Consider the following 57,671-nt stretch of genomic DNA (forward strand, 5'->3'; position numbering starts at 1 on the left):
AAAGACCATCCGACAGACTTTTCTCAGCTTTTTTGAAAAACAACAACATAAAATTGTTCCATCTGCCCCCATTGTTGTAAAGAATGATCCGACCCTGATGTTTACAAATGCCGGGATGAATCCTTTTAAAGACTATTTTCTTGGAAATCAGGTCGCTACCATCCCGCGAATTGCTGATACGCAAAAATGCCTTCGGGTAAGTGGCAAACACAATGACCTGGAAGAAGTGGGTACAGATGGGTATCACCATACGATGTTTGAAATGCTGGGAAACTGGTCATTTGGGGATTATTTTAAAAAGGAGGCTATTGAATTTGCCTGGAAATTATTAACCGAAGAATTTAAAATCCCGAAAGAGAATTTATATGTTTCTGTTTTTGGCGGTGATGAAAAAGAAGGTTTGGAAAAAGACCTGGAAGCAGTTTCTTACTGGAAACAGTGGATTGCAGAAGATAGGATTTTGTTTTTTGGGAAAAAAGATAATTTTTGGGAAATGGGTGATACCGGTCCTTGCGGCCCATGCTCTGAAATTCATGTGGATCTGCGCTCTGAAGCACAGAAAAAGAATCAGAATGGTGCAGTATTAGTGAATGCGGGTTCTCCGGAACTCATGGAAATTTGGAACCTGGTTTTTATACAATACAACCGTAAAGCAGACGGATCTCTGGAAGAGCTCCCTGCAAAACACATCGATACGGGAATGGGATTTGAACGGATCAGCATGGTCCTTCAAAATAAAAAATCCAGTTATGATACGGATATCTTTAAACCATTAATTGATTTCATTTCTCAGCATACAAAAATTGCATACGGTGCTTCATATGATCCAAATGCAAAATCAGATTTAGCTATGCGGGTAATGGCCGACCATATTCGCGCAGTTTCTTTTGCTATTGCTGACGGAGCGATTCCTTCCAATACAGGACCAGGCTATGTGATTCGTAGGATATTGCGACGGGCTGTTCGGTATGCATATTCGTTCTTAAATTTAAAGGAACCGTTTTTGTATCGCTTGCTTCCTGTGCTGTCAGAAAACATGGCATCTGTATTTCCTGAATTGGATTTACAAAATGATTTTATTAGTAAAGTAATTCGCGAAGAAGAGTCTTCGTTTTTAAAAACGCTTGAAGATGGCTTACGGAAATTGGATTTACTGGATCCAAACCTTAAACAATTGGATGGTAAACTTGCATTTGAATTATACGATACGTATGGATTCCCATTTGACCTTACGCAATTAATCGCACGTGAAAACAATTGGAATGTAGATGAAGCAGGTTTCCATGCAGCCATGGCCTTACAAAAAGAACGCTCTCGCTCGGATGCTAAAAAGGAATATTCTGATTGGAATGTAGTGGCTGAAGGACAATTTCAATTTTTAGGATACGATACGCTTGAAACGGAACATGGAAAATTATTGCGTTGGCGCAAGCTGATGGCAAAATCACAAGCCTATTTTCAACTGGTTTTTGACCAAACGCCTTTTTATCCGGAAGGGGGTGGACAAGTAGGTGACACAGGCATCGCTTATTTCGATGAATTTCCAATTGAAATTATTGATACAGTTAAGGAAAATGATTTGATTATTCATGTGGCAGAAGTTTTGCCACAGAATCTATCCGCAGATGTTCGATTGCAAGTGAATGGGTATCGTCGAAAACTTATTGAAAACAATCACAGTGCTACGCATTTATTGCATGCAGCACTGCGTAAAGTGCTTGGTTCGCATGTACAACAAAAGGGGTCCTTGGTAAAAGAAGATGCTTTGCGATTTGATTTTAGCCATTTTCAAAAAATGGATGCAGATCAAATCCTGAAGGTGGAGCAATTAGTCAATGAAAAAATACGGGAGAATATTGTTCGCGAAGAAAAAAGAAAAATACCGATTGACGAAGCCAAGAAAGCGGGTGCAATGATGTTGTTTGGAGAAAAATATGGTGATCAGGTGAGGATGATTACATTTGATCCTGCTTATTCTATCGAACTTTGTGGAGGTTGTCACGTTGAAACCACAGGCCAAATTGGTTATTTTAAAATCACTTCAGAGTCAGCCATTGCAGCAGGAATTCGCCGGATTGAAGCTGTTTCGGCATTGAAAGCAGAACAACTTATTGAGCAACAATTTGAAACAGTTGATAAAATTCGTCATCTGCTTAAAAATCCAATCGATATTACACAAAGTGTGCAACAACTTTTAGATGAAAACAAACACCTTGAAAAAGTGATTCTGGAATTGAAAGAAGCGCATGCAAATTCTTTGAAGGCTAATTTATTGGCATCCTTTCAAATGAATAACGGAATCCATTATCTGGTTAATCAAATCGAACTGGATGATTCTAAATTAGTAAAAAATCTGGTATATCAATTGGCTCAGGAAAAAAATCCTGCGATTCTGTTTTTGGGATTTATTGAAAAGGATAAACCTCAACTCATGTGCTACGTCAGTGAATCTATTTCAAAATCATTCAATGCATCTCAATTAATAAAAGATGCTGCAAGATTTATTGAAGGGGGTGGTGGAGGACAAGCATTTTTTGCGACCGCCGGTGGAAAAAATAAAGAGGGATTATCAAATGCATTAAAACATGCATTGCAATCCATTCTGCAATCAAATTAATCAAAACCATTCTAATTAATATATTCACTATGGCTTTTGTATATGCAATTCTGATATTTCTGGTATTTATTTTGTTTAATGTATACATCCGTGTTAAAACCTTTGGGATGTATAAGCAATTGGTTCAAAATAGAATCCAGTTCAATTTTATGGACCTGTTCAATCAACAAAAATGGGATGAGGTAAAAAGTAATTATCCGGATTCAGTTGAATTGATGGATCGCTTCAGATCACACATACGTATAACAGGCTTGCTTTTTATCGCAGTCATTGTCATCGTTATAGTACTCTTGTTTTTAATTAGAATGCAAGCTTAAACTACCTTCATGGCCAGATTAAAAATTGGATTAGCCGGAACAGGGCATTTGGGAAAAATTCACCTGAAATGCATTCTTGAAAATCCGGATCTCGAACTCAAAGGCTTTTATGATCTTTCTCCCGAAACGCGTCAAAAAATTGCGAGTGAATACGGGATCAAGGCTTTTGAAAGTTATGACGAACTTATTTCCAATTGCGATGCCATTGACATTGTTAGTTCGACCAGTTCGCATTTTGAGTTAGCACAAGATGCTATTAAACAGAACAAACATTGTTTTATCGAAAAGCCAGTAACAAGCAGTCTGGAAGAAGCCACCTTTTTAAAAAACTTATTAAAAGAGCATCCGGTTAAAATACAAATTGGGCATGTCGAACGTTTTAATCCTAGTTTTGCAGCGATCAGGCCTTTTATTAAAGAGCCCAAATTTATAGAAGCACACCGATTGTCTAGTTTTAATCCAAGAGGACGGGATGTTTCAGTTGTTCATGATATTATGATTCATGATCTGGATTTGATTTGCCTCATGGCTAAAAGCGAGGTAAAAGATATCAAAGCCAATGGAGTTTCCTTGGTAAGTCCATTGCCGGATATTTGTAATGCCAGAATTGAATTTGAAAATGGCCTGGTTTGCAATGTTACTGCCAGCAGGATATCTATGAAGCAAATGCGAAAAATTCGAATATTTCAGGAGGATGCCTACATAAGTTGTGATTTATTGGAGAAAGAAGCCCAGGTCATTCGTTTACTCGATGAATATCAAGACAATACATTGGAAATTGAAACACACAAGGGAAATAAATACATTTCTTTAGTCAACCCGGAAATAAAAACGGTGAATGCAATTGCAGAGGAATTAAAATCTTTTTACAAAAGCATCGTTACAGATGATATGCCTGAAGTCAATCTGGATGAAGGAATCCAGGCTTTGGCTTTGGTGCAGGCTATTACGAAGCAAATCGAAACGAAACAATGACTCTCAAACAAGGCAAGCTCATCTTCTTGCTCCTATGGACTTTTTGTGCCTGTGACCGGGATGATGAAAAAATTCCATCCTATCTCTATATAGAACCCTTTGATTTTAGTGTTAAGATTGGAGAAGGTACAGGCAGTCAAAATTTATCCGATGTGTGGATTTACGTAAATGATCACTATTACGGAGCTTATGAACTTCCCTGTTGGATCCCGGTTTTGGAATCAGGTACCAGTGAGGTGTTATTAATTCCAGGGTATCGGCAGGATGGTAGAATCACCAATGCTTTTCGCTACCAACTTTTAAATCCATTCAAAATCACCATTCAACTGGATCCGCAAATAACAGACACCATTCGGCCGAATACATCATACCAATCTGGATTGCAGTTTTCTGTGATTGAAGACTTTGAAGGCATACATTTTTTTAATACCGATCGCGACAAAGATCCTGAAACAAAAATATTGCTGACCGATGCGTCAGAAGCATTTGAAGGATCTCATTCCGGATCTATAGCTTTAACCAAGGAGCATCCATCCATTTCCGCAGAATATATACTCAATGACCCTATACCACAAAGCGGGGATCCAATTATTTTAGAACTGAATTTCAAGGCAGACATTCCATTTTCAATTGGGTTTATTGGTTATAAAAACATACTGGGAGAAGAAAATCTTATTAAAGCAGGAGTTCTTCCTAAGAAGAATTGGACTAAGGTCTATTTTGATTTTAGAGAAATTATAAACAGTTCCAATTCAGATTATTATCACCTCGCAATTGCCGCGGATTTTCAAAAAGACAGTTCGAAGGCAATCCAACAAATATTTATTGATAACATTAAAGTGATTCATCGATAAGTATATGTTTAGACGCAAGGAAAATATCATTTACGTTGTCATAGATTTTATTTTGGCTTTAGTAGCCTGGTATCTGTTTGTTCAGTATTTGCGGGCACATCATTTTTTTATTGGTAATGAATCAGAAATATTTGAGCACATTTACCGGGGAGGTATGCTGATTGTTCCTTTTTCCTGGTTTCTGCTTTACCTGATGGCCGAGCAATATAAAGATGTATACCGTTTATCCAGATGGTCTGTTTTTTCAAGAACCCTTTTACTTACTATATTGGGTAGCTTGTTGGTTTTTTTTGTACTACTTTCGAATGAAGAAATAAATTTTGAAAATCGCTATTTTAAAGCACTGTCGATTTATTTTATTTATCATTTCAGTTTAATCATTGTATTTCGAATGGTATTCTTAACCTATGTAAGCAATCGGTTGAAACAAGGCATTGTAGGTTTTAATACCCTAATTATTGGAGGTGACCAAAAAGCTGTTAAACTGTATAAAGACATCTCATCTTTAAACTATAGTCTTGGTCATAAATTTGTTGGCTTCATTCATTCCAATGGAGGTAGAGGAAATGAATTGATTCAATACTTACCTCAAATGGGTGGTCTTGCAGATATTCGTAGAACTTTGGATGAAAATAAAATTGAAGAAGTAATTATTGCAATAGAATCTACGGAACATCAAAAATTAAAATCCATTGTTGATGTACTTTTTGAATACGGTGACCGGTTAATTGTCCGAACGATTCCGGATACATACGATATTTTACTTGGTACCGTTCGATTAAATCACGTATATGGGGCCGTATTAATTGAGATCAAACAGGAAATGATGCCTAAATGGCAAATCGTTGTCAAACGAATGATTGATATGATTGTCAGCGTGGTGGCTTTGATTTTATTATCTCCTGTAATCTTGTATGTGTATGTGAGGACTAAAATTTCCAGTCCCGGTCCGGCAATTTATTTGCAGGAACGCATTGGCTTAAATGGTAAACCTTTTTTTATTTATAAGTTTCGGTCCATGAATATTTTGGCAGAAGACAATGGCCCCATGTTGTCTTATGATGGCGATCCGCGAATTACAAGCTGGGGTGCAACCATTCGAAAATGGAGATTGGATGAATTGCCACAATTTATCAATGTCTTGAAAGGCGATATGTCTTTAGTGGGTCCTCGTCCTGAGCGAAAGTATTTTATTGATCAGATCATGGAAAAAGCACCACACTATAAACATCTTCTTAAAGTTCGACCTGGAATTACCTCCTGGGGACAAGTAAAATTTGGATATGCTTCCAGTATTGAAGAAATGCTTCAAAGGCTCGAATACGATATTTTATACATAGAAAACAGATCGCTGGGTCTTGATTTTAAAATCTTGTTTTATACCCTGTCTGTTTTAATTCAGGGAAAAGGTAAATAGTCTAAAGACGTTCTATAATTACCGCAGTTCCTCCGCCGCCGCCATTGCAAATAGTAGCCAAACCATATTGTGCTTGCTTTTGTTGCAAAATTTGACTTAAAGTACAAACAATGCGAGCTCCTGAGGATCCAATAGGATGCCCCAATGAAATTGCACCCCCGTGAATATTTATTTTTTGGAGATCTAAATCAAGTATTTTACTGAATGCCAGGGGTACAACAGCAAAAGCTTCATTGATTTCAAAATAACTTATTTGATCTTTTTGTAAACCGGCTCGTTTTAAAGCCAAGGGAGTAACAACACATGGGGTCGTTGTAAACCATTCTGGTGCTTGTTCGGCATCAGCATAAGAAACGATCCGTGCAATGGGTGTTAAATTATATTCCTTTAATTTAGCAGCATTCATTAATAGCAATGCAGAGGCGCCATCATTAAGTGTTGATGAGTTGGCTGCAGTGGCTGTACCATCTGAAGTAAAACTCGGTTTTAAAGAAGGTATTTTAGAAAAATCAACTTTTGTAAATTCCTCATCTTTGGTAACCAGTAGCGGATCTCCTTTCTTTTGTGGAATGGCAACTGGTACAATTTCAGTTGTGAATCCACCATCTGCAGTTGTTTGTGCAGATTTTTGATAAGAGCTGATTGCATAGGCATCTTGTTCTTCACGACTAATGGAATATTTCTTGGCAGTTTGATCTGAAAAAACACCCATAGCCAATTTATCATAAATATTCATCAAGCCATCTTTGTGCAATCCATCAATGAGTTCAGAATTGCCATATTTCATTCCCCAACGAGCATTTGGCACGTAATAAGGAATGTTAGACATGCTTTCCATTCCCCCGGCAATTACGATCTCAGATATACCTAATTGAATTGATTGAGTAGCCATTGAAATGGCTTTCATACCAGATGCACAGACCTTATTAACAGTTGTGCATACAGTATTTGCAGCAAGCCCACCATTGAGTGCTGCTTGTCTTGCAGGTGCTTGACCCAAATTTGCAGAACAAACATTGCCCATGATAACTTCTTGAACAGCAGTGGATGGAATACCAGCTCGTTTTACTACTTCGTCAACCACCAGGGCTCCTAATTGGATGGTTGAAAGGGAAGACAATACACCACCAAAACTACCAACGGGTGTACGTGCTACAGATACGATGAAAACTTCTTGCATGATTCTGAATTTCGAGGCGCAAATATAGAAGGAATTGCTATGGAAAATACGCAATTTTAAGAATAACAGCCAGCTATTCTTTTTGTTGGCTACAAATGAAAGCTGAGGCTAAATAGTAAAAAAATAATATCTGTGAAATAAATCAAATGTGACTGTTGTGATTTGATATAATTATATAAATTAGAATAATAAACTGAAAGTAAGGAAATATTCAAAAGAAACCCTAAAAGTGAAATGCTCCTATTAAAAGTTAATATGCAAAGGATCGCAAGGATTATCAAGCATAAATATCGGATTGTTTGAAATAAATTTTCTGGAATGGAATTGCTTGCAAAAGTATGATGATTGTATGATTTGTCTTTTTTAATATCATTATAATCAAATAAGATACTTTGGATTAATACAATTAAAAAAAAGCCTAATGCTATTAGCCAAAAATCTAAATCCCTTAATTGATTTATATTAAAGCTCAGCAGACAAATGCCTGTCCAACTTAAACTGATGACTATGTTTTTCCACAAAATGAGTTTTCTGAATAAAAAATATCGGGTGTGATTATGGTAGGAGATCCCAATAATGGAAAAGAAACAAATAATAAGTTGAGTGTCAAAATCCAATTGTGTAAAAGTCAAACAACTGCTACTCCCAAAAAGAAATAAAATAAATTTTTGAAATGGGAGAAATGACTTATTAACAGCATGATGAAAAATTGGTGCAACTTCTTTTTGATAATAATAAAAGGACACAATTGAGGAAAAAACAAAAAACGCCTTACAAATGGATAGGTGTAGCCCATGAAATAACAAAAAAAACGAATCCGTTATAGCTAAAGAAAGAAATCCGTAGAAGACAGAAATATAAAAAGTTAAATACGGCTGTTTAAAAATATTTATATGATTTTTTTGGATCAATAGCTAATAATACTTCATAAATTAGTTTGATTACATGTTCGATGTCTTCAATATGGGCGGATTCTACTGTGGTGTGCATATATCTTAATGGCACAGAAATTAATACAGAAGGCACGCCTCCATTTGAATAAGCAAATGCATCAGTATCTGTTCCGGTTGTCCGCGAAGATGCATTTCGTTGGATAGGAATTTTATTCTTTTCTGCTGTTTTAACAACCAATGATTGCAGAATATTATGGACCGGAGGGGCATAGCATAAAACGGGACCCAATCCACATTTTATCGAACCCTGCTCTTTTGTTTTTAACATGGGTGTGTGGGTATCGTGGGTTACGTCCGTAACAATTGCAAGGTTTGGTTTTATAGTCTGTGCTATCATTTCGGCTCCCCTTAAGCCTACTTCTTCTTGTACGGCATTTACAATGTATAAGGAATAGGGTAGTTTGATTTTATTTTTATGCAATAGCCTCGCAACTTCTGCAATACAAAATCCACCCAATCGATTATCCAATGCACGACCCACATAAAAGCGATCATTCAATTTCATTAGGCCATCTTCATAGGTAATGCAGCATCCCACATGAATGCCCATTTTTTCAACTTCCTCGCGATCTTTTGCACCAACATCTATAAATATATTTTCAAGGGTTGCTAATAGATTGGTGTCATTTCCTTTTCGGGTATGGATCGCAGGCCATCCAAATACTCCTTGTACAATTCCATTAGGTGTATGAATCTGTACTCTTTTGGAGGGAGCTATTGACTGATCGATTCCTCCGTTTCGAATCACATAAATAAAGCCATCATCCGTTATGTAATTCACCATCCATGAAATTTCATCCGAATGTCCTTCAATTATAACGCGAAACGCTTTTCCTGGATTAACCACTCCATAAAGTGTCCCGTAATTATCCAGACTCCAGTCATTGATATAGCTTTTAATGTATTCCAGCCAAATTTTCTGTCCAGCTGCCTCATATCCCGTGGGAGAGGGATTATTCAGGTATTTATAGAGAAATTCTTCTGATTTCTTATTGATAATTTTCATAAATTGGTTCTAAGACTGAAATTGGGAAGCCCAGGTTTGTGGATCCTTATTCCAGTTGGATAGGTTTTCAAATTCCGTTTTGTCAATATAATTCTGAAGCAAAGCTTGTTCCAAAAGCATTGAAAAGTCAGTCAAACTTTCAAAATCCACGTTTTTTTCATAAAATTTGGCAGTGGCCGTACTAAAACCGTATTGAAATATACTTATCAAGCCCTTGACCGGATGCCCCAGGGATTCTAAAACCCCCACAACTTCCAGCGAGCTTCCCCCTGTAGAGACCAAATCTTCGATAACAAGTACCGAGGCTGTAGGATTCAATGATCCTTCCAACCGATTTTGCAAACCGTGTTCTTTTGGTTTTGATCTTACATACACAAAAGGTTTATCAAGCCGGTCAGCCAAATAAGCTCCCCATGGAATTCCCGCGGTGGCTACCCCTGCAATGGCATCAAAAGCCTGGAAGTTTCCTGATTTTTGGACAAAACCATCAATGATTTCTTTTCGAATCGCAGGAAATGACAGTGCTTTGCGGTTGTCACAATAAATGGGCGAACGCAATCCAGAAGCCCAGGTAAATGGGTTTTTGGGATTTAATTTTACCGCCTTTATTTCCAAAAGACGATCTGCTATCTTGTGGGCTAAATCCATGTATGAAGAACAAGCAGCAAACTTACGAAATTCAAATGGACGAGCGTTCCTTAATTCTGGCGGAAGAATCAATCATTCCAGAACTGCAACCGGATGCTCAACAGCTGATCCTGCCTTACAGTGGCAATAAAAAGTCTTTGTTTCAATATTTAGACACACTCGAAAAATCCGATCGGTTCCAATCCATCTTAATTTTCTCAAAAGATTTACCAGGACTTTATCAGGATTTAAAAAGCTTGTTATTATGGATTCCTGCTGCAGGAGGAATTATTAAAAATAAGGAAGATCAAATTTTAGCTATTTACAGACGTGGATTTTGGGACTTGCCAAAAGGAAAATTGGACTCCAATGAAAAATTTAAAACTGCTGCATTGCGGGAATGTGAAGAAGAAACAGGATTAAAAGCCTTGGTTTTGGGAGATAAATTGGCGGAGACTTATCACATTTACCGTGAAAAAAATAATGCACGAGCATTAAAAAAAACGAAGTGGTATGTTTTACATTATTTTGGAAGTGAAGCAGCGATTCCTCAAAGTTCAGAAGGGATAGAACAAACAGAATGGCTGTTGCCACAGGATGCATTGCTAAAAAAACCAATACACCGCAATATTTACAAACTCATTGAAAAATATATTGAGTTGCAGGCATTAAAAACTAAAGGGGATTTATAAAATCCCCTTTAAACATATTTTGAAATTATTTTTAATTATTCAATTTATAATCAATAAGTATTGTTATTTCACAAATGCCATTTGATTCCTAAATAAGGTTTTATACCTGAAACTGGTGCAAAAATTTCAGTTGCATTAAAATAAGTTCCAAAAGGATTTTCCGGATCAATAATAGCCTCATGTTGTGTATAGTTGAGTAAATTTTCAACGCCGGCGTAAAATTCAAATGCCTTATGAGTATATCCAATTTGTGATTGCATTAATACATAATCAGTAGATTGTTTCTGGTGTTCATGAATTAGATGAACCGGAATCGTTGTTTTTTCCGCCAACCTCATTTTGCCAATATAACTGGTAGTTAAATTCCACAACCACTTTCTGTTTTCAGATTCGAAATCAATGGATACCAATCCACGGTATTTTGGAATCAATAAATTTTCTAAAATGCCTTTTTTAAATTTTGTTTTGGATTCAGTAAATTTTCCACCAATTTTTAGTTGGATGCGATCAAAGATTGGATAGCTTAACGTAATTATTGATTGTAAGGCATAAGATTTACCATTCAATCCATAGATATAAATTCTGAAGTCGGATTCATCTTGATCTACAACCAATTGATTTTGAAACCAGGTATAGTATAAATCAAAATTTATTACCAACTCACGTCCCTGCCAATAGGGTTTTCCAACCAGATTGAAACCGGAGTTCCAGGATGTTTCAATTTCTGGTGTACTTTCTATATTCCAAAGTTTTGCACTTGCAAATAAGCCGGATTGGTTTGAAAATATTCGGGGAAATCGATACCCTCTACCTATCGATGCTCTAGCAGTCCAGTCGTTTGCAAAAAGTAATCGAAAATTTGCCCGTGGGATATACAATAATTGATCTGAATTTAACCATTCAAGACGTTGACTTGTAGTGATGGTTAATGAATTATTTAGTTCAACATTGTTTCTATATGTATAGTCAGCTACAGCTGCCGTCACAGTCTCTTTGTAGGTTAATTTTTTTTGATCCCATGTTTCATGGGCTCGATTCAAGTGAAAAACCGGCCCAACGGTTAACATGTGTCTGCCTTCCTTAAAAGGATGCATATAAAAAAATTGAGCTGACACTCTTGTTTCATCTGCTTTGAATGTCCGGTTACCAAATTTGGAATCAATTTTTGAATAAGAAACATCATAAAGTGAACCAAGACTTTGGAGTTCTTTGTTGAATTTGACATAACCCAAATTTCCGAATGCATTGTAATGTTGAATATCCTGTTTTATTGTATAAGGAGATTCGACATTCAATTGCCCTGAGGTTCGACGTTCATTAAGTATTTGAGCATTCAGTTGACCTTCAAAGGATTCACCATAAAATGTATTGCGAAGCAATCCATTTACTTTATTAACTTTTGGTTCATCCTGGAAGGAATCTTCGTTGTGATCTCGTGATGAGGTATTAGTTGTTGCGTTGAGATAAAGTCCACTTGCTTTTCGATCATTCCATTTTTTATTCAAATGGAGATTTGATTCCAGGCGACCATGTAAATCTCCAAAAAGATTCAAATACACAGGATGATCAGTATCAGGTTTTTTAAGCTGTACATTGATTGCGCCAGCCATACTTTGAGAACCGTGCAGTGCAGATGAAGCACCTTTTAATATATTAACCTGATCAAGCCAGGTTCCTGGAATCAGATCATATCCCATCGTAGATAAAATCCCATCAAATGCAGTGCGGTTTTCAATAAGGAATTGGGTGTATAATCCGCGCAATCCTAAAAATTGAATTTCCTTAGTGCCGGTTACTGCATTGGAATAGCTCACATCAACTGCATTGCTTGTTTGAAAGCTTTCTGACAAACTGCAACAAGCAGCTTTTTTAAATTCCTTTTTCTCCAGAGATTCAATATTCAAAGGTTCTAATCTTGAAAAACTGTTTGAATTTCGTTCAGCTTGAACATTGACTGTTTCAAGCATGAGTCCTTCCTGGAGTCTGATAATAATATAAAGTTCGTTTGGAGCAACTTCTGTTGTATCCGCTTGATATCCGGTAAAATTTGTAATCAGAAATTGGTGCTCTGGTTTTCGCTCAAGTCGGAAGAATCCATTGTCGGAAGTTGAAGTTCCGTCGGATGTAAACAACCAATAAACAGTAGCACCTTGAATTGCATTGTTTTTAGAATCGACGACATTGCCTGTTAGAATTTGGCTTTGAATGCCGATTAGGGTAAATGATAAAATAATGACTAAAAAAAATCGCATAGAAGAATTTATTAAAAGAATGAATTGTTTTAAAAATTTGGAGAAACTCCTAAAACTACTTAAACGACTCGTTCAATTTTTTAACCTTGCGTTTAAAATAAGCAAGCGGTTAAAAAAAAAAATTGGAAATCGATTTAAAAGTTTAATAGAACTCCCCGAATATCGAACAACTCTTTCTAACAAATCCAACTGCAATACAGGATTCGGAGTGATAATCCAGTTATAAAAGGGTAGGGATCATCATTTGGAATGATCGAATCTTTTATGAAGATTTCGACAAGGTTGGTAAATAATGGGATTGAAGGAATCTGCAAGGATTGTACTTGCAATTGCTTATTAACAGGTTTTTCTGCTAAGGTCTCTAAGGATTTATGCCCAATTACTTTGTTGCTGCAGGGAGCTTTGCGGATGCTCACTTTTTTTGTAATGCTTGATCCATTACAACAACCATGATTTACAGAAAGTCGCTTGCAATGGTCGTCTTTTGGAATGAAACTAAATACCTCAGATTTAGCGCAGCAGCAATAATTTAAAAATATATTAAAACCCAATTGAGACAACAACAAACTGGTTGTAATAAATCCTATTAGAATTTTAACGTGAATACGCATTTTAGTTAAACAGGTTTGGTCTGCAATTGTTTTTACTGTTTGTTTAAATGAACTAAAGAATTTTATTTTAACACTTCCCTTGAAATTACCAGTTTTTGGATTTCAGAAGTACCCTCCCCAATAGTACATAATTTAGAGTCCCGGTAAAATTTTTCAACCGGATAATCTTTGGTATAGCCATAACCACCAAATACCTGAACCGCATCCGTAGATACTTGGACAGCCACTTCTGAAGCAAAGTATTTTGCCATTGCGGCCTCCTTGGTCATTTTGAGATTCTGGTCTTTCATTTTACCAGCCTGGCGAGTCAATAACTCAGCGGCTTCAATTTTTACCAGCATATCGGTTAATTTAAACGCAATGCCTTGAAAATGAGCGATGGGTTTGCCAAATTGTTCCCGCTCTTTTGAATACTGTACGGCAGCCTGATAAGCACCTTTTGCAATGCCAATTGCCAAAGCTGCGATACTGATTCTTCCGCCATCCAACACTTTCATGGCTTGTTTGAAACCATCTCCAATTTCTCCTAACACATTCGACTGATGTACTTTGCAATGATCGAAAATCATTTCAGTCGTTTCAGAAGCTCGCATACCGAGTTTATTCTCTTTCTTACCTGCAGTCATTCCAGGGTTGCCGCGCTCTACAATAAAAGCGGTCATGCCATTGCTATCCAACAAATCGCCCGTACGGGCAATCACAACTGCTACATCGCTTGATTTTCCATGCGTGATCCAATTTTTTGTGCCATTGAGTATCCAGTAATCTCCTTCTTTATGTGCAACACATTTCATTCGGATCGCGTCACTTCCTGTGTTGGCTTCAGTAAGACCCCAGGCTCCAACCCATGCACCAGTAGCTAGTTTTGGTAAATAAGTGTTCTTTTGTGCTTCACTTCCAAAATACATGATGTGGCCAGTGCACAAAGAATTATGAGCAGCAACCGACAATCCTATCGATCCACAAACTTTTGCAATTTCTTCAATAATGGTAATGTATTCCTGATAGCCGAGGCCTGCTCCTCCATATTGTTGAGGAACTAAAACCCCTAAAAATCCTTGTTGCCCCATCTGGTGCATTAAATCTTTAGGAAAATGCTGGGTTTCATCCCATTCCATAACATGAGGTCTGATAAACTGATCGGCAAAGTTCTGAGCCGATTCCCGAACCATTTTTAAATGGTCTGTTTCAATTGGCGACATAGAGCAAATTTGATTTGCAAAGGTAACATGCGGGGGCTAAACTAATAGTTGTACTTATTTTTCCATCTATCAGCCAAAAAGCTTCGATTTTTAAGCTCATTCGGATTATCAGCTGGAATATAAAATGGATTGCCTGCCAATGGTTCTGGTAAATATTCCTGATCGATAAATTGGTTTTGATGCAAATGAACGTATTCATATTCTTTGCCATAATTTAAATCTGACATCAGTTTGGTAACAGCATTTCGAAGATGAAGCGGAACAGCGAGAGATTTTGAATTGCGAACCGTGTTCAACGTTTTATCAATTGCGAGGTAAGCTGAATTTGATTTTGGAGAACAAGCCAGATAAATTGCGGTCTCAGAGAGTATGATGCGTGATTCTGGCCATCCTACCATTTGAACTGCCTGGTGGCATGCATTTACCAATAACAATGCATTTGGATTGGCTAAACCGATGTCTTCTGCTGCAGAAATATACATTCGGCGGACAATAAAACGGGGATCTTCGCCTCCCTCAATCATCCGGGCCATCCAATATAAAGCAGCATTCGGGTCGGATCCTCTGATGGATTTAATGAAGGCAGAAGCAAGGTCGTAATGCATTTCGCCATCTTTATCATAAATCGCTGGATTTTCCTGGACCAATTTTGTTACCAAAGCATCATTGACCTTTATGTTTGTTTCATTCAAACATCCGATCATTTCTAACATATTGCACAGTTTGCGGGCGTCTCCGTTCGATAGCATCAAGATGGCAGCCGTTTCTTCAAAATCAATCTGCTTGTCTTTAAACAAATAATCTTTGTGGATTATTAAATCCATAAGTTTTAGTAAATCCGCGTCTTCCAAAGACTTTAATAGATACACCTGGCATCTGGATAAGAGGGCTGCATTAATTTCAAAAGAAGGATTTTCAGTAGTTGCTCCTATGAGTATGATGGTTCCTTTTTCAACCGCATCTAATAAGGCATCTTGTTGACCTTTATTAAACCGATGGATTTCGTCTATAAAAAGGATGGGTGCAGCTTGATCAAAAAAACGCTGATTTCTTGCTTTTTCTAATACCTCTCGGATCTCCTTTACTCCAGATTGCACTGCGCTTAAGACATGAAAGGGTCTTTTTAACTCATTTGCTACTATTTTAGCCAGACTGGTCTTGCCAACTCCTGGGGGCCCCCAAAGGATCATTGAAGGCAAATGTCTGGACTCAATTGCCAGACGTAATACTTGATTTGCACCGGTTAGGTGTTCTTGCCCAATCAACTCATCCAGTTTAACCGGTCTCATGCGTTCTGCCAATGGAGCCATAATTTCTTAATTTGAAGTAAAATTAGACCTTCGGGAAATCTTTTCGACCCATTTTAACGTACTGATATCAGAATTACTTTAATTATTAGGGATTCCTTTCTACTTTTGAATTAAGATATGAGAAAATACTATAATTTTTTATTGATCTGTTTGTTTGCATTATTCTCATTCAAATCCTTTGCTACCCATATTATCGGGGGTGAAATTTATTACGAATGCCTTGGATATGGCAACAACGGCCTGGATACAACAAAAAGAAAGTATCTAATCACAATTAAATTGTACAGAGACTGTGGATCTCAAACAAGTTTTGATGCGACATTGGGATTTACAATTTACAGACAAAGCGGAACAAATTATATAAATACGAAAACTGGAAATGGGGCAGCCTCTGAATACAGAATCCCATTCACGATTCCAGTACAAAACATTGATCCTCCGGAATATCCATGCCTTCAACTTCCTGATAATATTTGTGGAGAAGCAGGTACTTATGAAATGGTTGTAGAACTGCCAATTATCAATGAAAATTATTTAATTGTATGGCAACGCTGCTGCAGGAATAGTACAATAACAAATATTTTTGACCCTTTGAGCATTGGGGCAACCTATACCATAGAAATCCATCCGGAAGCACAACGCACCTGTAATAGTTCTCCGCGGTTTATTAATTTTCCTCCAACCGTTCTTTGTGTGAATGCACCGTTTCAATTTGATCATTCTGCTTTTGATAAAGATGGAGACCTTTTGATTTATGAATTTTGTGAACCTTTAGAAGGAGGAGGACGTGGAAATGGTGGGAACAATACCTGTGATACACCTACGCCAACACCCGATTGCAAGCCACCTTATACACCGGTAACCTATAAATTTCCTTATACCGCATTATCACCTTTGGGTGGGAATCCGCCAGTTACCATTAATTCTATCAATGGAATTATTAATGGCAAACCAGACGTCATTGGACAATTTGTTGTTAGTGTGTGTGTTTATGAATATAGAAATGGCATTCTGTTATCTGTATTAAAAAGGGATTTCCAATTTAATGTGGCCTCTTGTGAAGGAATGGTTGAAGCAAGATTAGTAGACGCAAATCGATTGACACCAGATTATTTTGAAATTACAGTTTGTGGAAAAAGTGAATACCAAATTTTGAATTCCAGTGTAGATCAACGATTTATTAATCAGATAGAATGGACTTACGAAAATGGTGGAAAGATTGATACGTTTTATGGTTGGGCTCCATACATTAAATTTAAAGAGGGAGGTGTGCATAATGGAAAGTTTATTTTAAATCCTGGAACAAATTGTGGAGATACCGGATATTTTAAAATTAATGTGGTTCCCGATTTAAATCCAAATTTTACAGCGATTTACGACAGCTGCAAAGCAGGGCCTGTGCAATTTATGGATCAATCAAGTTCAACGTACAGCAGTATTACCAATTGGAATTGGAGTGCTGGAGATGGGATCACTGCATTTGTTCAAAATCCGAGTGTTAGTTACATCCGACCAGGTACCTATCCTGTTTTATTGAGAATTAAAGATAATTTTGGATGTGAAAATGTACTCTTTAAAGAATTAAAATATTATCCAGCACCTGATGTAATTGTTTTTAGACCCAATCTCAGTGAAGGTTGTGTTCCATTAACGGTTGATTTTAATAATGTCTCGTTTCCTACAGACAATTCCTATAAATTTTTATGGAAGTTTAGTGATGGCGGAATTGATTCCGGGTTTTCAATCTCTCACGTGTTTACGGATACTGGAGTATTTGGATTGAAACTGGAGGTTACCTCTCCTTTGGGTTGTTATAATGAAGGCGTTTTTAACCAAGTCATTTATGTTTATAATCCACCAACAGCAGATTGGACGGTTGATAAATACAGATTAAATATCAAAGATCCTGTTATTCAATTGGAAGATGTTTCAAAATCTACGATTGGCAGAACCTGGATAATTGACGGAAAGGAATATTTTTTTGATAAAGAGTTGACCTATGCATTTAGAGATACTGGTTTGCATCACATCAGAATGATCGCTACCGATCGATTTTTATGCACAGATACTTTGGATACAGAAGTATTTATATTTAGAGATTTTAGTTTGTATATGCCGAATGCATTTTCTCCAAATGGAGATGGAAAGAACGAATTCTTTCTACCAATTGGTGAAATTCATTCTTTGGAATCCTACGATTTAAAAATTTACGATCGTTGGGGAGGCAAACTATTCGAATCTTCAAATCCAACTACTGGTTGGAATGGAAAATTTGAAAATTCAGGTAAAGACTTACCACCCGGAGTATATGTATTTGATCTTTATTACAAGGCCAACCGAAAGGCACCTGTTCATGAACGGGGAACGCTGAGTCTTATAAAATAAACGATAGAATTTGCAGAGCTTATTCAAAGAACTTAGGCATGCATTTGAAGCTCATGCGGATAGCAATCGAGCGCAGGGCATGAAAGCCTATATGCGCAATCAGTTTGATTATTTGGGAATTTCTGCACCCACACGCAAAGAAATACTAAAGCCATTTATTAGAAATTATTCTTGGAAAGGAGAAGAAGACTTTATTGAATTGCTCAGGTTCTTATGGTCATTGCCCCAACGAGAATATAAATACATTGCACTTGATTTTAGTTTTAGATTTGAAAAAAAATTAAATCCAACCTCGATTCCCTTTTTTGAAAGTCTGATTGCAAAGGAATCCTGGTGGGATACTGTAGACGGAATTGCTCCTCATGTTATCGGTAACATCGTTAAGCGGAATATTAAACTTCGGGAACAGTTATGTGATAAATGGATTAATTCGGAGAATTTTTGGTATCAAAGGTCTGCGATTATTTTGCAATTAAAATTCAGAAGTCAAACAGATTTTGATTTGTTAAAAGCATTGATACTAAGAAGGGCAGACAGCAAAGAGTTTTTTGTGCAAAAGGCTTCCGGATGGGCACTTCGCCAATATTCAAGAATAAATCCAAATGCTGTAAAGCAATTTATCGATGAAAATAAAATACCCTCCCTGGCTGCCAGAGAGGGTATGAGATTAATTCTTAAATCTGAATAAAATTAATGATCAAAGACTTTAAAGTCTTTTGGATTTGTTACTTTTAAAATATAAGAACGGGTACATTGTTCATGTACATATTGATCATAACCTTCTACAACTCCTGTAACAATAAAACGTTTATTAATTGGATTTTTAATATCACCGTATAACTCAATCGGTACACTTTCTCCAAATTCAATTTTAATCGTGTAATCGTAATTGTCCGGATCTCTGGCAAAAATGGTATTTCCAGATGTCATGATATTATTATTAGCCAATTGCATCTCAAGTGTTAATACCTTGCCTTCACATTCCATGGTCTTGTGACAGGGGCCTTTGCAATCAGAACGTTTAATGATTCCTTTAATTCCTTTTGCTGCAGAACCTCCAGGGGAACAGGAAATGCCAATTAATAAACAGAAAGAAAACTGGAGTATTGCTAAATATTTCATAATCAGAAATTAATATAGAAAGCTTAATTGTTTATTAAATAAAATTACATTCCACCCAGTTCATTTACAAGGCGGTCAGCCTTGTAAATATATTTTAATGCTGCAAGAATTCCGCCTGCATGTACAGAAACAGTGCGGTTTGATACTTCATCATAAATAAAATTTCCAGGTAAGGATTCAATATTGCCATCAAAAATAAGACCTACAGCTTCTTTATTTTTATTAATCATTGGACTTCCTGAGTTTCCACCAATAATATCATTTGTGGAAACATAACACATAGGTGCTTGCAGTAATTCCATTGGAGGGTTTAACCATTTTTCTGGCAAAGCCCATGGAAACTTTTTATCATTGGAATAATAGCGATCGTAAAGACCATAGAAACTTGTTTTATAAGGGGCAGTAGTGCCATTATAGTCATAACCTTTTACAACGCCATCTGCCAGTCTGAGGGTGAAAGTTGCATCTGGAGGTAAGTTTGAACCTTTTACATTGAATACAGCATTCGCGATTTTGGCTTCAAGTGCACGACGTTTTGGAGTCGAACTTTGGAAAGCTGCAATGGCTTCATTGTATTTCGGAGAAAGAATTCTGGCAGCATCTAATAAAGGATCATTGAATTTTTTGAATTTTTCAGCATCCTTCATAAAGATTTTTTCCAGTTTTTCACTATCAGTAAAATCAGTTTTTTCGACCATTTTCTGTGCCCTTTTTTCAGGAGTCTTGCCATCTAAAATCTGATCAATGTATTGATTTTCAGGATGTTCAAACTTCTTTAATTCTGCTAAATAAATGCTTAAATATTCTAATTCCTGTTCCGTATTTAAGTTTGTGATCAGGCCTTTAATTTCTTCACGGATTTTAGTAAGATTTCCAGCCTGATCAGGCATACCTAATGCTTTTTCATATTTGGCTAGTGCAAAAATTAAATTGACAGCATTCCCTTTTATAGGTGAAGGGCCCAATAATGTAACGGATGCACCATATTTACGCAATCCTTGTACTGCTTTTTCTAATTCTACCCAGGGATCTTCACCTTTTAATTTGGTCTTACTTCTGATTTCATCTTCCATCATTTTTTTACGTCCAATGAGATTTGGATCATTTAATCCTTTTAGGATACCGGTAAATGCTTTCGTACTATTTGACAATCCAAATATTTCATTTAATAAATCGATGTTTGGATTTTTATTATATTCTTTTTGAAGAATTGCAATTCTATTTTTCAACATTTCTAATTGAACTGGAAATCGAATGTCGCGATCGTATTCCAATTGTTTAAATGTACGATAACGCTCAGTGTTTCCAGGATTTCCTATAACAAATACGGGTTCGTTTTCAGCTGCACCGCTTGCTTTAAATTTAAAATAATTAGCAGAACTGTTAACGGGTTTTCCGTTTTCATAAGCTCTCCAAAACGTACAATCCAATGAATATCGTGGATAGGTGAAATTATCAGGGTCTCCTCCAAAATAGCCTAGATACATTTCCGGAATCAACACTAAACGGATGTCATCAAATTTTTTATATCCATACAAACTGAATTTTCCTCCACTGTAAAAGCTCACAGATTGAATTCTTAAATTCTTCCAGTTGTCCCGGTTTTGGTAGTCACGGATAATTTGAGCTAAAGCTGAATCCTGAAGTGTTTTCCTTTCAATATCTGTTTTAGCTTTTTTCATTTGAACCAATATGCGCTCTGAAACATCTTCAGCCTGAATCATCTGTTCAACAAACAAGCCTTCTGCTTTTCGTTCATCTTCTAGATTTGGGGCATAAAATCCATTTTTTTCAAAATCTTCTCCATTTTTTTGAAGAGGTGTGACTACATCTCTTGAACAATGATGATTGGTCATAATCAAACCATCTGGTGAAACAAAAGACGCAGAGCACCATGAGGCAAAACGAAGTGAAGACTTCCGAACATCATTAAACCAATTGTCGTCTGGACTGAAGTTATAAGCTTCTTTAAACCACTCCTTAGGTGGATTTTCAAATGTCCACATTTTACCAAAATCAAATCGTTGAGGTTGTATAGCCTCCTGAGCAATTAGCGGGTGTTGTATTAACAACAAAACCAAAAAGTATCCTATATTACGTATCATTAGATGGGTTTTTTATTAAAAATCAGGCAAAGATAACAAATACGAATATCTTCGTATTAATTTTTTGGCTGTACTATTTTCTCTATTGTGACCAGTGAAATGGGATGATAATGGGACTTGGCTTTCTCGAAAATCCTTAAAGCCTCTGACTCCATTTTTTGGTCCATGAGCGCCGAATAAATTGGTTTCAAATATTTGCGTCTTCCATAATTAGTAAGAAATTTCTCAATTTCAGGAAGTAATTGCTTACCATGACCATTATTAATTGCATATTCAAACCAAGCACATTGGATTTCACAATTACGACCTTTTGACAGATCATATGCTTTGTCCAATTGCTTGCACATCAATGCCCCACTATCTTTTGGTAATAGCCTGATAAAATACAACCATTCATGAGTTGACCAGGCTGATGTTTTTAGCATGGATGTATCATGCTTGGCAAAATAATTAGTTGCCTGAACCTTCAGATCTGAGAATTTCTTATCATCATATGAAGCTTTGTAAGCAAGCCAACCTGGATTATATATCCATTGATTTGCTGTATCAATAATTCCGGAGTTATTGTTAAAAAGATTCGTTTTGGCAAATTCTAAAAAACCTTCTGAGGTATTTGATTGGAATTTGAAATGTTCAAAATAGGCAATTAAAAACCGATCAAATGCCGCTCTGCCAAAACGTTCTTCTAAATAGCGCATAAAAGATTTTCCTTTTTCGTATGCGATATCTGAAACACCGTCTTCAGGATCCATGCCTTTTAAATTAAGCTTTAGCTTAGTCAGTGGATTGTCAGTTCCATATTCTGCGATGCTTTTTTCAAGGTCCTGTAAGCCCAATAAACTCAGCATATCCGCATAAGGTTTGCCATAAAGAGACTCCATGATCCGACTTTCAAAATAGGTCGTTATGCCTTCATTCAACCAGAAATCATTCCAGGTAGAATTTGTTACCAAATTTCCAGACCAGGAATGTGCCAATTCATGAGCAAGTAGAGAAGTCAAACTTTGATCTCCTGCAATAACACTCGGCGTTAAAAAAGTCATTCGTGGATTTTCCATTCCTCCAAAAGGGAAGCTTCCCGGTAAAACAATTACATCATATCTTCCCCAGGGATAGGGTCCATATAGTTTTTCTGCTGCCTCCAACATTTTTTCTAAATCTGAAAATTCAGCAGCGGCTTTATTTAATAAGCTTGGTTCAGCATATACTCCGGTTCGCTGACCAATGGGTTTAAAATCAAAATCACCGACAGCTAAGGCCATCAAATAAGCTGGGACAGGCAATTCCATATCAAATTCATAGTTGCCTTCTTGATTCCGCTCAGTGCCATTGGTAGCGCTCATTACAGCCATCATGCCAGGAGGTACATGTACCTTAGCATGATATGTGAATCGCATTCCGGGTCCATCTGGACACGGGATCCACGAACGTGAATAGATCGATTGACTTTGTGTAAATAAAAAGGGATATTTTTTGCTTAAAGTTTGTTCTTTAGGTAACCACTGAAGTGCTCTTGCATCGGGTGAACTTTTATAAGTTATTTGTACGATTTCTGTACTTGCATTTAATGGAATCACAAGCGCTGATCCAAGAACAGGATCTTTTGGCAATTGGTAAAAATTAGCTTGAGAATTGGTATTACCTTGTAATAATTGAACTTCCAGGATTTCCAAATCCATATTATCCAAAACAAGGGTATCGCCATGTTTAGGTGCTAAATGCAATTTAACTATACCATGAATTTGATTTGAATCGAAATTTAAATTCAAGTCTAAATCAAGGTGCAGCACCTTGCTTTGCTCGGGATTTGAAAAACTATGTGGATCGTCTTCAGGAATTAAAAGTTTGGGATTAGATTGCTGCTTACAGCTTAAATTCACCAGGATGAACAATAAAACACAAGAAATACCAGCGCTAATTCGCATGTGCAATTAAATTTTAAGAATCTAAAGAAACGCTTAATTTGCTTATTTGTTGTAGATAATAGATCGCCTCAGGCCCTTGATGAAAGATCAAATCTAAAATACTTAAATTTGATATAAATCCTGATTTCCCAGCAAATACCTGGTAATAGGATGGCAGCGGAACAAGATCAATTGTTTGAAATTGGAAATGATTTCGAAGATCCAAACCAGCTTGATCTGGCTTGGCTAAATAGTGCTCACTTTTTTGAAGATTTAGATCTATTGGGATTATTCCTGCTATTAATTGCAGACTATTCCAATTTAAATCGAACAAATAGTCTTCTTTTTTTAATAACAATTCGAAGATTAAATCTTTGTAATAGATAAAATAAGCAGATTTACCATAGCTGGATTGAATTGCCCTCAGGTGTTGCATGGGCCAATTGCATCCATAACTAATTTTTACCTCTTGAATATTTTGTTGTTGATTCTTTCCCTTTAGCAGGGGGATTGACAAATCCAGTGGACCCTGAGTGGAACCAATTCGATAGCGATTTCTATGTGAACGTTTTTGATAATGCTCATGAGCTTCGATGCAGACATTCGGATTTTGGATAAAGTATGCTATCGCCCGTATTGGAGGAAAGATTTGAGATTCAATTAGGATGTTTGGGTAATTTTGCAATTAGAACAATTCGAATTCAAAAATAGAATTGCAAAGTTACTTTCAAAAACACGCACTTTATCCACCTTTAGTTCAGAATTTGCCACCGGCAAATTTGGACGTAATCGTAGTAATCCCAGCTTTTAATGAGCCAGGATTGGTGAATGCGGTTCAATCTATTTTATCTTGTCAACATAATGATATCCTTGTAGAAATTGTCGTTGTTTTAAATTACCCGGATTCCCAACCAAGTCTCCATTCCTTTCACGAATTGCAGCGAAAGGAATTATTGGAATTGAATGCAGACAAAACAATAAACATTTTAGACCTTCCTGTCTTTAGTTTGCCAAATAAAGATGCTGGTGTAGGATTGGCGCGTAAAATAGGAATGGATGAAGCATGTTATCGGTTTGAATCCATCAATAAAAATGGAATTATACTATGTTTTGATGCAGATTGTAGTTGTCATCCGGATTTTTTAAAAAACGTCATTGATGGATTTAATAACATGCCAAATCAGAATGCTTTATCAATAGGATTCAAACATCAATTACAGAACTTAAGTGAATCCAATCTTGGAGCAATCATTCAATATGAGTTGCATTTACGTACCTATATTGGCTGGCAGCAATTTTATAAGTATCCTATGGCTTTTCAAACATTAGGTTCTTGCATGGCTGTGCGCTCCAAAGCATATCAACAACAAGGAGGCATGAACAAACGGAAGGCTGGGGAAGACTTTTATTTTTTGCATAAGTATAGCGTGTTGGGTCAATTAGCTGAACTGAAGCCTGCTTTGGTCTATCCATCTTCCAGGATTTCGGATCGGGTTCCTTTTGGTACAGGTAAAGCAGTTCGCGACATCATAAATTCAAAAAGTCAATTAATGAGCTATAATCCTAAAGGAATTGCGAGCTATTGTAATTTTTATAATTTGATTTGTGATTCCTGGCCTTTAATAGATGGAGGTAGATCCTGGAAATCACTTACGAATTCAACTGCATTGACCAGCTACTTGATGGAAGTGGACTTTGAAAAGGCCTTAACAGAAAACCTTAAGAATAGTACTTCAGCAAAAGTTTTTGCCAGTCGAATGGGCCGTTTTTTAAATCCTTTCAGGCTAATGAAATTTTTACACGCAGCATCTGAAACAGAATTTCCTGAAATCCCTGTTTATGATTCTGCCAAACAACTTTTATCAGTAAAGCATGACAAAACATTGAAGCAACCCATAAGTATAAATGAACTTTTAGAAAACATGCAGGCATAATTTAAAGGTCCTTGGCTACTGCAAATGGTTTTAGCTTTGTGTCAGGAAAGGAATTTAAGTACATGAATCAATTTGGTCAATTTTTCAGAATAACTATTTATGGTGAATCCCATGGTGAAGCCATTGGAATTTTAATTGATGGATTTCCGGCAGGAATACCAATAGATGTAAATGATTTTTCAGAAGACATCCTCAGAAGAAAGCCGGGCCAAATTGGTACAACCAGCCGGAGTGAATCAGATATTCCATTATTATTAGCAGGAATTTTTAATGGAAAAAGTACTGGTGCACCCATTCATATTCAGTTTCAAAATACGAACACACGCTCAGCTGATTATAATCAGCAGCAATACATTCCACGGCCAGGGCATGCGGACTTTGTTGCTTATAAAAAGTATAAAACGTTTAACGATTATAGGGGTGGGGGACATTTTAGCGGTCGATTGACTTTGGCATTGGTAGCCGCCGGGGTATTGGCGAAGAAGTTAATTGAGCCAATTTCAATTCAAGCACAGCTTACTGAAGTTGGTGGTTCAAAAGACATTGAGTTCCAAATTGATCAAGCGTTAAAGAATCAAGACAGCATTGGAGGACTTATTGAATGCCGTGTTCAAAAAGTACCTATTGGATTGGGTGAACCGTTTTTTGATTCCCTTGAATCGAAGCTCAGTCATTTAATTTTTTCAATACCGGCAATAAAAGGAATTGAGTTTGGAAGTGGTTTTAAGGCAGCTTCAATGCGCGGATCAGAACACAATGATCAGATTTTGAACATAGATGGTCAAACAGCAACGAATCATGCCGGAGGAATCAATGGTGGAATAAGTAATGGCAATGAAATCCTCTTTAGAGTCGCAGTAAAACCAACAAGCAGTATTGGATCTGCTCAAGAATCGATTAATCTGAAGGATGAAAAAATCGTTCAATTTCAAATCAACGGAAGGCATGATGCCTGCATTGCACTCCGTGTACCGGTGGTAATTGAGGCCTGTACAGCAATCGTGATTGCTGATTTTAGTTTACAGAACAAGGCAGTCTATTAATAATGGGCAAAAAAAAACTCCGCTTGAAAACAAACGGAGTTTTGTAAGATTTAAGAATGCCTATTAAGACATCATCATCTCTCCACCCATTGGTGCCATTGGTGCTGGTGCAGCAACAGCTTTCTTTCTGGGTCTAGATGCTTTCTTAGCTGGTTTTTTAGCAGTAGCTTTTTTAGCACCACCTTTTTTAGCGGTAGCTTTTTTAGCACCACCTTTTTTAGCAGTAGCTTTTTTAGCACCACCTTTTTTAGCGGTAGCTTTTTTAGGAGCTGCTTTTTTAGCGGTAGCTTTTTTAGCACCACCTTTTTTAGCTGCTTTCTTAGGAGCTGCTTTTTTAGCGGTAGCTTTTTTAGCACCACCTTTTTTAGCTGCTTTCTTAGGAGCTGCTTTTTTAGCAGTTGCTTTTTTAGCACCACCTTTTTTAGCTGCTTTTTTTGGAGCAGCTTTTTTAGCAGTTGCTTTTTTAGCACCACCTTTTTTAGCTGCTTTTTTTGGAGCAGCTTTTTTAGCTGCCCCTTTCTTAGCGGTAGCTTTTTTAGCGCCTGCTTTCTTCGCAGGTTTTTTAGCAGTTGAACGTGCTTTTGCCATGTTTAGTTTTTTAACGTTAACGAATAAAAAATTTCAATATAATGATTCTTGAATTGACATTACATTCCAAAAACCATATCAAAGGTATAATATTTTTTAAATATGCAAATTTTTTTTAATATTTTTTTATAAATACAGCGAATTAATGTGCAAAAAATCATATCTGCAGCTTCCAAAATAACTTGATTTTGGTCATTATTTCTGTCTGGTTAATAGAATTTTCGTTGCGTTGACTGCTGATCTGAATTCAAGAATTTAAAATTTGAATTGTACTTGAATTTTCACATCCTGAGTTTTAGAAATTCCATTTTCTTTATCTTGTAATTGCTTAAACTGCCCACTCCATCGGCCTTCCAGCATAAGTGGGCCTGTGATTCGCCATCGAACATTTAGGTAAATCGAATAGCCTTTTCCGGAGTAAGCAGCTAAATTATAGACACCGGAAACATCATTTTGAAATGAATAGATTCGATTTTCATATGCTGGTATGTTATAAACTGCATAGCGGATGTTTCCAGATATTTTGGATTCAATATTTTTATATAAAAAATCGGTGCTAATCAAAAATCCGGTGCCGGATTCCATGTTAATTTCACTTTTTCGAAGTTCAATCCGGCTTCGCCAGCTGAGATTGGTACTTGTTTTCATCTCGATGTTAGCTCGCATTTGAAAGTTTTTAAGCCTGGTCAGTTCATTTTGCTTATTGCTTGAATACGTACTGCTTTGTTCTTGGTATCCTGATTGAAATAGTAAATAAGCACTCCATTTTTTTCGTTCACTGCATGAAATCCGAAGGAAGTATTGGCATTGATTTGTGCGAAGGCTTTCTTGGTATCGAAGCCACGGAAATGCTGTAAAATGGGCATTTCCTGTAATATTCCATCGAGCGTTTGGCTTAATTGACCAGCTGATTTGTAATGATTTTTCATTGAAACTCATACCACTGTTGCTATTGGTATTGCTGTAATATTGAAAGTTGCCTCGATCAAAATGATGGTAATGAATTCGAACTTCCATGTTCTTTGATGGACTGAGTACCATGGACTCCATCCATGCTCTTTGATTGTTTTGATCCATCGCGATCTCACCATAAAGACTTATATTTTTAAATAAATAGCTGTGATCGATGGATGCTTGAAAGTTTTGATTCTTTGTACTTAGAAAGCTGCGGTCTAATCGTTTTTGATGATCCCATAGGTATTGCTGGGTGCTGAAAAGCCCATTAAGACCAATTTTGAAGGACTTAATTTGTGATATAAGGCTCATTCCCTTTAATTCAAATTGTGCAGTGTTTTTGGATTCCAATTCATTTGAATCTCTATGATAGGATGTCGTGAGAATTGAACTGATGAGATAGTTTGTGTCATTCCGGGTCGGGTCAATATTGATGGAAAGCTTCGCATCTTGTCTCACAGATGAAAAATAGAGTAGTGCATAGGTATTGTGGTTTATCTGCAAATTCATTCCGATTCCTCTTAACATATCAGATTCTCGGATCGATTGATAAGGTTTCAGGAATCCGGATCGTTTGATGCCAGAAGCCAATGCATCGCCATTTTCTATGCTGAAGCTATTATCCACTAAAAGGCCTTGTCCGATACAAATCTGATAATCTCCCAGGATAATTTTTTTTAATCGAGAAGTCAAATGTTCAATTTCAAGATATGCTGAGGTGTAGTCAAATCCTTTAGTTCCATTTTTTTGAATCCAGACTTCTCCCGCATCTTTTTCAAAAGTGAGTGCCATAGCATAGCGCCCTGGGATCGATGATTTGTATCTGCAATAAAATTTATCCGGACTTCCCAGATACGAGGTATGGCTTGTTGAATCACTTGCATCAAAGCTGCGTCCCCATCTTAATATCAGTTTATGAGTATCTTTTCGGCCAATGATTTTTATTAGTTTTTTTGATTTTATTGAATCCCTTAGAATTAGATATGGCAAACTGTATTTAAGAATGTCTAAGGGCAATCCTTCAATCGTTTGTAATTCATAAACCGATTTCAGGGGTCTGTGGATTTTTAAATAGGCAATGACTAATTCTGCGTGATGCTTTTCAAAAAGAGGAAACGAAAGGATACTTTCAAAATCGCAGTGATTTAATTCGAGGGGGTGTATTATATATGCTTCCATGCTTTTTTCATTAGACTGGTCGTTTAGTTTCTCAATTTGTTCGCTACGGCTGCCTTCAAATACTTCGAAAGCTTCTGTTTCTAAGCTTTGTGAAAAACAAATCGAATGAATGAGCATGCTGAAATACAAATTCCAGAGAAATTGGATGTTCTTCATAGGATATGCAATTTATTAGGGTCACCATAGTTAATTCATTTATACTTACCAGGCTTAATAATTGGAATTGTATTTATCGAATGCCGGTAAAATTTGATTGAAGACAGGGATATTTTTAACTTTGCGCTTTGGCCCTGTAGTTCAACGGATAGAATAGAAGATTCCGGTTCTTCAGGTTGAGGTTCGATTCCTCACAGGGTCACTAAGCACGTTTATTGGATTATCAGGCCTTGGAAGAAGCAATCAGAGTCCTTTTAATAAAATTCATAAGGCCTTCAGCATGATACCAGGTATTATTTAAATAACTACTTCACTATTTGCCATTTAAAAAATTTAATTTCTTGAGCTCAAAACTTAGATCAATATTTAATTTAACCTGTCCTGCATGCAGGAAGGGGATGCTGTTTCCAAACAAAAGTTATTTTATGGATTTTAGCTTTAAAATGCATGAAAAATGTCCTGTTTGTAAAGAGTCTTTTAACAGAGAACCCGGATTTTATTACGGTGCAATGTTTATTTCATATATTTTCTCTGGCTTTTTTAGTTTGATTTTTGCAGGGATGCTCATACTTATTTTCAAATTAGATTGGCAACTTAGCTTGTTTATACTTTGTTTAGTGTTGATTGGTAGCTTTGTATTCTGGTTTAAATTCTCTCGGTCTATCTGGATTCATTTTTTTGTGGATTATAAAGGAGACCCGGAATCCAAGGACGATGAGCTTGGTTGAATTGAAAGTGGAGAATTACTTTGTTTTGAAAATCAGTTAAATTAAAAAGAGATATAACTAAATCCTAAGCTATAATTTATTACCAACTGCTGCCACCTCCTCCGCCAAATCCACCTCCTGAAAAAGAACCTCCTCCTCCTGAAGAAGATCCGCTGGATGATGGTTGACTGGACATGACTGACCGCATTTCACTTAATGACGAAGACATCGTTTCAGAAAAGTTAGACATATTCCAAACACCGGATGAATTGTAAAAAGGTACATTTGAAGAATACCAGGTAGGGGCTTGCATTTGGATTCCATTAAATTTGTCACACCATTCATCAACACAATTAAATGCAATAGCATAAGGGAGCGTTTTGTCAAAATACGATGGGTCTTCTTTTATTAAAAATTCAAGTTTGGATTTTTCAGCAAGCTTTATAAATTTTCTAAAACCTTTGATTTCTTTAAATTCTTCATCTCCTTTTTGGGATCTTTTTAACAAAATAAAGGCTATAAGTATTAATACGACAGCGAGTAAAATTGTAAATCCAAGAAAAACGAACCGTCCTGCAAAAAAACAGAATGCCGCATTCAAGATGGCAGCCAGAATAATAGACCACATGGCTGTCCAATAAATACTTACCGATTTTCGTGTAAAATAATCAGAATTTAGAACCGAATCCTTAATGGATTGAAGAGTGTTTTGAAGGGTAACGTAAAAACTATCTTTTAAACTTTCTAAGCTAACCCGGTCCTTTCCAGCAAAGAGTCCTTCAAAAAACATTCTTTGGTGTGGAGCTGCATTTGAAGGAAGCGATTTTAATTTTATAAATGTAATCTGATCCTCCTCAAAGAATCCTTTCTTTTTTATGTGTTCAATCTTTAAATAACCTATGGATCCAAAATACGGAATCAAAGACAGCGCATCCCGCTTATCAGACCGGATATCAATGGCGTACCCTGCTAATGCAGAATCCATGTCTTTTGGAGGCATATAGGCTACCATATCAGCTAATTTAGTATCTCGCCCATGTTTCCACCAGGCATAGAAAAAACTAACCAACATCATAAACGGAAGCAACAAGTATTTAAAATGGTAAAACCATAAATTGGTTTTGGAATAGGTTTGAATGATGCCTTCCGGCATACGGATTGCAACGGTCATTGCTTTTCCGTTGCCCAGCGTTTCAGTGCTATATCCTTCAAAGACTCCATTATTATAATTAATAACTCCAGCCTGTTCACTGGAACCATAAGCTCCTGTTCTGATTTCATAATCAGAAGAAGTCAAATTTATTCCTTTAGGAATTTCAATTTTAAAATCAAGCTTTCTGATTTCGGTATTCCAATGATCACCAATCAGATTCCAATACAGCTCTGTTTTTCCATTGTTATGCAATAAACCATTCCAGATTTTATATTGAATTTTATAAACTTGTGTGCCTTCAACAAATTTATCAGCATCCCCAATTTTAATCCGGATGCCGGTTCCCATGCGTTGAACTTCAAAATTGTGCTGATCAACACGGATGTCTTCAATAAACAATTCATGTGGAAAAAATTGATCCAGCCATTCACCGGAAGTCTTAGTATCAACTTTGTATTTTAAAGGTTTGTCTACTAAAAGGCCATGCCGGGGTTTAGTAAATTGGGCCTGAATGGTTTCAGTAATATCCAGGCTGCCGTCTTTTAAAACCTTTATTTCAACCCGGTAGTTTGGGATGTAATAAAATTCCTGAGCATATGAATTTACAAAAGAGAATAAAACAATTAATACATAAAAAGATATATGACGCATGAATACCAGAGCTGATTAAAATTGAACATTCACATTTTGACGACTTTGTTCATCTGATTCAAAGAAGTCAAATGTATGAAAGCCAAAACTACTCGCGAACAATACACCTGGAAAACCCTCCACTTTATTATTGTTTTCACGTACCGTTGCATTGTAATAGCGACGTGCATTTTCAAGATTTGATTCAATTTCATTCAATTTATCCTGTAACTGTAAAAAGTTGGTGTTGGCCTTTAAATCAGGGTAATTTTCTGCTAATGCAAAAACCTGGCGTAAGCTTGCAGTTAATGTATGATCCGCTGCAATTTGACCATTGATATCCCCTTTAGGTACATTCATTGCTGCATTCCGGGCTGCAATCACTTTTTCAAGCGTCCCGGATTCATGGGCTGCGTATCCTTTTACGGTATTTACCAAATTTGGAATTAAGTCAAAACGTCTTTTTAATGCAACATCAATATTGCTCCAGGAGTCCATGACTGCATTTTTTGAGCTTACCAATCCGTTATAAATAAATACGGTAAGAAGTGCTATGACAATTACGATAATTAAATAAATCATTGATTAGTTTTTTTGATTGTAAATATAAATGGAATTAGCTCTCTAAAAGTTCCGGATATCAACTAAATCTGAAATTAAAAATTCATTTTAAGGTTGAAATTTAAGCTAATACCCTCTTCATCAGCAAAATAACGAAGGCGATTGAGGTAGTCCCGGTATGAAGTGTTCAGCATGTTTTCTACCAAAAACTGCAATTTGAAATTCTTTGTAAATACTTTGAACTCAGTTTCAATTCCAGGATTCAAAAGGAAGTAAGCATTTGGAGGTGCTAAAAGTTCTTGATTATTTTCGGAGGAATTTGGTTTAAATACTTGCTTAGCCTTTAAGGAGATTTTGACATTCTTGCATTTCCACAAGGAATTCATTTGGTAACTCAATGAAGCACTCAAACTATTGGAAGGCATAGAAACTAAGTTAATATTTTGATTTAAATCACGGCCTTTCAAAATGGCAGCCTGAACTACCAATTGCCAGTTTGTTGCAAATTCGTATCGTGTTAAAAAATCCATTCCGGAAATTAGTGCATCAGTTTGTTTATAAATAAATAATGGGAATGCTCCCCGAATGGTCAATCGAAGTTCCTTTTGAGGTTCCAGAAATATAAAGTCATTTATATATTGAAAATAACTACTCCATTCTAAATTGAAGTGCTCTGTAATATTTATGGATTGGGTTAAGATTCCTTTGAACGCGTTTTCAGGTCTTAAATTCCTGTTGCCTTCTTCAATGCCAGCGACGGCCTGGTGCAAACCAAAGCTATACCGCTCATTGATTTCTGGGGAACGTTTTGTATAGCCGGCATTTAAACGGATTTCCCAGGCGTCAATAATATTCCGTCGAATTCCAAAAGCAGATGAAATATTGTGAAAGGTAGCAGATTCATTTAAGATGATCCTTGGTAAACTCAATGAATAAGGATGGGCTAGCTGATGAATTAGATCATATCGTACACCTAGTTCAACAATGTTATTTGCCCATGGATGTTTCCAATTTAAAAAAACCGCGCCATTGTATAGCTGATAATTTGGGATTAATGGCAAAATTCCAGTTCCTGCTTGGTTTTGGTTTGTGTTGAGTTTCGCTTGCAAACCATAATAAAGTACATCATGAGCTAATTGTAATCGTTGTTTAATATCCAAAGTATAGGATTGCAATAGCAGATCCAATGCAGGGATATCGGATCTTGATCCACGCCTAACATCATATTCTCTTCTATGATTGATTTGGCTTGCAGCTTGAATTTCAAGAAGTTTATTTGAATTATTGTGCTGATAATTCCATTTTAATAAATGATGTTCAATTTTTTGTCTTGGAGATTCAATTGAATAACTGAAATGGTCTTTGGTAAAAAAGGGGGTCTCAGCATGAATAGCAGATTCAAGATCGGTTAAATTTCCGATATGAGATCCTCTTAAAATTCCAGGTGCAGAATAAAAAAAACTGTAGTAAAGTTTGTGCTGCTTATACGTGTGTATTTTTCTGATCCACTCCAGCGAACTGCCTGCTTCCCGATTTCCTGTGTTGCTTAAGAAGTAATTCGGGCTTGAATGATCCCCATTAATTTTTAATGACCCGGTGAATCTCCAGTCAAAATGCTTGCGGGCTTGCTCAATTCGAATCCCACTATACATTCCTTGTCCGTTGGATTGGTAATGCACCAATGCAGTTCCATGAACATGTGGATCTTGATCCACCGGGCCACTTTCAGTCAATATAATTCCTCCTAAACCATTCCCTCCATAAGGAATGGCATCTACACCCTTTATTACGGTGATTTGCTTCGCACTCAGTGGATCAATTTCGGGAGCATGATCGGCACCCCATTGTTGTCCAGCCTGTAAAACTCCATTATTTAATATGCTTACGCGATTGCCGGTTAAACCATGAATAACCGGCTTTGCAATTCCAGAGCCATTTTTAATTGAATAGACTCCTGAAATATTTTCAAGCATGCTTGATAAGGGCTTGCCACTGTCTTTTAATAATTCATTTGTTTTTAAAGTATTCTGGGTAGTCGACTCATTTCTGTTTCTGTGGTCTTGAATGGTGATGCTTTGTAAATAATAGGCATGATGTTCCATTTCAATGTTTAAAACTTTTGATTCATTCAGTTCGATAAACATGGATTTTGTTTCACATCCTATATGTCGAATGGTCAGATGGTATTCACCTGGACAAAGTTTCAGGATTTCATATGCTCCTGCTGAATCGGTTTCACCATATTGTCCCGTTTCTTCTATATAAACGGAAGCAAATTCCAAACTTGAATTATGATGAGGGTCAATAATTTTTCCCGAAAGACGAAGCGTACATTCCTGTGAATAAACGAAATCAGAAAAGATCCAACTAAATAATAGCCCTAGAATAAGTCTCATTCTATTCTACAACGATATCAAATGTCAATTCAATATCCGTTTCTCCACCAGAGTTTGTGACGTCTCCATTTTGAACTCCGCTTGCTTTCTTATCTGGCATGTGTTTCAAAGTAATTTTCAAACTTCCAGTACCTGGGTTTCCAGTGACCATGTTTGTTTTTGTACCGACGGGATAAGCGTTACCATCAAAATCAAGATATGTAAATTGTAAATTTGCCTGACCACTAGGTGTGTAAAAAAACTGATGATCAGTGGCTTCTGAAATAATTTCGTCTGTAATGTTTATAACGGGGGAGCTAGATTCGTTCGATAATTTCAAGCTTGTCAGATAAGTAGTATTTGATTTTAATTTAGGCGCAATAATGACAGGTGGATTTCCGCCATCGCCATCTAAATCTCTAAAACTAAATACTAATGAATCAGAACCATTTTGGGTTTTTAAAACGAATTCCACTGTTGTAATGAGCTCCGATTCATTTACCGGGGTATCATCATCTGAACAAGAAACAATGCAAAAGCTTAAAGTAAAAAGACAAATACCTATTAGATAGTTTAATTGATTTTTCATAATAATAAATTTAAAATTTTAATTCCAGTTAAACCGGAATTGAATTAATTAATAAAGGAATAAAGAAATAATAAAATAATGAGCTTAGCTGATGAGCACAGGAGGCGCTTTGTTCTTTAATCCAATTAATTTGATTACCGGGACGTAATCTAATTCATATGTTTTAACTTCAAAGGACGTGTCAATGAAAAGACAAAGCGCTTTAGAAACAATTGAAACATCAAAATGAAGTAGCAAGTCACATAATAAACAATGTGGTTTGGTTTTTGAAATGTGTTCTGAATGTTTGCAGCCATTCAACAAATCGTGATGATCAAGACGCAGATGACAAGGATCCACACTTGTAGCATGATGATCTGCATTGCATTTCGTTGTATTGGACTCATGGCTGTGGCTAGATTCAATAAGCAGACCTAAAATACTAAGTAGGTAAGCGAAAAGTATACTTTTTGCCAGTATGGGTCGAAACGTTCCTTTTATGTGGATAAAGCTTTGCATAAGATGCTACCAACAAAATTACTACTTTTTCTTAATACAGTGTATTCCTTATTCAAATATAAGGGCAATTTAACATGACCAACACACATAGGATTCAAAATTGTAATTAAAAAAAATCAAAAAAAAAAGATTACATATTACGAATATTTATATATTTGTGTTCGATTCTACACACCGCACTTCCCAATTCAGTCTAGATTAGAATTTAAATAATTCAAAATATGAAAGCTACCTATTTGTGGCTAAGTGCTTGCATTTGGCTGATTGGAAATGGCGTATTGTACGCTAACACCCCTTTAAGTTTTTACCTGGAATGTCCACCATCTGTGACCGTATATTGTTATGACGACGTCAGTAATTTGGATAAGTGGGGAATTGCTTATGTCTGGGAGAATTACAAGAAAAAACCAGCACCTCCACCTGTTAAAGTCGTTTACAATACCAATGCTTGTGGAATTGGAACCATCATTCGTTATTGGGAAGTAGAAGATCCGCATTGGGTCATTCAGAAATGTTCTCAAACAATCACGGTTATTGGGGGTACAAATTTTACTTCCGCAGATATTACCTGGCCACCGGCTTACACAATTGATGGTTGTAATCCGAGTACCGATCCCCGTGTATTACCGTACCCTTACAATTATCCTACTTTTAACAAATTGAAATGTGCGCAACCCATGTATTCATATAAGGATACTAAATATACTGTATCTGATGGTTGTATGAAAATACTCAGAGATTGGAAAGTTATAGACTGGTGCCAATATAAACCGAATACCTATCCACCAGTTGGTCAATGGACTTATACACAAGTTATCAAATTAATTGTGAGTGATTCAACAGCAAAACTAATTTGTCCATTAGACACTATCATTCAATCTACAATGGATTGCAAAGGTGCTTATGTTAAATTGGATTCTGCTAAAGCAATATCAAAATGTGGATTTTTACTTAGTATAAAAAACAATTCACCGTATTCAAAGAGTAAAGGCCCTGATGCCAGTGGAGATTATCCATTGGGAACCACTGAATTTTATTATACTGCTGAATATGGTTGCGGTAAAGAGATTAAATGTAAAGTAAAGGTTACTGTTAAAAATAAAATCGGACCTGTCCCATATTGTTTAAATGGATTAATTGTTGCCTTAATGCCAGTTGATACCAACAAAGACGGTACGCCGGATGATGGTATGATTGCAGTTTGGGCTAAAGATTTTAATTTAGGGTCGTATCATCCGTGCGGATACAAAAAACTCACATATTCTTTTTCATCAGATACTACCATTAAATCCAGAATATTTACCTGTGCAGATTTAGGAAAGAATGAAGTTCAGATGTGGGTTACAGATTCATTGGGAAACCAATCCTTTTGTAAAACCTATTTGGAAGTTCAAAACAACAGTGCACAAATACCTGACTGCAAGCGAAAAGACAGTATCACAACAACGATCACCGTTTCTGGTTTGGTGACTGATGATCAAAATCAGAATCTGAGTGATGTAAAAACCGTTCTAAAAATGAAGTCAGCTTATAAAATCATTCCAAGCTTGATTCCTGTGATTAAAACCTGGTATGATACTATTGTTCGTCCCAGCGGATTGAAATTATACATCCGACATACAGATACAACTTATGTTACGGAGTATGATACGATAAGTAGTCAATGGTCTAAAGAATTATTTTCTGCTTCAAATGGAAGCTATAAATTTGGAGATTTAATAAAGGGCCAGGATTATTATTTAAGCCTTAACAAAAGGGAGTTAGCGTATAAAGGCATTGACATCAATGACCTGATTGTTTTATTAAAGCATATTTCTGGTACACAGCCTATAACGAATACATACAAATTAATAGCTGCGGATATCAATAGCGATGGTGCAATCAATCAAATGGATTTCGACCTTTTGTATGATGTGGTATCAGGAGCAGTTCCGTATGAAAGTTTGCCATTTCATTGGCGTTTTGTGAGAAAGGCATTTGTATTTACAAATCCATTAAATCCATTTTTAAATAATTTTGATCAGGCTTTTGAAATTCCGGCAATTTCTAAATCACTGCTTAATGTGGATTATATGGCGATCCGGGTAGGGGAGTTGGATGGTATTACAAAAGGAGTTATTAATATTCAATTACAAGATAGAAATGCTAAACCAGAAAACCATTTAGTCGATTTTCAAGTGGTAAATTTATTTCCGAATCCTTTCCGGGATCAACCGGTTAATTTTCAATTAGAATTGATGCGACCTGCAACATTAACTGTAAGTTGGTATAATGTGGCAGGAAAATTGATAGTACAAAATGTCCGCTCTTTCGACAAAGGCCTCCAGTTTTGGGAGCAAGATTTACAATTTGCCAAGGCATCAGGAATTTTATTTTATAAAATAACTGATGGCCAACATGTAAAATATGGAAAGCTAAGTCATTCAGAATAAGAAGACAAAGTATTTAAACTACGTTCACATGGTCGGATCTTACAAGGCAGGATCCGACCTTTTTTTTTACATTTGGATGAAAAGCTAATAATAAAGTATGTTGAATGTAGCTTATATCTGAATGGTATAAGCGTTTCGTCGTTAAATCAAATTATTAACCTAAATTAGAAATAAGTTATTCATTACTTGAAAAAATTAAAGAGAATGAATAAGGTGCTTGGCATTATAGAGTCTATTATGTGATAGCTCGCATGCTTTAATTTAAATCAGAGTTTAAGCATTCTAGCCGAGTGATGGATAGTCAAAATATCAATTTCAATAGTTGAAAATATCTTATAGATGATCCTATAGTTTCCCATAATTAATTCTCTTATTGAAGGGTCATTATATTCGGGAACAAGCCTCCCAATGTAAATGTGGTCTTTAATAATTCTTGCTTTGTTGCGAATTCGTTTTACTTGAATTTTAGCATATTTAACTGAGTCTTCTGAAATGAATTCTGCGATGGAGTCTAAATCGTTAAGGGACCTGGGAGTCCAATTTAAACGAACCATTTTGGAAGGTGTTTTTCCAATTCTTCATCTGGGACTACATTTCTTGATTCAGACTGTCTTAAGCCTTCTTCAATTTTATCCATTAGCATTATGTGGTCTAATATTTCATCTAAAGAAATATCATCAGGAAGGGCTTCAAAGGTTTCAATCAGTTTTTGTCTTTTTATTGTCATCCCATTCTTTTTTGCTAAGGTAATAATAACAGCATGAATTTACAAATGTTTTGAATGTGAGCTATCAAGTCGATTGTCGGATCATTTTAAGATTTAAGTAGTAGCCTTGTTATCAGCAATTAATCTATTTCATAGAGATTATTTTCAATTCAACGCGTTGATTTTTAAGACGGCCTGCAGCTGTTTCATTGCTTGCGATTGGTACCCTTTTTCCATATCCTTTAAATTGAACTTGTTCAGCAAGTATCCCTTTTTCTCGTAAGTATTCAGCAACATTTTTTGCCCGTGCAGTACTGAGGCGATCACAATATTCATGCGGAGGAATGCCGTTGGTATGCCCACCAATTTCTACCACCACATCATTGTTTTTGGATAAGAATTCATAAATCTCATCCAATACCGCATAAGATTCCGGATTGATTACCGAAGAGTCAGCGGTGAAGAATAATTGATTGATTTGTAATGTTTGGCCTATTGATAATTTTTTACGATCTAAATCTGCGATCACTTTAGGTTGGTCTATCACAATGCTTCCAGTGACAACACAATTGTTTTGGTCAATAACTTTTATGGTGTTCTTTCCAGCTGGTAAATTTGAATTGCTTAGGCTCGTCCTTCCATTAGACCAAAGTACTTTATAAGGTGCTGTTCCTCCGGTAATTTCAATACTTGCTTTTCCATCCTTTCGATTTAATTCACTAACTCCAGATTTACTCAGCGTAGAAATTTGAATGGCATCCGGTTCTTTAATTTGGATGTTAGCAACATATTCTTCTCCTTCAGCATCATTGACAGTGATTTGATAATTTCCAGCACCCAGGCTATCGTTTTTAGAACCTTTAAGTCCTGGTATATTCCAATTATATGAATAAGGAGTTTTGCCCCCTTTGGCTATCACAATGATCTCAGCAGTTTTTGCTCCCTGACATTTAATTTCACCTTTACTATAGGCAATGACATTAAATTTTTGCTCTTCGCCATCCAGCATATCGATTCGAAACAATCCGCGATCTGCCGTTCCAACCCATAAATCATCGTTTTTATCACATGCCAATGAAAGCGTTTGTGAAGAGACAAAACCATAATCTTCATCAATTTGCAATGCGATTTCTTTATAGGGATCAAACTGGACCAATATTTCAGAAGCCACATAAATTCTCCCTTTGCTATCAGATACCAATGCACGTACCGGTCCTTTACTTAATCCTCTTTTTACAGCTCCATCTTGCCAGCGCTCTCTTCCATCTTCAGAATAGACCAACCACATTTTATCTTCTGAGAGTAACCAAACTCCTTCTGTGGTTGAAATGGCGCCCGTAAAGTGGTGTTGCTTTTCATAGACATCCCAATCTTTATTTTCAATCTTTGCAATTCCTGCATCTGTACCGATCCATAATCGATTGTATGGATCAGCGTACATACTATTTATTGTATTGTTTGGAAGCTTGGAATTTTTAATTGTGTAATGATTTAAAACTTTGTCTTGATCGTCTGATATTTTGAAGACCCCTTGTTCGGTACCTACCCAAAGATCGCCTTTATAATAAGCCATACACCGAATTTCAGCTTTGCTTTGTTCTAAAATGATATTTTGAAGATGATCGGTAGTTTGTACTTGTTGAGAGCGATTCCCAAACCATATTTTAGCCCTTTTGTCTTCAGCCAATCCTGTTATAGAATCTTTTTCAATTAGTTCAGGATCTAAATCCATGGAAATCATTTTATAAAGTCCTTTATCGGTCCCCAGCCATTTATAATTTTGCTTATCAATAAGAATGCATCGTACGGCCTCATCATGATCCAATTTTTGGTAATTTTCTACCAATGCTTTTGGATCTGATTGAGCCAATAACCTGGTTCCTAGGAAGAGAAATAGAAATAAATGAATGATTTGTTTCATTGGTGCAAGATATTGAAATTAGGCCGATTGGTTTCTAAACGAACTGCTTGTACTTTTTAGTTTAATCGAATCGTTCGACTTGTTTGTTTTTAATCCGACAAAAAAACGATCGAATCCTGGTTTTGATAGCGGTTTTGATTTTTTAATCAATGCATACAAATTTATTAATCACTTGTAAACCAGCACTTTTGAACAATTTGATTTTGAAAAATGGTCAAATTCCCCGCAAAGTATAAATATGTGTTATTTTTAGCCAAAATATTCAACAAAATGAACAATCTCTTTAAGCTAAAACCAATTAATGATTTAATCAAGGAGGCTGAGGATCCATCAAAAGGTCTCAAGCGAACCCTTACTTCAACCAATTTGATCAGTCTGGGTATTGGGGCGATCATAGGTACTGGTATATTTGTTCTTACAGGCACTGCAGCTGCAACCCATGCTGGACCTGCATTGGTTTTGGCTTTTATTTTATCAGGAGTTGGTTGTGCGTTTGCCGGACTCTGTTATGCTGAATACGCTGCAATGATTCCAATTTCCGGAAGTGCTTATACTTATTCGTATGCCACCTTAGGTGAATTCATAGCCTGGATTATTGGTTGGGATTTGATATTAGAATACTTGTTTGGCGCTTCAACAGTTGCTGTTGGTTGGTCGGGATATTTTCAAAGTATTTTGAAGGATTTTGGAATATATCTTCCTCCGGAATTAACGGCCTCCACAGGTACTAAATTAATCAATGTACCGAATGAAGGTTGGCAAAACTGGACTACTCCTTTGACCGAACGCATGGCAGCGGCAAATATAGATATCAATACCTTACAATCGACAACGGCTCTTTTTAATTTTCCAGCAGTGTTGATTATTGGAATTTTAACTACTTTATTGGTAATAGGTATTCGTGAATCAGCCAATTTTAATAACATCATTGTATTGGTAAAGCTTGTTGTCATTGTATTGTTTATAGTTTTCGGATTTCAATACATATCAACAGATAATTGGGTACCATTTATTCCAGAACGAGTTATAGACGCAAGTGGACATGGACATTTTGGATGGTTTGGTATTGTGAGTGCTGCAGGTGTAATCTTCTTTGCTTACATTGGTTTTGATGCTGTTTCTACCTTGGCTCAAGAAGCAAAAAATCCGCAAAAAGATATGCCTAAAGGAATTCTTGGCTCTTTGATAGTTTGTACAATTTTATACATTCTGGTTGCGCTGGTCATGACAGGCATTGTAAATTATAAAGAATTAAATGTTCCTGCTCCAATCGCATTAGCTATTGATAAGACAGGGGACGCACTCAGTTGGTTGAGATTTCCAGTTAAGTTAGGAGCAATTGCAGGATTGAGTTCAGTAATACTCGTCATGTTAATGGGTCAACCCAGAGTATTTTTTAGTATGGCGAAAGACGGTTTGCTCCCAGCAAGTTTTGCAAAGGTGCATCCAAAATTTAAAACACCTTATATTACAACGATCCTTACCGGAGTGGTTGCAGCTTTTTTTGCAGGAATATTACCTATAAATATTTTGGGTGAGTTGGTATCAATTGGGACCTTATTTGCATTTGTAATTGTTTGCATTGGAATTATAGTTTTGCGCAAATCAAGACCAGATATTCCAAGGCCTTTCAAAACACCCTGGGTTCCTCTTGTTCCCATATTAGGTGCAGCCATCTGTTTTTTACAAATGCTTGGACTCCCTATGGATACCTGGTTACGACTCATCGTATGGATGGCAATCGGATTTGCTATTTATTTCTTGTACGGAATAAAACATAGTAAAATTCAAAATCCTAAATAAAAATTTAATAGAACAATTCGCATCATGCGAATTGTTCTACATTTTTTGAACACGAAATTTTTAACCATTTGATTTTCCTCTTTGGAAATTTTTATAGTTCGATTCAGTAAATTGAACTATAAATTGTAACGCATTAATAAATCAGTTTGAGGATCTGTTCCCATTAGAAATGGATGGGAGCTAAATAGTTTAAATCCAAACCGTTCATAAAAACGGATGGCAGATTTGTTTTGATCCCAAACACCTAACCATATATATCGAATGTTTGGATTTTGAATAGCTTGATTGCAAATGTGGTTTAACATCAGGAGGCCATATTGCTTATTTTGATGTTCTTTACATACGTAAATGCGTTCAATTTCGAGTGATTCCGGATCGTTGATATCCGTTTGCTTTGGACTTAAATTAGTTTTATAATAGGCGATTGGTTGGTTGTTATTTAGCAAGAACACAAATTCGGATTGCGGGAGCTCTAATTCATATTTTAGTTGTAATGGCGAAAAAGCCCGTTCCATATACTGCCTGATATCTTCAGGTTTATTTAAATGATAAAACGCATCTCGAAAAGTTTGTACCGAAATCCTGCAAAGCATTTCAAGGTCATCGGTTTGAACTTTTCTAAATTCCAAGTCAGTTGAAATTGACAAAACAAGGATGTTTATACTTATTAATTTGTTTTAGCAGTTTTACTCCAATAAAAATAAACGGGGATTCCTAAGGCAACAATGATTAATCCAGGAAATGAATACATGGGTTTTTCAATCAATAAATTTATACAAAACAAACCAGCCAGAATAATGTACAAAGCAGGGACAAAGGGATATCCCCATGCCTTATAAGGACGATTCAATTCTGGACGTTCCTTTCGAAGTTTAAATAATCCCACGATCGCAATAATGGCAAAAAACATTACGGCAAACATTACATAATCTAACAGATTTCCATATTTTCCTGAAAGGCATAATACAGATGCCCATGCAAATTGAATCCACAATGCATTGCCTGGGACACCATATTTATTATTGTCTCTCATTTTCTTAAAAAACAGTCCATCAAGAGCCATCGCTTGGTATACACGGGCACTGGAAAAAATGATGCTGTTGTTGCAACCAAAGGTTGAGACCATAATTAAAATTGCCATAATAATGGTAGCAGTTTGGCCAAACATAAGGGAAGCTGCTGCAGTGCCAACGCGGTTATCGGCAGCAAATTGGATGCCTCTGGAAAACGCATCTGTTCCATCTGGACTCCCATAAAATGGCAATAAAAACAGATAAGCTACATTTGCAAATACATAAAGCGTGACCACAATCAATACCCCCCAAAACAAACTTTTTGGTAGATTTTTTTCTGGAGATTCCATTTCTCCTGCAATAAATGTCACATTATTCCATGCATCGCAAGAAAACAAAGATCCAACCAAAGCAACACCAATAGCAGAAACCAAAGTCATGCCTCCTAAACTGGTGAGGGTATATTTGCCGTCTGTCATCACATAAGATGGATTTAATGACCAAAATTGATCCCAATTGGATTGCCAGACTTCCCAATTTCCAAAAACAAAAATTCCAAGCATTATTAATCCAAACAATGCAAGAAGTTTAGCGAATGTAAACAAGCGCAAAATAAATTTTCCGTATTCAAGTCCACGGCTATTTAGAAAGGTAAGTAAGCCAATGACAGCTATTCCCAGGACTTGGGTAGACTTAATGCTGAAGAAATTTAAATCAAGTATGACATGATCTTCATTAAAAATGGGGACTAATTCACCAAAATAAGATGCAAATGCGACAGCAACTGCAGCAATGGTACCGCATTGTACAACAAGAAAAACAGTCCAACCATATAAAAAACCGGTTAAAGGATTAAAGGCTTCTTTTAAAAATACATAAGGTCCGCCAGCTTTTGGAAACATAGAGGCCAATTCACCCAAGCTCAAGGCACCAAGAATCGTGATGATTCCAGCCAGGATCCAAATCATAAGCAACCAACCCGGTCCGCCAACGGTACGTGCCATGTCTGCACTCACCCTAAATATCCCGGACCCTATCATTGATCCACTCACGATTAGGATGGCATCCAATAAGCTCAGCTTATATTTCATTGCTTTTAATTTGGCTTAAATATAAATGATTCTTTGATCTCATACACGTATCTAAAAAAGGACTGGTTGCGAATCTTGTTAATCCGATAAAACAGTATTTGTAAAAAGGTCCTTCGTTTAGGAGGAATCGACTCTGGCCTTTTCAGAAATAATTTGGATGTCAATCTTCTGGAACACATTATTTCAAAATTATATATAAAAAACGTACATTTGTGCCCGAACTTGAAGAAAATCGATAATAAATTCAATTTTTATACGATTCTTAAGAGTTTTTACGATTAATAAGATAAGACAGTAAGTTATGTTTCTAACAAGTATTATGATGGTGGCAAAAGCCACTGAAACCGGCGCTGAAACCATTGCCAAACAGAGTATAATTGACATTATTTTATCAAGTGGTCCGTTGGGGGTTGGAATTATTTCAATCCAGGTCTTGCTTTCTTTTATTGCTATGTATGTATTTGTAGAGCGATACCTCACCTTTAAATCACTGGCACGTGAAGATGAACGTGTGATGCAAAACCTAAGAGGAAACATTGGTAGTGGTAATATTCAAACAATACAAACAATTTGTGCTAATAGCGAGACTCCTTTAGCCAGGATGGTTGAAAAAGGACTTTCCCGGTTAGGCCGTCCCATGCCAGAAATTGAATCGGCTATTGAAAATGTGGGTCGTGTTGAAACATTCAGACTTGAGAAAAAAGTTACTTACCTTTCATTAATAGCTCGAATTGCCCCAATGTTTGGGTTTCTAGGTACCATCATGGGGGTAATAAAAATATTTTATGATATTTCACTCACAGACAATCTTTCCATAGGAGTTATTTCAGGTGGTTTATATCAAAAGATGTTGACCTCAGCAGGGGGATTGTTGGTAGGTATTATTGCTTTTCTAGGATATTATTTTTTGACCATGATGTTGGACGAGTTGGTTAACAAACTTGAAAAACGGTCCATTGAATTTATGGATATTCTACATGCTCCAGTTAAATAATATAAATCCCAATAAGGTATGAATATTCGCGGAAGAAGGAGGGAAACAGCAGAGTTGAGTGTGGAATCTTTGAATGACATCATGTTTTTCTTGTTGTTGTTTTTCTTGATTGTCTCAACACTGGCGAATCCAAACGTTATAAAATTGATGCTGCCTTCTTCAAAGGCTACAGAGCAAACAACCACTAAACCCGTTTCCATTTCTGTTACGCCGGATAAACGATATTATATTGAGAACAAGGAGATTGCATACAATCAAATTCAATCAACCCTTAAAACTTACATGGCCAAGGCCCCGGATCTTACCTGTGTAATCAGAATAGATCAGGGCATGCCTGTTCAAGATCTGGTCGATGTTTTGCAAATAGGAGTTAACCTAAAATTGAAAATGGTACTGGCTTTAAATAAGACTGAAAATTAAAGCACATTCCAAATTATAAGTCTTTGTCTTCGGACTTTTCTGCAATATATCAACTTGCAAGCCTCACATAGACTATTTTTTAATAGTAACCAGTTTTAAGCTTTATTTTGTTGAAAGAATTATCAAGAACACCAATCATTCTGGGTTTCTAACGGACAATTCCTTGTAAAAGATATAAAACCTGATTTTACTGGTGTAAATGAAGTTTTAAAAAATTTGTATAACGAAGTATAAGGGGTTTTTAGGACTTCCTTTAGTCACGATGAAAGTGGGAGAACCCCTGACCCTGGCGCTTGAAGCGCCATGCACTAACCAAAGGGATTGCAAAATTGAAAGTCAGTAAGCCAAGAGGTTTAATCATATAAAGGAAGTTCTAAAAATCACTTAGACGAGGCTTGCAAATTTTTTAAAATCTGATTTTACTGGTGTAAATGAAGTTTTAAAAAATTTGTATAACGAAGTATAAGGGGTTTTTAGGACTTCCTTTAGTCACGATGAATGTGGGAGAACCCCTGACACTGGCGCTTCAAGCGCCATGCCTAGCCAACTATCAAATAAAATAAATAATAAAATTTTTAAAATGGAGGGTGGAGATAAGGGGACTCGAACCCCTGACCCCTTGCATGCCATGCAAGTGCTCTAGCCAACTGAGCTACATCCCCAATTCGTTTGCAAATATAACTTTCCTGCAATTTATTCGTTGTATTGGGAACCATATGGCGCTTATTTTTATTATATTTATTGATCATCTTTAATTTTTTTAACCATAAATCAATTTTAATATGAGTTTACAAGACAAATACCGTGAAGTTTTAAACCTCGGTGAGGAATTAGGAATCCAAAATGGTAATGTAGTAGAAGAAGCAGGTGTGCTTAAAGTATGGGGTACTGCCCAAACTCAGTATGAAAAAGACCAACTTTGGGACAAAATAAAGGAAATTGGTGGTACCAATCCAAGTGATATCGTTGCGGATGTCAGCGTAGCCAATACCGAATATTACACCAAGCATACCGTTAAATCCGGAGAATCACTGAGTAAAATAGCTAAACATTATTATAAAGATGCCAATGCTTATAATAAGATCTTCAAAGCCAATACAGATCAATTAAAAAATCCGGACTTAATTCATCCGGGACAGGTGCTTGTTATTCCAAATCCATAGTAAATTAATACAACTAAATTATAAAGGCTGCCCATAAGGCGGCCTTTTTTATGACTTAAATCGTAATTGCAGAATTTAAGAAGCTTCGTATTATTTAACGATGGGTTTCATTTGCGGAAATAATAAAACTTCCTGGATGGCTTCTTGTCCTGTTAAAAGCATGGTCAATCGGTCAATGCCAATTCCTAAGCCAGATGTTGGAGGCATTCCATATTCAAGTGACAAAAGAAAATCTTCATCCATTAACATAGCTTCATCATCACCCCGAGCAGCTAATTTTAGTTGATCTTCAAACCGCTGGCGTTGATCAATAGGATCATTTAATTCGGTATACGCATTGGCGATTTCTTTAGAATTGACATAGAGTTCGAATCGTTCTACCAATCCAGCTTTGCTGCGGTGCTTCTTTGCCAATGGAGTCATTTCAATTGGGTAATCTGTTATATAAGTTGGTTGGATCAAATGCTTTTCGACTAAACCACCGAAAATTTCATCGATTAATTTGCCAACTCCCATACTGGCATCAATTTCAATGTTTTTAGATCTGCAAAATGCCTTTAATTCTTCTTCTGATTTACCTTCAACATCATAACTTGTATATTCTTTGATCGCATCATACATGCTTAATCTCCGAAATGGTTTAGTGAAATTAATTTCATTTAGACCAACCTGAACTTTTGGTCCTCCGTTTATTTTAGTGATAACACGTTCCAGCATAGTTTCAACCATTTCCATCATCCAGATGTAGTCTTTATAAGCTACATAAATTTCCATGGAAGTAAACTCAGGATTGTGGGTGCGATCCATTCCTTCGTTGCGAAACATTTTCCCAAATTCATAAACCCCATCAAATCCACCAACAATCAGTCTTTTTAAATACAATTCATTGGCAATTCTTAAAAACAAAGGGATATCCAAGGCATTGTGATGTGTTTTGAAGGGTCTTGCGGCTGCCCCGCCATGCATACCTTGTAAAACAGGTGTTTCAACTTCAAGCCAATTTTGTTCGTTGAAATACATTCGCATTTCATGAATTAACTGACTTCGTTTAACAAAAATTTCCCGGTGTTGTGGATTGACAATTAAATCAACATAACGATGTCTGTAGCGTTGTTCTGGATCTGTAAATGCATCATGTGTTTGACCATCTGCATCCGTTTTTACGATTGGCAGGGGATGCAAGGATTTACTAAGCATTTGTAAATGAGAAACATGAATACTGATTTCACCCATCTTGGTTTTAAAGACATAGCCTTTTAACCCAATGATGTCTCCGATATCCATATATTTTTTAAAGACCAGATCGTAAAGCGTTTTGTCTTCACCGGGACAAATCTCATCCCGCTTTACATAAATTTGAATTTTTCCTTTGCTATCCTGGATTTCGGCAAAACAAGCTTTTCCCATATCCCGAACCATCATCAAACGGCCGGCAAGGCTTACGTTTTTATAGGCTTCGGGATTGTTTTCAAAATGAGCTTTAATATCAGTAGAATAGGCATTTACTTCAAAAGCTTCTGGAGGGTATGGATTGATACCCATTTCCTCTAAGGCTGTTAATGAATTTCTGCGGATAATTTCCTGTTCGCTTAATGGCTGCATGACTTGAATTGAAAAGGTAAAGATACATTGCAATTTTAGCTAATATAAAGCTGTAGCATGGCTTTTTGAGCTCAATCCCTTCAATATCACGGAGTTTTGATAAAAATTAACAAGCAAATGATCAAATTACTGGGGTGTCGTCATTTGAAATCCTATTAATTCCTGCTGAATCCAAATTCAATATTGTCATGCAGGTTCAAATTTATTTTTCTTTGGCTATCTGCTGCTCATAAATTCTATTCTTTGAACAAGGCTTTCACTTATAAAATCTTAGTAAATAGCTGTCTCTACACCTATCTTTGTAGCCTACAACAATGAATAAAGCCAGTCTGAGATTACACGGGGTGCTGCTTGCTATGCTTTGCAGTTTAGCTGTTAATGCCCAATGTCCCGATATCACTGAAACGAAAACCTCTCCAAATTGTATTCCTTCTTGCGAATTGTGCTCCGGTGGGAAGCTCAACATAACTCTTAAGGGGAATGACCTGCCGCACAATGGTAAAATTGATTACTATGCCGATGTAAATGCTGGATTTAATCCATATGCCGGACAAGGAGTTAAAATTGGTAGTGTTAACATTACAACTTCAAATCCCAAGTGTAGGCAATGCCCGGTTTTATTGGGTTTTATGATTGATGCTTGCGGAACAGAAGCCAAGAATGAATTTTTAGTGATGTGGACTGGTAGTGGATTTAATACAGGTGATTTTAATTTTGATTTTGCTACCCAAAATAATTCGGGAGGGGCTCAAAATGCAGATATTGGTCCGGGAGGTTGTGGAATCGTCAGCGGGAATCCTTCTCTGGTAAGTGGTTGCTCAGCAACCGCAGTAGGCGGAAATTTTGATTTACCCCCAAATTCCATTTGGATTGTATTTACCAGTGCCAATGCATCTACGATCTATGATTGCACATCTGTATGCGGATTGGCTTGTAAAATATTTGTATCAGCCAGTAATTGTGACCGTACCATTGGAGCATTTTCAAATTTTGATGCTTCAGCTGGGAATCGTACCCAGGTGATGACAATTACAGGCTGTGCTTGTTCTACTACTGCAATGTATGATGTGCCTGGATCACTAACCGGAAATGGAGATTTTTGGGCTGAAGGAAGCATTTCAAATAATAACTGTGCTACACCATCCTTAAGCCAACCGAATTACATTCCTGCAGTAAGTACAGTAAGTCCCTTTGATTTTACTATTCCGGCATCCTGGTGTGATAAAGTATATGAAATAGTAGGAATATTAAATCCGAAACCGGATCCAATTTGTTGCATGGAAGAATTTACTGAGCGGATCAGTATCAATGTAAAATGTCCAAAAGCAAATCCAACAAGTCTGGAAGCATGTGAAACATCTGGTGGTCAGGCGTTATTCAACTTGGAAGATGCTGATACAGATGTTTTAGGTGGTTCAAATGGTACAGTGCAGTATTTTAAAGATATGGCTGGTACCATGCGGATCAATTCACCATTCTTATCCGGAAATGCTACAATTTATGCAAAAATAATTGATGGTAGCTGTAGCTCAAATTTAGTTTCAATCACTTTAAAAGTGATTCTTTTGCCGATTGCCAGAGCTGCATCGGATCAACAATGCGATGATGGCAGTGGTTTCGCAACCTTTGACTTGACATTGCTTGAGAAATTTATTAAAAATGGAAATGCGTCAGCCTCAGTGTCTTTTATGAAGACATTGGTTTAAACACAGCCATTTCAAGCCCTTATACTTCATCAAGTGCTGTAATTTATGCAGTGATTTCTGATGGAAAATGCATATCAAAGCCGGTTGCGATAACGCTTACGGTAGTACCTAAACCATCTGCTGATTCAAGTAATTTAAGTGCCTGCCCGGGAGCTGATGGAAAAGCAGACTTTGATTTAAACCTACTCATTACTAAAATTATCAATGGCCAAACTGGTGTATCTGTTAAATTTTACGCAGATTCAGCGCTAACCATTTTAGTTAATTCACCATTTCATTCCGGATCGGATACTTTATACGCGGTAGTTTCCAGTGCGGCCTGTTCTTCTGATCTTGCCCCTGTATTTTTAAGAATTAGTTCGTTAAATACTCAAAGCAATGTTACAGAAAAATGTGTGATGATGGAAATGGCAATGCATTATTTGATTTAATACAACTTGCTAAACTCTTAACGCTTGCTGATACCAGCATCAAAATTAAATGGTTTGAAGATAGTTTAAAACAAGTTTCTATTACACCACCTGTTTTGGTTAAAGGCAACGATACAATTTTTGCTTTTTTGTATAAAGATTCATGTAGTTCATTGCCAATAAGTGTATATCTTAATACGGTAAAGAGACCGGTTTCATCTACAGTAAAAATTGAGCTGTGCGCTGATCAAAGCAATCGGGCTTTATTTGATCTGAATGCGTTAATAGATTTAATCAATGGTGCTGGTAATTTGCCGGTTAATTTTGCAGAGGACAGTTTGTTTACCAAGCCTATCGCATCGCCTTATTATAGTTTGAGCGACACCATTTATGCGCAAAGCTTTGACGGAAATTGTTCCAGCTTTCCAGTTCCTGTTTTTCTAATTGCAAATCCTTCGCCTTTTTTTAAACCTATCAACGATACCATAGTTTGCAATCAATTTGTTTTACAAAACTTTACAGGCATTAATTTATCTGCTAATGCATCATATTATTCAAATGCAAATAAACAAGGGATAAAACTGAATCCAGGAGATACCATTTACAATACAAGCTGGATCTATCTGTATGATGAACTGAACGTATGTTCAGCTCAAGATAGTTTTCGCATCGATGTGATCAAAGGATTGACTGCCGGAAACCCTAATGATATTTCAATTTGCGAGGGGAGTACTGTTGATTTAAAACAATATTTAGTCCAGGCTGACCCAGGTGGAACCTTTGCTGATATTGACAATTCAGGTAAGTTGAATCTATCATTATTTAACTCATCAGGGTTAAATGGTCAATCATTTCGATTCAAATATTTAGTATCTGGTAATGCATTTTGTCCTGCGGATTCATCCATAATTACAGTCCATGTAGTTCAAAAAGTGAATGCCGGATTGGATACTACCATCCAGATATGTGAAAGTGAGTTATATGATTTAAATGCAGCGTTGAGAAATGCAGATGCTGGCGGTTTATTTAAAGACGTTAATGTCACGGGTGCTTTGCAAAACACTGTTTGGGATGCAAGCAAATCGGGTCCTGGTAATTTTCGCATAGAATATGAAATAGGTGACGGTATCAGTTGTCCAAAAGATATTAGCCAAATCAATCTGCAAGTGCTGAAAGGAATTTCAATTTCCAAGCCGTCAGACATTACAGTGTGTGACCTCTTTGTTTTACCAATTATTTCTGGAAAAAATATTACGGGCAATGCAGCCTATTTTACAAATTCACATGGAGCGGGAATTAAATACAATCCAGGCGATACCATTTACCGGAGTACTAGCTTATTTGTTTTTGATTCCATGACTTCTTATTGCCCGGATGAGACCAGCTTTACGATTACTGTAAAATATTCATCCTACAATCCATTTGGTGACATAACAATTTGCAGGGGTGATAGCATTAAAATTAACAATACATTCTATGGCAGTACTAAATTATCTGGAACAGAATATTTTCCGGGAGCTGCTGCAAATGGTTGTGATAGTACCGTTAAAGTGGTTGTACTATTTTATCCCAAAACGGATACCATCCTAAAACCTTTGATGTGTGCAAATGATTTTTTAACTGTTAATGGGAATCGATATGATATCAATCGACCGACAGGAACCGAAGTTTTAAATGGTGCAAGTAAAATAAGTGGTTGCGACAGTACCATAACCGTAGCTTTGCAATTCCATCAATTAGCTCAATCCAATTATTCAACTAATTTATGTGCAGGGGAGTCAATCTTCCTTCATGGAAAATTATATACAGAATCAAATCCAAATGGCGTCGATACCTTAAAGGGAGCTTCATCTAGTGGTTGTGACAGTCTGGTTAGGATTCAGTTAAATTATTTTCAGGCTAGTCGTTTTATCTATAGAAATCAAGTTTGTAATAGCGATACGATCCGAATTGGAAATCTGGTTTTTGATAAAAACAATCCAATTTTAATTGATACGATTAAAGGTTTGGCATCCAATGGTTGTGACAGCATTCGCGATATTCAAATTCAGTTTTATCCTGAAGTAAAATCTAATTTTTCAGCAAGTCTGTGTGAGAATCAGGAATTGAATATAAATGGAACCGTTTATAATGTAGCAAATCCAAGTGGTACTGAAGTACTTAAGAATGCATCGTTTCAAGGTTGTGATAGCATAGTGGAAGTTGCGTTAAGTTTTAAGAAATCTGTAAATTCAAATTTTAATGCGACCATTTGTGAGAATGAAAAGATCACCATCAATGGGAAAATTTACGATCAGTTTAATTTAAGTGGCAAGGATACTTTGATCGGAATGGCAAACGGTGCTTGTGACAGTATCGTGACGATTCAGTTGCAACTTAAAAAATCTGCAAATGGAAATTTTAAACAAACTATTTGTGAAGACGCTACAGTCACTATTAATGGAATTAATTACGATAAAAATCGGTTGACTGGTATCGATACCTTGAAAGCTAGTGCAAGCAGTGGATGTGACAGCATTGTAAATATTCAATTGACTTTAATTCCGAATGTAAAAACTCAAATTAGGGATACATTATGCCCGGAAGAATCTTTAAGTATCAATGGAATTGTGTACAACAAGAGCAATCCTGTTGGCGAGCAACGCTTTGTTTCTCAAGCTGGATGTGATTCATTGCTAACAGTAAATCTGAGTTTTGTTGATCTCCAGGTTAGTTACAACCCAAGCATCTTTATTAGTCCCGGTCAACAGGCACAAATTAATCTGCTTCCTAATTTCACACCGACTGTTATAAAATGGATTCCTGCTACCGGTTTAAGTTGTTCGGATTGTTTGAATCCACAAATCGTATTATCTGCTGACCAAGATTATGAGATTGAACTTACCGATGCAAATGGATGTCAGATTATTATCAGATTGCTTGTGAAGGTTCAATTGGATGATAGGGTGTGGGTGCCAAACAGCTTTTCACCCAATGGTGACAATATCAATGATTTTTTAAAGTCATAAGTGTTGACCCTAATTGGAATATTTCAGATTTTGCAATTTATGATCGTTGGGGTAATCAATTGTATTATGAACAAAATACTACTATCTCAGATCATAAAGGATGGGATGGAACAGCAAATTCACAAAAGTTGAATCCGGGAGTATTTGTTTACTATATCAAGCTTACGAATGGAAATTCTGATAAGACCATATTTGGAGATGTTAGTTTAATTCGATAATTATTTTCTATAGGATTAAAACCATTTAGGATAAAGTTCCCGGAAATAACTATGCCGGTTGAAAATTACCGTATCAAGCTTAAATTGCCGCTTACCTTAAAGTGTTTTCCGGCTTTATCTCTGAATAAGAAAAGATAAACATACACTGCTGGGAGCGCCTTTTGTCCATTAACATCCCCATTCCATGCACCATCAATTCCATTCGGTTGAAAATTTCTTGATTCGTATACTAAGTCACCCCAACGATCAAATATCTGTAGCAAATCAATAGTTTCTATGCTCCTGTCTGTAAAAATGTTAAAGTAGTCATTGATATTGTCTCCATTGGGTGAAAAGACATTAGGTACATTATAAATCTGTTTACTGCTAATCCAGATACTTTCTTCATAAATGCAACCATTTACATCTGTTATTTTTACTCGAAACCAACCACCGGCGGTATTGATAAAAACAGAAGTCCTTAAACAATTTTTACAACTGATGATCCCAGGCCCAGTCCATTCAATTGTTTGAATCGAATCGATGTCTAAGGTATGCAACTCCAGATACACTGAATCCCCTAGTATAACTGAGAGTGAATCAGGATTTAAATCAACTAATCCAATAAGGGGAGGATTTAAAGTAAAATTGTATTGAAGTTTACAACCATTCGAATCCTGTAATTCCAAAATATGATTGCCGATAAGAATTTGTTCGTAATTATCTTTAAACGATTTGATTTGTCTATCAACGGATATTTGATAGGGTGGAGTTCCACCGCTTAGTTTGGTTATAAATAAATTACCGTATTCTGTTTCAAGGCAGGTAGCATCTTTGCCGTAGTAATCTAATTCAATAACTGGTGGGGAAAATATTTCAACAGATTCATTAATTTGACATCCGGCAGCATCCGTAACGGTTAAATAATAAATTCCTGACTTTAATTGGTTTCGATTGGCTTGATTGTTATTGTCAGACCAGGAATAGGTATAAGGTCCGTAATTTCCTGATGTTGAAACATTTATTTGACCATTTGCATCCCCATAGCACTTTACCGGAGTTTTATCAATCTTTAAAACAGCTGGTGTAGTTAGATGGATGCTAACTTTTAAAATGCTGTCACATCCACTTGTTGCGGTCAATATATTTTCAAAACTAGTGTCCCGATCAATAGTTTTCGAATTGATTTGAATGCTGGCATTAAAACAAATAACCGTATCGATTTGGTGAATGATTGGGTTTAGTATATTTAAATGAATGTTGAAGCTACTGTCACATCCATCTACAGTCTTATAATTAAAAAGATAATTGCCGTTTTGATTCATTGTTTTTGATCAAACGTTAAGCTTGATCCAAAACATAAAACAGTATCCAAAGTATTTTTATAGCTGGGTCGTTCTGATAAATGGATATGAATGATGCTGTCGCATTGGTTATTGTTAAAATAATTTTGGATAAAATCTCCTGGCTGGTTGTAATCTGCTTTTCCAATTCGAATTTGGCTATTTTGACAAAAAAGGTATCAATAAAACTATCAGCTTTATTTCGAACGGATAAATTTAATTGGAAGGTACTGTCGCATCCAAATTGATTTGTAAATCGTTTTTCATAAAAACCAGTTTTGTCATAAGCTTGTCCTTGAAACAGCAATGTTTCTCCTTCACAAATAAAGGTGTCCAATGCAATGATGGGACTTGGTAACACATTCAATTTTATTTGAAAATTGCTATCACAACCCGCCTTACTGATTAAATTTATTGAATAGGTTCCCGTTTGATTAAAAACCTGATTTCCTATTTGCATTGAGTTGCCACCGCAAAAACTGGTATCTATTAATCGATTGTAAACCGGATTGATTCCTAGATTGAGGATTAACGTACTATCACAACCGTGGCTGGATAATAAGTTAAAAGGATAACTACCTGCTTGATCGAGAACTTGATTTCCTACTGCAAGTTTTTGACCATCACATATCGCAGTGTCCAGTATAATTGAACTTTTTTTATAAATGCTAGCCTGAATCGTGACCGTACTATCACATCCGATAGCGGATCGCAATATTTTCGAATAGCTGCCAGCATTTCTAATGGTGTCTTTTTCAAATAAATAATAGTTGCCTTCGCAAATAGCAATATCCAAATTACTTTGAATCGGATCAATGACCTGTAGATTTAAGGTAGTCAAACTATCACAACCAAAGGACGTTTGTGTATGAATCGCATAGGTTCCGCTGGAATCATAGTCCTGATTGTTGATTCGGATTTTGGTGCCTTTACAAATTGCGGAATCAATGGTAAATGTTTTTGGTTTGATTACCGTCAATTCCAGATTTACCAAACTGTCGCAGCCTTTATTTGTTTTTAATTGAACCTGATAAGTGCCTGAACTATCGAAGAAATTAGTTCCGACCTGTACGTAATCTCCAAAACAAATTTGTCTTTTAAGGTCGGTATTAAACGTATCAATTTTGTATAAATAACTGTTACTTAATTCACAATCATTTCCGTCAGATGCCCTTAAAACATAACGACCTTGTTGGCCAGGTGGAATGATAAAATTTGGATCAGTTGCACCTGCAAGCGCAATGCCATCTTTATACCATTGGTATTTAATTTGAGTAACCAAACTTTTAGGGGATGCTAATTGAATGGTATCTGTACAGGGATTGCCGGTAATGGCCAATTGCAATGAATCGAATTTTGTAGTTTCCTCAAGAATCAACTCATCTATAAAAAAATAATATAAACCATCCGCTCTTGTACAACCAGGTCCGACAACCAAAGCTTCGATGTTTTGATTTGGTTTAAGTTTTATCTTCACTTTGACCCATTTACGGGTTCCACTGGCCGTTACAGTCGTCAGTTGAAACCAATTTGGATAATTTGTAGGGCAAAGCCAGCCATTGGCTCCTCCAAAGGGGAGGTTTGCACATTTGCTAGTTCCAAAAATTCCTAAAGTTGTTATGGCTCTGGGTCCATAGGAATTACCAGGGTTTCCAAAACCAATCCAAAAACTGAGCGTGTATTCTTTTCCAGCTTGCATGATATTATTAAGGCAAGCCCCGACATATTCCTTGTAGGTAGAATTTCGCAAGGGGTGATTCATCAAATCTAAAAACCCAACATATCCATTTCCTGCAGGCAAAGGCTGAGGTGGGCTTCCACGCATCGGGTCTTGTGAAAAGCCACAAGTATGAAAATAATCAGAGGTAGCAGCAGAAGCCTGAATCCAGTTTTTCGAACAATTTAATTGCATTAAGCCGGTTGGACAGCAATTATACTCTTCAAAAGAAGGGTTGGGAATGAGAGA

Annotated in this window: 46 protein-coding genes and 2 tRNA genes (2 of these 48 cut by a window edge); 21 read left to right on the plus strand and 27 right to left on the minus strand. The window is 36.4% G+C overall.

The features are described 5' to 3' along the window. The 5 genes in view from alaS to IPJ80_11645 are tightly spaced (at most 29 nt apart) and all read left to right on the plus strand, a layout consistent with a single transcriptional unit that may run on beyond the window. Positions 1-2,617 carry the 3' portion of an alanine--tRNA ligase gene (gene alaS, locus IPJ80_11625; GenBank protein ID MBK7914136.1) on the plus strand. It extends 8 nt beyond the left edge of the window, so 2,617 of the gene's 2,625 nt are visible here — the last part of the coding sequence; its start codon lies off the left edge, out of view; its stop codon occupies positions 2,615-2,617. A 29-nt stretch (positions 2,618-2,646) separates the two neighbouring features. Then, positions 2,647-2,934, plus strand: a complete 288-nt coding sequence (locus tag IPJ80_11630) for a hypothetical protein (protein MBK7914137.1) — start codon at positions 2,647-2,649, stop codon at positions 2,932-2,934. Between the two features lie 9 nt (positions 2,935-2,943). Beyond that, positions 2,944-3,909, plus strand: a complete 966-nt coding sequence (locus IPJ80_11635) for a Gfo/Idh/MocA family oxidoreductase (GenBank protein MBK7914138.1) — start codon at positions 2,944-2,946, stop codon at positions 3,907-3,909. Then, positions 3,906-4,763, plus strand: coding sequence for a hypothetical protein (locus tag IPJ80_11640; GenBank protein ID MBK7914139.1), 858 nt, complete (start codon positions 3,906-3,908; stop codon positions 4,761-4,763). The genes IPJ80_11635 and IPJ80_11640 overlap by 4 nt, the downstream gene beginning before the upstream one ends. A gap of 4 nt (positions 4,764-4,767) precedes the next feature. Continuing rightward, complete coding sequence (locus tag IPJ80_11645) at positions 4,768-6,180, plus strand: sugar transferase (GenBank protein MBK7914140.1); 1,413 nt, start codon at positions 4,768-4,770, stop codon at positions 6,178-6,180. A 1-nt stretch (position 6,181) separates the two neighbouring features. Here the strand turns inward: IPJ80_11645 and IPJ80_11650 are convergent, their stop codons facing one another. The 3 genes from IPJ80_11650 to IPJ80_11660 all read right to left on the minus strand — a co-directional run bounded on the left by IPJ80_11650 (position 6,182) and on the right by IPJ80_11660 (position 9,967). Beyond that, the gene (locus IPJ80_11650) at positions 6,182-7,360 is read right to left on the minus strand and encodes an acetyl-CoA C-acyltransferase (protein MBK7914141.1); all 1,179 of its coding nucleotides are present in this window, start codon (positions 7,358-7,360) and stop codon (positions 6,182-6,184) included. Positions 7,361-8,239: 879 nt separating this feature from the next. Continuing rightward, positions 8,240-9,319, minus strand: a complete 1,080-nt coding sequence (locus IPJ80_11655; protein MBK7914142.1) for a M42 family metallopeptidase — start codon at positions 9,317-9,319, stop codon at positions 8,240-8,242. 9 nt (positions 9,320-9,328) lie between these two features. After that, positions 9,329-9,967: an orotate phosphoribosyltransferase gene (locus IPJ80_11660; protein MBK7914143.1), complete on the minus strand. Its 639-nt coding sequence runs from the start codon at positions 9,965-9,967 to the stop codon at positions 9,329-9,331. Positions 9,968-9,969: 2 nt separating this feature from the next. Between IPJ80_11660 and IPJ80_11665 the strand changes: the two genes are divergently transcribed. Then, positions 9,970-10,638 (plus strand): NUDIX domain-containing protein, encoded by a 669-nt coding sequence (locus IPJ80_11665; protein ID MBK7914144.1) that lies wholly within the window; start codon positions 9,970-9,972, stop codon positions 10,636-10,638. 68 nt (positions 10,639-10,706) lie between these two features. On the opposite strand, the gene IPJ80_11670 is transcribed toward IPJ80_11665, so the two are convergent. The 4 genes from IPJ80_11670 to IPJ80_11685 form a co-directional block, all read right to left on the minus strand. Further along, entirely contained in the window at positions 10,707-12,890 is a 2,184-nt protein-coding gene (locus IPJ80_11670; GenBank protein ID MBK7914145.1) for a TonB-dependent receptor, read from the minus strand. Between the two features lie 176 nt (positions 12,891-13,066). Then, complete coding sequence (locus IPJ80_11675) at positions 13,067-13,501, minus strand: hypothetical protein (GenBank protein ID MBK7914146.1); 435 nt, start codon at positions 13,499-13,501, stop codon at positions 13,067-13,069. A gap of 62 nt (positions 13,502-13,563) precedes the next feature. Then, the gene (locus IPJ80_11680) at positions 13,564-14,703 is read right to left on the minus strand and encodes an acyl-CoA dehydrogenase family protein (GenBank protein ID MBK7914147.1); all 1,140 of its coding nucleotides are present in this window, start codon (positions 14,701-14,703) and stop codon (positions 13,564-13,566) included. 41 nt (positions 14,704-14,744) lie between these two features. Beyond that, positions 14,745-16,013: a replication-associated recombination protein A gene (locus IPJ80_11685; GenBank protein MBK7914148.1), complete on the minus strand. Its 1,269-nt coding sequence runs from the start codon at positions 16,011-16,013 to the stop codon at positions 14,745-14,747. Positions 16,014-16,130: 117 nt separating this feature from the next. Here IPJ80_11685 and IPJ80_11690 point away from each other — a divergent pair, with 117 nt between their 5' ends. Together IPJ80_11690 and IPJ80_11695 are read left to right on the plus strand one after the other, a co-directional pair. After that, positions 16,131-18,398, plus strand: coding sequence for a gliding motility-associated C-terminal domain-containing protein (locus IPJ80_11690; protein MBK7914149.1), 2,268 nt, complete (start codon positions 16,131-16,133; stop codon positions 18,396-18,398). Between the two features lie 10 nt (positions 18,399-18,408). Continuing rightward, positions 18,409-19,086: a DNA alkylation repair protein gene (locus IPJ80_11695; GenBank protein MBK7914150.1), complete on the plus strand. Its 678-nt coding sequence runs from the start codon at positions 18,409-18,411 to the stop codon at positions 19,084-19,086. Positions 19,087-19,088: 2 nt separating this feature from the next. Here the strand turns inward: IPJ80_11695 and IPJ80_11700 are convergent, their stop codons facing one another. From IPJ80_11700 to IPJ80_11715, 4 genes are read right to left on the minus strand one after another with little or no spacing between them, the layout of a single operon-like run. Next, on the minus strand, positions 19,089-19,520 hold the full coding sequence (locus tag IPJ80_11700) for a hypothetical protein (protein ID MBK7914151.1): 432 nt from the start codon (positions 19,518-19,520) through the stop codon (positions 19,089-19,091). A 44-nt stretch (positions 19,521-19,564) separates the two neighbouring features. Further along, entirely contained in the window at positions 19,565-21,625 is a 2,061-nt protein-coding gene (locus IPJ80_11705) for a S46 family peptidase (GenBank protein ID MBK7914152.1), read from the minus strand. Positions 21,626-21,681: 56 nt separating this feature from the next. Beyond that, positions 21,682-23,550, minus strand: coding sequence for a M1 family metallopeptidase (locus IPJ80_11710; GenBank protein ID MBK7914153.1), 1,869 nt, complete (start codon positions 23,548-23,550; stop codon positions 21,682-21,684). 13 nt (positions 23,551-23,563) lie between these two features. Continuing rightward, positions 23,564-24,214 (minus strand): WbqC family protein, encoded by a 651-nt coding sequence (locus IPJ80_11715; GenBank protein ID MBK7914154.1) that lies wholly within the window; start codon positions 24,212-24,214, stop codon positions 23,564-23,566. A 28-nt stretch (positions 24,215-24,242) separates the two neighbouring features. On the opposite strand from IPJ80_11715, the gene IPJ80_11720 reads away from it, so the two are divergent. After that, entirely contained in the window at positions 24,243-25,463 is a 1,221-nt protein-coding gene (locus IPJ80_11720; GenBank protein MBK7914155.1) for a glycosyltransferase, read from the plus strand. 62 nt (positions 25,464-25,525) lie between these two features. Next, positions 25,526-26,506, plus strand: a complete 981-nt coding sequence (locus tag IPJ80_11725; protein ID MBK7914156.1) for a chorismate synthase — start codon at positions 25,526-25,528, stop codon at positions 26,504-26,506. Positions 26,507-26,569: 63 nt separating this feature from the next. On the opposite strand, the gene IPJ80_11730 is transcribed toward IPJ80_11725, so the two are convergent. Together IPJ80_11730 and IPJ80_11735 are read right to left on the minus strand one after the other, a co-directional pair. Further along, positions 26,570-27,094 carry a histone H1-like repetitive region-containing protein gene (locus IPJ80_11730; protein ID MBK7914157.1) on the minus strand — a complete coding sequence of 175 codons (525 nt, stop codon included), beginning with the start codon at positions 27,092-27,094 and terminating at the stop codon, positions 26,570-26,572. A gap of 255 nt (positions 27,095-27,349) precedes the next feature. Next, positions 27,350-29,383: a hypothetical protein gene (locus IPJ80_11735; GenBank protein ID MBK7914158.1), complete on the minus strand. Its 2,034-nt coding sequence runs from the start codon at positions 29,381-29,383 to the stop codon at positions 27,350-27,352. Positions 29,384-29,513: 130 nt separating this feature from the next. Here IPJ80_11735 and IPJ80_11740 point away from each other — a divergent pair. Both IPJ80_11740 and IPJ80_11745 read left to right on the plus strand, forming a co-directional pair. Continuing rightward, a tRNA-Arg gene (locus IPJ80_11740) sits at positions 29,514-29,585 on the plus strand. 196 nt (positions 29,586-29,781) lie between these two features. Continuing rightward, positions 29,782-30,111: a DUF983 domain-containing protein gene (locus IPJ80_11745; protein ID MBK7914159.1), complete on the plus strand. Its 330-nt coding sequence runs from the start codon at positions 29,782-29,784 to the stop codon at positions 30,109-30,111. Positions 30,112-30,190: 79 nt separating this feature from the next. Here IPJ80_11745 and IPJ80_11750 read toward each other — a convergent pair whose 3' ends face one another. The 5 genes from IPJ80_11750 to IPJ80_11770 all read right to left on the minus strand — a co-directional run bounded on the left by IPJ80_11750 (position 30,191) and on the right by IPJ80_11770 (position 35,896). After that, entirely contained in the window at positions 30,191-31,894 is a 1,704-nt protein-coding gene (locus IPJ80_11750; GenBank protein ID MBK7914160.1) for a DUF2207 domain-containing protein, read from the minus strand. Between the two features lie 15 nt (positions 31,895-31,909). Continuing rightward, positions 31,910-32,455, minus strand: a complete 546-nt coding sequence (locus tag IPJ80_11755) for a LemA family protein (protein ID MBK7914161.1) — start codon at positions 32,453-32,455, stop codon at positions 31,910-31,912. A gap of 74 nt (positions 32,456-32,529) precedes the next feature. Further along, a complete protein-coding gene (locus IPJ80_11760; GenBank protein MBK7914162.1) occupies positions 32,530-34,830 on the minus strand; it encodes a TonB-dependent receptor in 2,301 nt (766 codons plus the stop codon). A 1-nt stretch (position 34,831) separates the two neighbouring features. Continuing rightward, complete coding sequence (locus IPJ80_11765) at positions 34,832-35,398, minus strand: type 1 periplasmic binding fold superfamily protein (GenBank protein MBK7914163.1); 567 nt, start codon at positions 35,396-35,398, stop codon at positions 34,832-34,834. Between the two features lie 84 nt (positions 35,399-35,482). Next, positions 35,483-35,896, minus strand: coding sequence for a hypothetical protein (locus IPJ80_11770; GenBank protein MBK7914164.1), 414 nt, complete (start codon positions 35,894-35,896; stop codon positions 35,483-35,485). Positions 35,897-36,117: 221 nt separating this feature from the next. On the opposite strand from IPJ80_11770, the gene IPJ80_11775 reads away from it, so the two are divergent. Beyond that, positions 36,118-38,328: a T9SS type A sorting domain-containing protein gene (locus tag IPJ80_11775; GenBank protein ID MBK7914165.1), complete on the plus strand. Its 2,211-nt coding sequence runs from the start codon at positions 36,118-36,120 to the stop codon at positions 38,326-38,328. A gap of 266 nt (positions 38,329-38,594) precedes the next feature. Here the strand turns inward: IPJ80_11775 and IPJ80_11780 are convergent, their stop codons facing one another. The 3 genes from IPJ80_11780 to IPJ80_11790 form a co-directional block, all read right to left on the minus strand. Then, positions 38,595-38,882 (minus strand): type II toxin-antitoxin system RelE/ParE family toxin, encoded by a 288-nt coding sequence (locus tag IPJ80_11780; protein MBK7914166.1) that lies wholly within the window; start codon positions 38,880-38,882, stop codon positions 38,595-38,597. After that, complete coding sequence (locus tag IPJ80_11785; protein ID MBK7914167.1) at positions 38,870-39,055, minus strand: hypothetical protein; 186 nt, start codon at positions 39,053-39,055, stop codon at positions 38,870-38,872. The genes IPJ80_11780 and IPJ80_11785 overlap by 13 nt, the downstream gene beginning before the upstream one ends. Positions 39,056-39,179: 124 nt before the next feature. Further along, the gene (locus tag IPJ80_11790) at positions 39,180-40,955 is read right to left on the minus strand and encodes an OmpA family protein (protein ID MBK7914168.1); all 1,776 of its coding nucleotides are present in this window, start codon (positions 40,953-40,955) and stop codon (positions 39,180-39,182) included. A 270-nt stretch (positions 40,956-41,225) separates the two neighbouring features. Between IPJ80_11790 and IPJ80_11795 the strand changes: the two genes are divergently transcribed. Beyond that, positions 41,226-42,758 carry an amino acid permease gene (locus tag IPJ80_11795; protein MBK7914169.1) on the plus strand — a complete coding sequence of 511 codons (1,533 nt, stop codon included), beginning with the start codon at positions 41,226-41,228 and terminating at the stop codon, positions 42,756-42,758. A 116-nt stretch (positions 42,759-42,874) separates the two neighbouring features. On the opposite strand, the gene IPJ80_11800 is transcribed toward IPJ80_11795, so the two are convergent. Together IPJ80_11800 and IPJ80_11805 are read right to left on the minus strand one after the other, a co-directional pair. Then, positions 42,875-43,387 (minus strand): GNAT family N-acetyltransferase, encoded by a 513-nt coding sequence (locus IPJ80_11800; GenBank protein MBK7914170.1) that lies wholly within the window; start codon positions 43,385-43,387, stop codon positions 42,875-42,877. 38 nt (positions 43,388-43,425) lie between these two features. Beyond that, positions 43,426-44,862 (minus strand): amino acid permease, encoded by a 1,437-nt coding sequence (locus IPJ80_11805; protein ID MBK7914171.1) that lies wholly within the window; start codon positions 44,860-44,862, stop codon positions 43,426-43,428. Between the two features lie 301 nt (positions 44,863-45,163). On the opposite strand from IPJ80_11805, the gene IPJ80_11810 reads away from it, so the two are divergent. Both IPJ80_11810 and IPJ80_11815 read left to right on the plus strand, forming a co-directional pair. After that, complete coding sequence (locus IPJ80_11810) at positions 45,164-45,856, plus strand: MotA/TolQ/ExbB proton channel family protein (protein MBK7914172.1); 693 nt, start codon at positions 45,164-45,166, stop codon at positions 45,854-45,856. 18 nt (positions 45,857-45,874) lie between these two features. After that, on the plus strand, positions 45,875-46,276 hold the full coding sequence (locus IPJ80_11815) for a biopolymer transporter ExbD (GenBank protein ID MBK7914173.1): 402 nt from the start codon (positions 45,875-45,877) through the stop codon (positions 46,274-46,276). Between the two features lie 588 nt (positions 46,277-46,864). On the opposite strand, the gene IPJ80_11820 is transcribed toward IPJ80_11815, so the two are convergent. Continuing rightward, positions 46,865-46,938 (minus strand) — tRNA-Ala (locus IPJ80_11820). 120 nt (positions 46,939-47,058) lie between these two features. Here IPJ80_11820 and IPJ80_11825 point away from each other — a divergent pair. Next, on the plus strand, positions 47,059-47,439 hold the full coding sequence (locus tag IPJ80_11825) for a LysM peptidoglycan-binding domain-containing protein (GenBank protein ID MBK7914174.1): 381 nt from the start codon (positions 47,059-47,061) through the stop codon (positions 47,437-47,439). A 90-nt stretch (positions 47,440-47,529) separates the two neighbouring features. Here the strand turns inward: IPJ80_11825 and lysS are convergent, their stop codons facing one another. Next, positions 47,530-49,041 carry a lysine--tRNA ligase gene (lysS, locus tag IPJ80_11830; GenBank protein MBK7914175.1) on the minus strand — a complete coding sequence of 504 codons (1,512 nt, stop codon included), beginning with the start codon at positions 49,039-49,041 and terminating at the stop codon, positions 47,530-47,532. A 314-nt stretch (positions 49,042-49,355) separates the two neighbouring features. On the opposite strand from lysS, the gene IPJ80_11835 reads away from it, so the two are divergent. Genes IPJ80_11835 through IPJ80_11850 form a run of 4 tightly spaced genes read left to right on the plus strand, consistent with a single transcriptional unit; the run spans position 49,356 to position 54,383 of the window. Next, positions 49,356-50,747, plus strand: coding sequence for a hypothetical protein (locus tag IPJ80_11835; GenBank protein ID MBK7914176.1), 1,392 nt, complete (start codon positions 49,356-49,358; stop codon positions 50,745-50,747). Between the two features lie 50 nt (positions 50,748-50,797). Continuing rightward, positions 50,798-51,178, plus strand: a complete 381-nt coding sequence (locus IPJ80_11840; GenBank protein ID MBK7914177.1) for a hypothetical protein — start codon at positions 50,798-50,800, stop codon at positions 51,176-51,178. Next, positions 51,139-54,165 carry a hypothetical protein gene (locus IPJ80_11845; GenBank protein ID MBK7914178.1) on the plus strand — a complete coding sequence of 1,009 codons (3,027 nt, stop codon included), beginning with the start codon at positions 51,139-51,141 and terminating at the stop codon, positions 54,163-54,165. The genes IPJ80_11840 and IPJ80_11845 overlap by 40 nt, the downstream gene beginning before the upstream one ends. 59 nt (positions 54,166-54,224) lie before the next feature. Then, complete coding sequence (locus IPJ80_11850) at positions 54,225-54,383, plus strand: hypothetical protein (protein ID MBK7914179.1); 159 nt, start codon at positions 54,225-54,227, stop codon at positions 54,381-54,383. Positions 54,384-54,448: 65 nt separating this feature from the next. Here the strand turns inward: IPJ80_11850 and IPJ80_11855 are convergent, their stop codons facing one another. Both IPJ80_11855 and IPJ80_11860 read right to left on the minus strand, forming a co-directional pair. Then, a complete protein-coding gene (locus IPJ80_11855; protein ID MBK7914180.1) occupies positions 54,449-55,687 on the minus strand; it encodes a gliding motility-associated C-terminal domain-containing protein in 1,239 nt (412 codons plus the stop codon). A gap of 16 nt (positions 55,688-55,703) precedes the next feature. Continuing rightward, positions 55,704-57,671 carry the 3' portion of a hypothetical protein gene (locus tag IPJ80_11860; protein ID MBK7914181.1) on the minus strand. It continues 177 nt past the right edge of the window, so 1,968 of the gene's 2,145 nt are visible here — the last part of the coding sequence; the start codon falls outside the window, past its right edge; its stop codon occupies positions 55,704-55,706.

This window comes from Saprospiraceae bacterium (assembly GCA_016714025.1).
Classification (GTDB): Bacteria; Bacteroidota; Bacteroidia; order Chitinophagales; family Saprospiraceae; genus Vicinibacter.

Bases quoted from the DNA above. Each gene is read 5' to 3' on its own strand.
- IPJ80_11630 (MBK7914137.1), top strand. From the start codon at position 2,647: ATGGCTTTTGTATATGCAATTCTGATATTTCTGGTATTTATTTTGTTT.
- IPJ80_11635 (MBK7914138.1), top strand. From the start codon at position 2,944: ATGGCCAGATTAAAAATTGGATTAGCCGGAACAGGGCATTTGGGAAAA.
- IPJ80_11640 (MBK7914139.1), top strand. From the start codon at position 3,906: ATGACTCTCAAACAAGGCAAGCTCATCTTCTTGCTCCTATGGACTTTT.
- IPJ80_11645 (MBK7914140.1), top strand. From the start codon at position 4,768: ATGTTTAGACGCAAGGAAAATATCATTTACGTTGTCATAGATTTTATT.
- IPJ80_11650 (MBK7914141.1), bottom strand. From the start codon at position 7,360: ATGCAAGAAGTTTTCATCGTATCTGTAGCACGTACACCCGTTGGTAGT.
- IPJ80_11655 (MBK7914142.1), bottom strand. From the start codon at position 9,319: ATGAAAATTATCAATAAGAAATCAGAAGAATTTCTCTATAAATACCTG.
- IPJ80_11660 (MBK7914143.1), bottom strand. From the start codon at position 9,967: ATGGATTTAGCCCACAAGATAGCAGATCGTCTTTTGGAAATAAAGGCG.
- IPJ80_11665 (MBK7914144.1), top strand. From the start codon at position 9,970: ATGAAGAACAAGCAGCAAACTTACGAAATTCAAATGGACGAGCGTTCC.
- IPJ80_11670 (MBK7914145.1), bottom strand. From the start codon at position 12,890: ATGCGATTTTTTTTAGTCATTATTTTATCATTTACCCTAATCGGCATT.
- IPJ80_11675 (MBK7914146.1), bottom strand. From the start codon at position 13,501: ATGCGTATTCACGTTAAAATTCTAATAGGATTTATTACAACCAGTTTG.
- IPJ80_11680 (MBK7914147.1), bottom strand. From the start codon at position 14,703: ATGTCGCCAATTGAAACAGACCATTTAAAAATGGTTCGGGAATCGGCT.
- IPJ80_11685 (MBK7914148.1), bottom strand. From the start codon at position 16,013: ATGGCTCCATTGGCAGAACGCATGAGACCGGTTAAACTGGATGAGTTG.
- IPJ80_11690 (MBK7914149.1), top strand. From the start codon at position 16,131: ATGAGAAAATACTATAATTTTTTATTGATCTGTTTGTTTGCATTATTC.
- IPJ80_11700 (MBK7914151.1), bottom strand. From the start codon at position 19,520: ATGAAATATTTAGCAATACTCCAGTTTTCTTTCTGTTTATTAATTGGC.
- IPJ80_11705 (MBK7914152.1), bottom strand. From the start codon at position 21,625: ATGATACGTAATATAGGATACTTTTTGGTTTTGTTGTTAATACAACAC.
- IPJ80_11710 (MBK7914153.1), bottom strand. From the start codon at position 23,550: ATGCGAATTAGCGCTGGTATTTCTTGTGTTTTATTGTTCATCCTGGTG.
- IPJ80_11725 (MBK7914156.1), top strand. From the start codon at position 25,526: ATGAATCAATTTGGTCAATTTTTCAGAATAACTATTTATGGTGAATCC.
- IPJ80_11730 (MBK7914157.1), bottom strand. From the start codon at position 27,094: ATGGCAAAAGCACGTTCAACTGCTAAAAAACCTGCGAAGAAAGCAGGC.
- IPJ80_11735 (MBK7914158.1), bottom strand. From the start codon at position 29,383: ATGAAGAACATCCAATTTCTCTGGAATTTGTATTTCAGCATGCTCATT.
- IPJ80_11745 (MBK7914159.1), top strand. From the start codon at position 29,782: ATGCTGTTTCCAAACAAAAGTTATTTTATGGATTTTAGCTTTAAAATG.
- IPJ80_11750 (MBK7914160.1), bottom strand. From the start codon at position 31,894: ATGCGTCATATATCTTTTTATGTATTAATTGTTTTATTCTCTTTTGTA.
- IPJ80_11755 (MBK7914161.1), bottom strand. From the start codon at position 32,455: ATGATTTATTTAATTATCGTAATTGTCATAGCACTTCTTACCGTATTT.
- IPJ80_11760 (MBK7914162.1), bottom strand. From the start codon at position 34,830: ATGAGACTTATTCTAGGGCTATTATTTAGTTGGATCTTTTCTGATTTC.
- IPJ80_11765 (MBK7914163.1), bottom strand. From the start codon at position 35,398: ATGAAAAATCAATTAAACTATCTAATAGGTATTTGTCTTTTTACTTTA.
- IPJ80_11770 (MBK7914164.1), bottom strand. From the start codon at position 35,896: ATGCAAAGCTTTATCCACATAAAAGGAACGTTTCGACCCATACTGGCA.
- IPJ80_11775 (MBK7914165.1), top strand. From the start codon at position 36,118: ATGAAAGCTACCTATTTGTGGCTAAGTGCTTGCATTTGGCTGATTGGA.
- IPJ80_11780 (MBK7914166.1), bottom strand. From the start codon at position 38,882: ATGGTTCGTTTAAATTGGACTCCCAGGTCCCTTAACGATTTAGACTCC.
- IPJ80_11785 (MBK7914167.1), bottom strand. From the start codon at position 39,055: ATGACAATAAAAAGACAAAAACTGATTGAAACCTTTGAAGCCCTTCCT.
- IPJ80_11790 (MBK7914168.1), bottom strand. From the start codon at position 40,955: ATGAAACAAATCATTCATTTATTTCTATTTCTCTTCCTAGGAACCAGG.
- IPJ80_11795 (MBK7914169.1), top strand. From the start codon at position 41,226: ATGAACAATCTCTTTAAGCTAAAACCAATTAATGATTTAATCAAGGAG.
- IPJ80_11805 (MBK7914171.1), bottom strand. From the start codon at position 44,862: ATGAAATATAAGCTGAGCTTATTGGATGCCATCCTAATCGTGAGTGGA.
- IPJ80_11810 (MBK7914172.1), top strand. From the start codon at position 45,164: ATGTTTCTAACAAGTATTATGATGGTGGCAAAAGCCACTGAAACCGGC.
- IPJ80_11815 (MBK7914173.1), top strand. From the start codon at position 45,875: ATGAATATTCGCGGAAGAAGGAGGGAAACAGCAGAGTTGAGTGTGGAA.
- IPJ80_11825 (MBK7914174.1), top strand. From the start codon at position 47,059: ATGAGTTTACAAGACAAATACCGTGAAGTTTTAAACCTCGGTGAGGAA.
- lysS (MBK7914175.1), bottom strand. From the start codon at position 49,041: ATGCAGCCATTAAGCGAACAGGAAATTATCCGCAGAAATTCATTAACA.
- IPJ80_11835 (MBK7914176.1), top strand. From the start codon at position 49,356: ATGAATAAAGCCAGTCTGAGATTACACGGGGTGCTGCTTGCTATGCTT.
- IPJ80_11845 (MBK7914178.1), top strand. From the start codon at position 51,139: ATGTGTGATGATGGAAATGGCAATGCATTATTTGATTTAATACAACTT.
- IPJ80_11855 (MBK7914180.1), bottom strand. From the start codon at position 55,687: ATGAATCAAAACGGCAATTATCTTTTTAATTATAAGACTGTAGATGGA.